At 48.0% G+C, this 55655-nt stretch carries 60 protein-coding genes, 1 tRNA gene, 1 other RNA gene and 5 pseudogenes (1 of these 67 running past the window's edge); 25 read left to right on the top strand and 42 right to left on the bottom strand.

Annotation, left to right across the window (positions count from 1 at the left end):
- The 5 genes in view from A3SI_RS11035 to A3SI_RS11020 are tightly spaced (at most 9 nt apart) and all read left to right on the top strand, a layout consistent with a single transcriptional unit that may run on beyond the window.
- Positions 1-99: the 3' portion of a M16 family metallopeptidase gene (locus tag A3SI_RS11035; protein WP_009055896.1), read on the top strand. 1131 nt of this gene lie to the left of the window's left edge; only the last 99 of its 1230 coding nucleotides appear in the window; its start codon lies off the left edge, out of view; its stop codon occupies positions 97-99.
- Between the two features lies 1 nt (position 100).
- Positions 101-745, top strand: coding sequence for an O-methyltransferase (locus A3SI_RS11030; protein ID WP_009055894.1), 645 nt, complete (start codon positions 101-103; stop codon positions 743-745).
- 2 nt (positions 746-747) lie between these two features.
- On the top strand, positions 748-1815 hold the full coding sequence (locus A3SI_RS17535) for a lytic transglycosylase domain-containing protein (protein ID WP_238531727.1): 1068 nt from the start codon (positions 748-750) through the stop codon (positions 1813-1815).
- Positions 1770-2339 (top strand): LysM peptidoglycan-binding domain-containing protein, encoded by a 570-nt coding sequence (locus tag A3SI_RS22695; RefSeq protein ID WP_009055892.1) that lies wholly within the window; start codon positions 1770-1772, stop codon positions 2337-2339. Before A3SI_RS17535 ends, A3SI_RS22695 begins: the two co-directional genes overlap by 46 nt.
- 9 nt (positions 2340-2348) lie before the next feature.
- Complete coding sequence (locus tag A3SI_RS11020; RefSeq protein ID WP_009055891.1) at positions 2349-3362, top strand: DUF3078 domain-containing protein; 1014 nt, start codon at positions 2349-2351, stop codon at positions 3360-3362.
- Here the strand turns inward: A3SI_RS11020 and A3SI_RS11015 are convergent.
- The 4 genes from A3SI_RS11015 to A3SI_RS20855 form a co-directional block, all read right to left on the bottom strand.
- The gene (locus tag A3SI_RS11015) at positions 3359-3688 is read right to left on the bottom strand and encodes a hypothetical protein (RefSeq protein WP_009055890.1); all 330 of its coding nucleotides are present in this window, start codon (positions 3686-3688) and stop codon (positions 3359-3361) included. The two genes, A3SI_RS11020 and A3SI_RS11015, sit on opposite strands and share 4 nt — an antisense overlap.
- A gap of 264 nt (positions 3689-3952) precedes the next feature.
- Positions 3953-5104 carry a DNA polymerase III subunit gamma/tau gene (locus tag A3SI_RS11010; protein WP_009055888.1) on the bottom strand — a complete coding sequence of 384 codons (1152 nt, stop codon included), beginning with the start codon at positions 5102-5104 and terminating at the stop codon, positions 3953-3955.
- A 77-nt stretch (positions 5105-5181) separates the two neighbouring features.
- Positions 5182-5808 (bottom strand): DUF481 domain-containing protein, encoded by a 627-nt coding sequence (locus A3SI_RS11005; protein WP_009055886.1) that lies wholly within the window; start codon positions 5806-5808, stop codon positions 5182-5184.
- Positions 5805-5963 carry a hypothetical protein gene (locus tag A3SI_RS20855; protein ID WP_238531726.1) on the bottom strand — a complete coding sequence of 53 codons (159 nt, stop codon included), beginning with the start codon at positions 5961-5963 and terminating at the stop codon, positions 5805-5807. Before A3SI_RS20855 ends, A3SI_RS11005 begins: the two co-directional genes overlap by 4 nt.
- A gap of 132 nt (positions 5964-6095) precedes the next feature.
- On the opposite strand from A3SI_RS20855, the gene ssrA reads away from it, so the two are divergent.
- The 8 genes and pseudogenes from ssrA to A3SI_RS10980 all read left to right on the top strand — a co-directional run bounded on the left by ssrA (position 6096) and on the right by A3SI_RS10980 (position 13947).
- Positions 6096-6501, top strand: a transfer-messenger RNA (tmRNA) gene (ssrA, locus tag A3SI_RS18290).
- Positions 6502-6534: 33 nt separating this feature from the next.
- Positions 6535-6609, top strand: a tRNA-Val gene (locus tag A3SI_RS11000).
- Positions 6610-7344: 735 nt separating this feature from the next.
- Complete coding sequence (locus tag A3SI_RS21670; RefSeq protein ID WP_262491780.1) at positions 7345-7764, top strand: fatty acid desaturase family protein; 420 nt, start codon at positions 7345-7347, stop codon at positions 7762-7764.
- The gene (locus A3SI_RS10995) at positions 7704-8309 is read left to right on the top strand and encodes a fatty acid desaturase family protein (RefSeq protein WP_262491779.1); all 606 of its coding nucleotides are present in this window, start codon (positions 7704-7706) and stop codon (positions 8307-8309) included. The genes A3SI_RS21670 and A3SI_RS10995 overlap by 61 nt, the downstream gene beginning before the upstream one ends.
- 10 nt (positions 8310-8319) lie before the next feature.
- A pseudogene (locus A3SI_RS17525) lies at positions 8320-9023 on the top strand (DEAD/DEAH box helicase); the annotation flags it as partial.
- A gap of 45 nt (positions 9024-9068) precedes the next feature.
- Complete coding sequence (locus A3SI_RS10990) at positions 9069-9566, top strand: helicase-related protein (RefSeq protein WP_394330371.1); 498 nt, start codon at positions 9069-9071, stop codon at positions 9564-9566.
- A 113-nt stretch (positions 9567-9679) separates the two neighbouring features.
- Positions 9680-10912: a metallophosphoesterase family protein gene (locus tag A3SI_RS10985; protein WP_009055880.1), complete on the top strand. Its 1233-nt coding sequence runs from the start codon at positions 9680-9682 to the stop codon at positions 10910-10912.
- On the top strand, positions 10909-13947 hold the full coding sequence (locus tag A3SI_RS10980; RefSeq protein ID WP_009055877.1) for an AAA family ATPase: 3039 nt from the start codon (positions 10909-10911) through the stop codon (positions 13945-13947). The genes A3SI_RS10985 and A3SI_RS10980 overlap by 4 nt, the downstream gene beginning before the upstream one ends.
- A gap of 97 nt (positions 13948-14044) precedes the next feature.
- Here A3SI_RS10980 and A3SI_RS10975 read toward each other — a convergent pair whose 3' ends face one another.
- Genes A3SI_RS10975 through A3SI_RS21660 form a run of 4 tightly spaced genes read right to left on the bottom strand, consistent with a single transcriptional unit; the run spans position 14045 to position 16734 of the window.
- Positions 14045-14542 carry a peptide deformylase gene (locus A3SI_RS10975; RefSeq protein WP_009055875.1) on the bottom strand — a complete coding sequence of 166 codons (498 nt, stop codon included), beginning with the start codon at positions 14540-14542 and terminating at the stop codon, positions 14045-14047.
- 11 nt (positions 14543-14553) lie between these two features.
- Positions 14554-15249, bottom strand: a complete 696-nt coding sequence (locus A3SI_RS10970; protein WP_009055873.1) for an ABC transporter ATP-binding protein — start codon at positions 15247-15249, stop codon at positions 14554-14556.
- Positions 15246-15854: a DUF5687 family protein gene (locus A3SI_RS21665; protein ID WP_262491781.1), complete on the bottom strand. Its 609-nt coding sequence runs from the start codon at positions 15852-15854 to the stop codon at positions 15246-15248. The genes A3SI_RS10970 and A3SI_RS21665 overlap by 4 nt, the downstream gene beginning before the upstream one ends.
- Positions 15826-16734, bottom strand: coding sequence for a DUF5687 family protein (locus tag A3SI_RS21660; RefSeq protein WP_262491778.1), 909 nt, complete (start codon positions 16732-16734; stop codon positions 15826-15828). The genes A3SI_RS21665 and A3SI_RS21660 overlap by 29 nt, the downstream gene beginning before the upstream one ends.
- A 241-nt stretch (positions 16735-16975) precedes the next feature.
- Between A3SI_RS21660 and A3SI_RS10960 the strand changes: the two genes are divergently transcribed.
- From A3SI_RS10960 to A3SI_RS10925, 8 genes are all read left to right on the top strand, one after another.
- The gene (locus tag A3SI_RS10960; RefSeq protein WP_009055871.1) at positions 16976-17320 is read left to right on the top strand and encodes a PadR family transcriptional regulator; all 345 of its coding nucleotides are present in this window, start codon (positions 16976-16978) and stop codon (positions 17318-17320) included.
- A 131-nt stretch (positions 17321-17451) separates the two neighbouring features.
- Positions 17452-18135, top strand: a complete 684-nt coding sequence (locus A3SI_RS10955; protein ID WP_009055870.1) for a hypothetical protein — start codon at positions 17452-17454, stop codon at positions 18133-18135.
- The gene (locus A3SI_RS10950; RefSeq protein ID WP_009055869.1) at positions 18132-18839 is read left to right on the top strand and encodes a hypothetical protein; all 708 of its coding nucleotides are present in this window, start codon (positions 18132-18134) and stop codon (positions 18837-18839) included. Before A3SI_RS10955 ends, A3SI_RS10950 begins: the two co-directional genes overlap by 4 nt.
- Complete coding sequence (locus A3SI_RS10945; RefSeq protein ID WP_009055867.1) at positions 18836-19498, top strand: hypothetical protein; 663 nt, start codon at positions 18836-18838, stop codon at positions 19496-19498. Before A3SI_RS10950 ends, A3SI_RS10945 begins: the two co-directional genes overlap by 4 nt.
- 120 nt (positions 19499-19618) lie before the next feature.
- On the top strand, positions 19619-20236 hold the full coding sequence (locus tag A3SI_RS10940) for a hypothetical protein (protein ID WP_156810274.1): 618 nt from the start codon (positions 19619-19621) through the stop codon (positions 20234-20236).
- A gap of 15 nt (positions 20237-20251) precedes the next feature.
- Entirely contained in the window at positions 20252-20956 is a 705-nt protein-coding gene (locus A3SI_RS10935) for a DUF3784 domain-containing protein (RefSeq protein WP_009055864.1), read from the top strand.
- 12 nt (positions 20957-20968) lie between these two features.
- Positions 20969-21658, top strand: a complete 690-nt coding sequence (locus A3SI_RS10930; protein WP_009055863.1) for a hypothetical protein — start codon at positions 20969-20971, stop codon at positions 21656-21658.
- On the top strand, positions 21645-22343 hold the full coding sequence (locus A3SI_RS10925) for a hypothetical protein (protein WP_009055862.1): 699 nt from the start codon (positions 21645-21647) through the stop codon (positions 22341-22343). Before A3SI_RS10930 ends, A3SI_RS10925 begins: the two co-directional genes overlap by 14 nt.
- 50 nt (positions 22344-22393) lie before the next feature.
- Here the strand turns inward: A3SI_RS10925 and A3SI_RS10920 are convergent, their stop codons facing one another.
- The 22 genes and pseudogenes from A3SI_RS10920 to A3SI_RS20835 all read right to left on the bottom strand — a co-directional run bounded on the left by A3SI_RS10920 (position 22394) and on the right by A3SI_RS20835 (position 39274).
- Positions 22394-23545 carry a lyase family protein gene (locus tag A3SI_RS10920; RefSeq protein ID WP_009055861.1) on the bottom strand — a complete coding sequence of 384 codons (1152 nt, stop codon included), beginning with the start codon at positions 23543-23545 and terminating at the stop codon, positions 22394-22396.
- Positions 23546-23638: 93 nt separating this feature from the next.
- Positions 23639-24385 carry an acetyl-CoA C-acyltransferase gene (locus A3SI_RS23560; protein WP_009055860.1) on the bottom strand — a complete coding sequence of 249 codons (747 nt, stop codon included), beginning with the start codon at positions 24383-24385 and terminating at the stop codon, positions 23639-23641.
- Positions 24386-24516: 131 nt separating this feature from the next.
- A pseudogene (locus A3SI_RS23555) lies at positions 24517-24840 on the bottom strand (thiolase family protein); the annotation flags it as partial.
- Entirely contained in the window at positions 24768-25610 is an 843-nt protein-coding gene (locus A3SI_RS10910; protein WP_009055859.1) for a CoA-transferase subunit beta, read from the bottom strand. The pseudogene A3SI_RS23555 and the gene A3SI_RS10910, both read right to left, overlap by 73 nt.
- Positions 25600-26433: a CoA transferase subunit A gene (locus tag A3SI_RS10905; protein WP_009055858.1), complete on the bottom strand. Its 834-nt coding sequence runs from the start codon at positions 26431-26433 to the stop codon at positions 25600-25602. Before A3SI_RS10905 ends, A3SI_RS10910 begins: the two co-directional genes overlap by 11 nt.
- The gene (gene pcaG, locus A3SI_RS10900; protein ID WP_009055857.1) at positions 26423-27004 is read right to left on the bottom strand and encodes a protocatechuate 3,4-dioxygenase subunit alpha; all 582 of its coding nucleotides are present in this window, start codon (positions 27002-27004) and stop codon (positions 26423-26425) included. The genes A3SI_RS10905 and pcaG overlap by 11 nt, the downstream gene beginning before the upstream one ends.
- The gene (gene pcaH / locus A3SI_RS10895; protein ID WP_449406407.1) at positions 26997-27629 is read right to left on the bottom strand and encodes a protocatechuate 3,4-dioxygenase subunit beta; all 633 of its coding nucleotides are present in this window, start codon (positions 27627-27629) and stop codon (positions 26997-26999) included. Before pcaH ends, pcaG begins: the two co-directional genes overlap by 8 nt.
- A gap of 81 nt (positions 27630-27710) precedes the next feature.
- Positions 27711-28082 carry a 4-carboxymuconolactone decarboxylase gene (gene pcaC / locus A3SI_RS10890; protein WP_009055855.1) on the bottom strand — a complete coding sequence of 124 codons (372 nt, stop codon included), beginning with the start codon at positions 28080-28082 and terminating at the stop codon, positions 27711-27713.
- Entirely contained in the window at positions 28079-28876 is a 798-nt protein-coding gene (pcaD, locus tag A3SI_RS10885; protein ID WP_238531725.1) for a 3-oxoadipate enol-lactonase, read from the bottom strand. Before pcaD ends, pcaC begins: the two co-directional genes overlap by 4 nt.
- Positions 28866-29084: an oxidoreductase C-terminal domain-containing protein gene (locus A3SI_RS20850; protein WP_083836498.1), complete on the bottom strand. Its 219-nt coding sequence runs from the start codon at positions 29082-29084 to the stop codon at positions 28866-28868. The genes pcaD and A3SI_RS20850 overlap by 11 nt, the downstream gene beginning before the upstream one ends.
- Positions 29033-30079, bottom strand: coding sequence for an NAD(P)/FAD-dependent oxidoreductase (locus tag A3SI_RS10880; RefSeq protein ID WP_009055850.1), 1047 nt, complete (start codon positions 30077-30079; stop codon positions 29033-29035). The genes A3SI_RS20850 and A3SI_RS10880 overlap by 52 nt, the downstream gene beginning before the upstream one ends.
- 73 nt (positions 30080-30152) lie before the next feature.
- Positions 30153-30473 carry a 2Fe-2S iron-sulfur cluster-binding protein gene (locus A3SI_RS10875; RefSeq protein ID WP_009055848.1) on the bottom strand — a complete coding sequence of 107 codons (321 nt, stop codon included), beginning with the start codon at positions 30471-30473 and terminating at the stop codon, positions 30153-30155.
- 21 nt (positions 30474-30494) lie between these two features.
- Positions 30495-31555 (bottom strand): annotated as a pseudogene (locus tag A3SI_RS10870) (cytochrome P450).
- A 145-nt stretch (positions 31556-31700) separates the two neighbouring features.
- Positions 31701-32447, bottom strand: a complete 747-nt coding sequence (locus A3SI_RS10865; protein ID WP_009055846.1) for an SDR family NAD(P)-dependent oxidoreductase — start codon at positions 32445-32447, stop codon at positions 31701-31703.
- A complete protein-coding gene (locus A3SI_RS20845; RefSeq protein WP_238531724.1) occupies positions 32447-32719 on the bottom strand; it encodes a hypothetical protein in 273 nt (90 codons plus the stop codon). Before A3SI_RS20845 ends, A3SI_RS10865 begins: the two co-directional genes overlap by 1 nt.
- The gene (locus tag A3SI_RS20840) at positions 32716-33048 is read right to left on the bottom strand and encodes an HD domain-containing protein (RefSeq protein ID WP_238531723.1); all 333 of its coding nucleotides are present in this window, start codon (positions 33046-33048) and stop codon (positions 32716-32718) included. The genes A3SI_RS20845 and A3SI_RS20840 overlap by 4 nt, the downstream gene beginning before the upstream one ends.
- A gap of 1 nt (position 33049) precedes the next feature.
- Complete coding sequence (locus A3SI_RS10855; protein ID WP_009055844.1) at positions 33050-34477, bottom strand: aldehyde dehydrogenase family protein; 1428 nt, start codon at positions 34475-34477, stop codon at positions 33050-33052.
- A gap of 3 nt (positions 34478-34480) precedes the next feature.
- Positions 34481-35089, bottom strand: coding sequence for an HD domain-containing protein (locus A3SI_RS10850; RefSeq protein ID WP_238531722.1), 609 nt, complete (start codon positions 35087-35089; stop codon positions 34481-34483).
- Positions 35086-36912, bottom strand: coding sequence for a PEP-utilizing enzyme (locus A3SI_RS10845; protein WP_009055842.1), 1827 nt, complete (start codon positions 36910-36912; stop codon positions 35086-35088). The genes A3SI_RS10850 and A3SI_RS10845 overlap by 4 nt, the downstream gene beginning before the upstream one ends.
- A gap of 20 nt (positions 36913-36932) precedes the next feature.
- Positions 36933-38012: a PEP/pyruvate-binding domain-containing protein gene (locus A3SI_RS10840; RefSeq protein WP_009055841.1), complete on the bottom strand. Its 1080-nt coding sequence runs from the start codon at positions 38010-38012 to the stop codon at positions 36933-36935.
- Between the two features lie 18 nt (positions 38013-38030).
- Positions 38031-39020, bottom strand: coding sequence for a cytochrome P450 (locus tag A3SI_RS10835; RefSeq protein WP_238531721.1), 990 nt, complete (start codon positions 39018-39020; stop codon positions 38031-38033).
- Positions 39020-39274 carry a cytochrome P450 gene (locus A3SI_RS20835; RefSeq protein WP_238531720.1) on the bottom strand — a complete coding sequence of 85 codons (255 nt, stop codon included), beginning with the start codon at positions 39272-39274 and terminating at the stop codon, positions 39020-39022. The genes A3SI_RS10835 and A3SI_RS20835 overlap by 1 nt, the downstream gene beginning before the upstream one ends.
- Positions 39275-39539: 265 nt before the next feature.
- Here A3SI_RS20835 and A3SI_RS10830 point away from each other — a divergent pair, with 265 nt between their 5' ends.
- Positions 39540-40436, top strand: a complete 897-nt coding sequence (locus A3SI_RS10830) for a helix-turn-helix domain-containing protein (RefSeq protein ID WP_009055839.1) — start codon at positions 39540-39542, stop codon at positions 40434-40436.
- A 154-nt stretch (positions 40437-40590) separates the two neighbouring features.
- Positions 40591-41865 carry a hypothetical protein gene (locus tag A3SI_RS10825; protein ID WP_009055838.1) on the top strand — a complete coding sequence of 425 codons (1275 nt, stop codon included), beginning with the start codon at positions 40591-40593 and terminating at the stop codon, positions 41863-41865.
- Between the two features lie 35 nt (positions 41866-41900).
- Here the strand turns inward: A3SI_RS10825 and A3SI_RS10820 are convergent, their stop codons facing one another.
- The 7 genes and pseudogenes from A3SI_RS10820 to lpdA all read right to left on the bottom strand — a co-directional run bounded on the left by A3SI_RS10820 (position 41901) and on the right by lpdA (position 48879).
- Positions 41901-43172, bottom strand: coding sequence for a replication-associated recombination protein A (locus A3SI_RS10820; protein ID WP_009055836.1), 1272 nt, complete (start codon positions 43170-43172; stop codon positions 41901-41903).
- Complete coding sequence (locus tag A3SI_RS10815; RefSeq protein WP_009055834.1) at positions 43156-44199, bottom strand: threonine aldolase family protein; 1044 nt, start codon at positions 44197-44199, stop codon at positions 43156-43158. Before A3SI_RS10815 ends, A3SI_RS10820 begins: the two co-directional genes overlap by 17 nt.
- 1 nt (position 44200) lies before the next feature.
- Entirely contained in the window at positions 44201-45193 is a 993-nt protein-coding gene (locus A3SI_RS10810) for a glycerophosphodiester phosphodiesterase family protein (protein WP_238531719.1), read from the bottom strand.
- 47 nt (positions 45194-45240) lie between these two features.
- A complete protein-coding gene (locus tag A3SI_RS10805; RefSeq protein WP_009055830.1) occupies positions 45241-45675 on the bottom strand; it encodes a DUF2721 domain-containing protein in 435 nt (144 codons plus the stop codon).
- Positions 45676-45794: 119 nt separating this feature from the next.
- Entirely contained in the window at positions 45795-46664 is an 870-nt protein-coding gene (locus tag A3SI_RS10800; protein WP_009055829.1) for an anti-sigma factor, read from the bottom strand.
- Positions 46664-47197: an RNA polymerase sigma factor gene (locus A3SI_RS10795; protein ID WP_040670737.1), complete on the bottom strand. Its 534-nt coding sequence runs from the start codon at positions 47195-47197 to the stop codon at positions 46664-46666. The genes A3SI_RS10800 and A3SI_RS10795 overlap by 1 nt, the downstream gene beginning before the upstream one ends.
- Before the next feature lie 282 nt (positions 47198-47479).
- Positions 47480-48879: pseudogene (gene lpdA / locus A3SI_RS10790) on the bottom strand (dihydrolipoyl dehydrogenase).
- A gap of 342 nt (positions 48880-49221) precedes the next feature.
- Between lpdA and fabG the strand changes: the two are divergent.
- Together fabG and A3SI_RS10775 are read left to right on the top strand one after the other, a co-directional pair.
- Positions 49222-49917: a 3-oxoacyl-[acyl-carrier-protein] reductase gene (gene fabG / locus A3SI_RS10785; RefSeq protein WP_394330370.1), complete on the top strand. Its 696-nt coding sequence runs from the start codon at positions 49222-49224 to the stop codon at positions 49915-49917.
- A 165-nt stretch (positions 49918-50082) separates the two neighbouring features.
- Positions 50083-50841, top strand: a complete 759-nt coding sequence (locus tag A3SI_RS10775) for a class I SAM-dependent methyltransferase (protein WP_009055821.1) — start codon at positions 50083-50085, stop codon at positions 50839-50841.
- A gap of 11 nt (positions 50842-50852) precedes the next feature.
- Here A3SI_RS10775 and A3SI_RS10770 read toward each other — a convergent pair whose 3' ends face one another.
- The 5 genes and pseudogenes from A3SI_RS10770 to A3SI_RS10750 all read right to left on the bottom strand — a co-directional run bounded on the left by A3SI_RS10770 (position 50853) and on the right by A3SI_RS10750 (position 55211).
- A complete protein-coding gene (locus tag A3SI_RS10770) occupies positions 50853-51926 on the bottom strand; it encodes a glycosyltransferase (protein WP_009055820.1) in 1074 nt (357 codons plus the stop codon).
- A pseudogene (locus A3SI_RS10765) lies at positions 51923-52888 on the bottom strand (glycosyltransferase family 2 protein). Before A3SI_RS10765 ends, A3SI_RS10770 begins: the two are co-directional and overlap by 4 nt.
- Positions 52889-52934: 46 nt before the next feature.
- The gene (locus A3SI_RS10760) at positions 52935-53441 is read right to left on the bottom strand and encodes a DUF4199 domain-containing protein (protein ID WP_009055818.1); all 507 of its coding nucleotides are present in this window, start codon (positions 53439-53441) and stop codon (positions 52935-52937) included.
- Positions 53442-53443: 2 nt separating this feature from the next.
- The gene (locus tag A3SI_RS10755) at positions 53444-53956 is read right to left on the bottom strand and encodes a DUF4199 domain-containing protein (RefSeq protein ID WP_009055817.1); all 513 of its coding nucleotides are present in this window, start codon (positions 53954-53956) and stop codon (positions 53444-53446) included.
- Positions 53937-55211, bottom strand: a complete 1275-nt coding sequence (locus A3SI_RS10750; protein WP_009055816.1) for a dihydroorotase — start codon at positions 55209-55211, stop codon at positions 53937-53939. The genes A3SI_RS10755 and A3SI_RS10750 overlap by 20 nt, the downstream gene beginning before the upstream one ends.
- Positions 55212-55655: the final 444 nt, after the last annotated feature.

The raw sequence follows: 55655 nt of genomic DNA, 5'->3' as shown, positions 1-55655 counted from the left end.
GAGCTTATCCGCAGCACCCGCGCGGAAACCCTCCAAGAAATCGCACAAGAGATGTTCGCCGAAAGCGAGCTAAGCACCCTCACCTACAAGCCTGCCTGATATGGAATTTATAGACGAAAAACTACAAGCCTACTGCGAGGCACACACAAGCCCGGAAGATCCGATTCTGGCGCATATCACACGCGAAACACACCTGAAAGTGCTGATGCCACGCATGCTTTCCGGAAACCTACAGGGAAAGTTTCTCGAAATGCTTACACGCTTTATTCGCCCAAAGCGCGTGGTGGAAATAGGCACCTACACCGGGTATTCGGCCATCTGCATGGCGCGCGGCCTGGAAGGGGACGCCATTTTGCATACCTTGGATATCAATGTGGAACTGGAAACGATGGTCAGAGGCTTTTTCGAAAAAGCAGGCCTAAGCGATAAAATCGACTACCGCCTGGGAGATGCACAGGAGCTAATCCCTGCGCTGCCCGACGGGATAGATATGGTGTTCATCGATGCCGATAAGGAAAATTACGGTCGCTACTACGACTTAATTTTCGATAAACTGGCGCCGGGCGCGGTAATTTTGGCCGACAATGTGCTCTGGTCAGGAAAAATTCTGCACGAGGGACCGAAAAAGCCGGATAAAGATACCGCTGCACTTATCGCTTTTAACCGCATGGTGCAGGAAGACCCCCGCGTCGATAACATTTTGCTCCCCATTAGGGACGGAATCCTCGTGGCCCGTAAAAAATAAGTATGAAACGCTGCATGTCATTTTTACTGCTGACCCTCCTTACTGGAATCCTCTGGAGCTCGCCAGACAGCCTGAGCGCCAGAACCATAGGACCAAGCCCGGCGCTCCGATCGGTGCTTAATAGACCCGTTCCGCAGGTGCCCGCCCGCATGCAGGTCGCGAATATGCAGCTGGAGCTGGATGCGCAGGCACGCCGCGAAATTCAAGCGGATGTCGATGCCCTCTACCGAAATGAAAATTACCTGCAGATTAAGCTAAGACGCATTCGCACCTACTTGCCACTCGTAGAGGCCGAACTCCGTGCCGCAGGCATGCCCGACGACCTGAAATACCTGGTGATCCAAGAAAGCAGCCTGATCGCCGATGCCGTCTCCAGCTCAAACGCCGTGGGCTACTGGCAGTTCAAACAAGGAACTGCCGAAGAGGTCTTCCTTCGTGTGGACCGACAAATCGACGAACGCAAAAACATCGTCAGCTCCACCCAAGGAGCCGCCCGCTACCTAGGGAAAAACATGGCTACCTTCGACAACTGGATGGTGGCGATCGTGGCCTATCAGATGGGGCCCGGTGGGGCCAAAAATTATTTCGGCTCTCAATTTAGCGGTCAGCGCAAGCTTCAAATAGACCGCAAAACACACTGGTATTTCAAGAAATTTCTGGCACATAAAGTGGCATTCGAGGGATATCAAGATGGATTCGTCTCCCAAACAGAGAGCCTCCAAGCCGTCCCACTTCAAGGCCCCACCACCCTAAAATCTCTGGCCGCGGAATGGTCTGTCCCGCTGGAGCGGTTAGAGGCCTACAACAAATGGACACGTGATGGACACATCCCCGGCGATAAAACCTACACCGTAATCGTCCCGGGAGCCAGTGATATACGGCCTCCCGTGCTGGCAGAACGTCGCCCACAAGCAGTCCCTTCCCCCTCCGATCCGAGCCTGCTGGCAGGAAATGTGCCATCCGCCTCAGCTATTTTAACAAGCGCACCCGAGCTGTACCGCAGCAGGCGACCAGCCAAAGCGCCATGGCAGCACAGCTGGGCATGCGAGAAGGTAAATTCCGCCGCCTGAATGATCTGGAAAAGGGAGCTCCCATAGAAGCGGGGGTCAACTATTTCACACAGCGAAAACGGGGACGCGCAGAAGACGCCGAAACCCACGTGGTACGCGCTGGAGAAAGCCTCTGGCATGTAGCGCAGCGCTACGGAATCCGCTTGCAGCGCCTCGAATATCTAAATCGACTAAAAGAAAATGAGATTCGTCCCGGAATGGTGTTAAATTTGCGCAAGCGACGTGGAAAAAACGAAGCCATACGCACGCAAAACGTGCCCGCAGATAACAGACCGGCAGCACCTCGTCAGGCAGCGCCCGCCCAGCCAGGGCCCGCTCCCCGACCTGCGACCAGTACGCCGCCACCAGCAAGAACCGAGAGCCCGGCAAATGGCAGAACCACCCATACCGTGCAGCAGGGCGACACCCTCTTCGGGATCAGTCGCCAGTACGGCATCAGCGTGGAAGCACTCAAGTCCTGGAATGGGATAGGCGCCGATAATGTTATCCGCGTAGGCCAGCGTTTAATTGTCTCAGCACCCTAGTGCCCTTACATGATGAAACGATTTTTATGGTTCGCCCTCGCAGGGCTTCTTTTCAGCTTTCTCAGCATCAGCCCCGGGGCTTACGCCCAAAGTGAGGAGGATCGCCTCATGCTGGCCGATACCCTGCTCATCGCCGGGGATACCATCATTATGCTCGGCGATTCTGTTATCATCAAAACCGCCGAAAAACCGCAGTATTGGAAAAAACGGGGCAACTTCTCCCTCAGCCTTCAGCAGGTGACCTTAAACAACTGGGCAGCGGGTGGAGCGAGTAATTTTGCACTGAATAGCTCTCTACAGCTTGGCGCTGAATATGCCAAAGACAAAAAAGTATGGGACACCAACCTGACCGTCAACATCGGCTTTAACCGACAGGCAGACCGGCGCTTTCCCACTCGGAAAACGAACGATAACTTCCTCTTTATTAGCAAATACGGCCGAGAGCTATCGAGTCGCTGGCTGCTCTCTACCCAGCTAGACACCCGAACACAGCTCCTCCCCGGCTACCGGTTTTTTCGACCTCCAGGTGCGGAGCTAGACGCCCGAGACCGCATCTCCGACCTCTTTAGCCCGGCCTTTATTCAGTCTTCTACAGGTCTAAATTACAGGCGGCAGTTCGATAATGGCAGCCGAATCTCCATCATCGGATCCCCCTTTACGGGCCGATTCACCGTAGTACTCGACGACTCCCTCAGCAGAGCAGGAGCATTCGGCGTTACGCCCGGGGAACGTGTAAACCCTGAAGCAGGAGTCTCTATCAGCTCCACGACGGACATCATCATCATGGAAAATGTGCGCTGGAGAGCCGATCTCAACCTCTTCTCTAACTTCGAAAGATTGGGAAACACCGTCGTCAACCTGAACTCGGTCATCACCCTGCGCGTGAATAAATACATCACCACACGCATCGAAACCGTCTTGATTTACGATGAAGCCGTCCGCATCCCGCAGGATGTCGGCCCTCCCATACAGGCCGTGCAGCTCCAAAATCTCATCAACTTCGGTATCGGCATCGACTTTTAGAAATCTGTCTCCAACCCGAACCGTCGCTTAAAATCGCCGAGCGCGGGATGTTTCTGTAACAAATACTGGAATTTATCGCTACTCGTGTAAAGCCTCTCCGCCGCAGACTGCTGTTCCTCCTTTATTTCGTATTCGAGTTGTAAATCCCGGTGGTCGAAGGCGCGCCGAAGACGCAAAAGGAACTCCGGACGGTTTTTTAGAAACACCGTCTCCTGAATCTCACTAGTTAAAAATAAGCGCAGCCGGCTCGGCGGCTCATGTTGAAAACGCTGCTTGAATAAGGTGGCTCCAGGCTTCGGCTTCCCCCTGCAGACGGCGAGCCTCATCTTGTAAAACGGCAGCCAGTTGCTCCACGACCAAAGGCCTATTTCCGATTCCCGCTAAAGGATCTTGCTCTTTTACTTGCTCCTGCCGTGCGGAATCCTCTACCCGCTGCCCTTGCTTCTGCTTCAGCAGACTTTGGGCCTTTTCATAAGAAGCCGGAATCGGAAGTGTGGCACGCGCTGGGGATTTCTTCGCAGCAAATGGATTCGGACCCGAAAAAAGCTGTTGGCCCGACCCGGCTTGCCCTTCCTCCGTCTCCGAAGTGCTTAAGCCGTTACTTTTTTTTTTGTGACTGTTTCGGCTACCGCAGCCATGGACAAGGCTGCCGGAAGTTTGGCCATCTTCATCAGCGCCAGCTCCACATGCAAACGCTGATTTTTACTGGACTTAAACTGTATGTCGCACTGACTGCCGATACTGAGGGCAGAAAGCAAAAAAGAGATACTGGCTTGCTCCGCCTGCTCGAGATAGCGCTCACGCGTTCCCTCAGACACCTGCAGAAGCTGCACCGTAGCGGGATCTTTACACACCAGCAGATCACGTAAGTGCTCGCAAAGTCCAATGATAAAATTATGCCCATCAAACCCTTTCTTGAGAATCTCATCGAATAAGAGCAAGACCTCAGAAATACTCTCCCCTAGTAGACTACTGACCACTTTAAAATAGTAGTCATAGTCTAAGATATGCAGGTTTTGGATCGTCTCCTGGTAGGTCAGCTTGTTGCCAGCCGAATAAGTCACGATAAGATCGTAAATCGACAGCGCATCGCGGAGCGCACCGTCCGCCTTGGTAGCGATCAGACGCAGCGCCTCCTCCTCATACGTGATGGATTCCTCCGAAGAAATGTACTTGAGATGCTCTGTGATATCTCCGATCTGAATCCGATTAAAGTCAAAGATCTGACAGCGCGAAAGAATCGTCGGGATAATCTTGTGTTTCTCGGTCGTCGCCAAAATAAAAATAGCATACTTCGGCGGCTCCTCCAGCGTCTTTAAAAATGCATTAAAGGCCTGATTCGACAGCATGTGCACCTCATCGATGATATACACCTTGTAGCGCCCTTTTTGCGGTGCATACCGCACCTGCTCGACCAAATTTCGGATATCATCGACAGAATTATTCGATGCTGCATCTAACTCATGCACATTAAACGAAGCATTCTGGTTAAATGCTTTACAGGAATCACACTGATTACAGGCCTCAAAATCCTCCGTCAGGTGCTCACAGTTGATGGTTTTCGCTAAAATTCGCGCACAGGTCGTCTTCCCCACCCCCCGTGGACCACAAAAAAGAAAGGCTTGTGCCAAGTGATTATTTTTAATCGCATTCTTTAACGTCGTCGTAATATGAGACTGTCCGACCACACTTCTAAAATTCGAAGGGCGGTACTTGCGCGCTGATACCACAAAATTTTCCATCGCTGCAAGATAGGAAATTCTCTGCTTTTTTCCCCCTGCCAGCAGGAATAGAAGCGAACAGAAATGCTTGCGCCCGCTTAGAAATTAAAAGCGATTCCTGTCCGAAAGGAATAAATAAGGTTCGTAATTTCTACGATGGGACGATCCTCATAGGCGATTTCGAAGGTATTCGTCAGGGAAAGGCGCTCACTCAGCTTGGTATTCAGTACAGTAGAGTTATTCAGACGATGCCGAAAAAACCCAAAGTCCCGATCATAGCCCACCTGGTAATAATTGACGGTATTTAAGCTGACATAATCATTTATACTCACCCGAAAGGAAAGGTAATTCGAAGATTTCAGGAACTGCACCTCTCGAAAGGCCGGCACTTCTGCCCCCGGTATCAGCCAGCGCTCCTCTTCGTAAATCGCCCCGACACCCAGCACCAGCCGTAAATTTTCACTCTTGGCCAGCACCCTGCGTAAGGAGCCTCCGAAAACCCAGCGCGGATCCAGACCCCTAAAATTATCATAGGAATACTGCGCCATGACTTCAAAATTATAGGTGCTTTCCCGAAAAAAATTAGCCCGTGTATGCAGGAATCCGAAGTTTAAAAAGTCGTTCTCGTTGATGCGCAGATAGTCGACCTTAGCCACTACCATATAGGCATGCTTGCCCGGATAATAGAGCGTATTAAAATCCAAGTTATAGCCAAAAAGGTTCACGGGGCGTCTGCTGCCGCACTCCGATTAAAGACATTTAGCCCCGCATTTAGCTTCATCATGACCGATTTGCTGGTATCTTTTGCCAGCCGGTACTGTTCGATATTCAGAATTTGGCTTTGGGCCACCCGGCCCAAAAGGAAAAAAGTAACAATCAAAAAAAGGGTTTTTAGCCTCATAGCAGTTCAATTTTTTTTTCGAAACTAGGCGCAAAAACCATTCCGCTAGGTAAAACAGGGAACAAAAATGCATTATCGTCGCTTATTGTGTTATATTTGCATACCAAAAATGGGGCTGACCGGTTTTGACAGTAGGTGTAAGGACTGGGCTCGCATGTCAGGTGGAGTATGTACGCCTGTGAATCATTCATACGAACTATAATTGGCGAAAATAATTACGCCATGGCTGCCTAATCTACCCCTCGGGGACTAGATACTGCTTAAAGGGTTGAGTCCGCCAAGGTGGATTCCCCGGCCACATCCCACCACGCTTTGCCTTGTCAGGGTGGATCTGGGGTGTCGACTTGACAGGGCTGCGCTCTTCGAGGCTACTAAGAGGAGTAAAGGACAGTAGCTAAGCTGCAGTATGGTGTGTCACCCAGCGAGCTGCAGTCGAAAACCCAACAGGTGACTAAACATGTAGACGGTACGGTGTTTCCCTATCTGGACGCGAGTTCGAATCTCGCCAGCTCCACATCCGCTGAAGGCTTATACTTCGGCAGTAAAGAAAGGAACCTTAGCTCAGTTGGTTTAGAGCGCTGCCTTGACAGGGCAGAGGTCGTGGGTTCGAATCCCTCAGGTTCCACTTTTTCTCTTTAGGCGCGGGACGGCCTATCCCCCTTTTTTTTAAGCCACAGCCCACACTTTCGTTTGCTTTCTTTTCCATGTTCGTTTGCTTTCTTTTTACGCATATTTACTTTCCTTTCTGATCGTTTGCTTTCTTTTTCTTTCGTTTGCTTTCTTTTTAAGGGCTATTCACTTTCTTTTTTGTTCGTTTGCTTTCTTTTCGAAAATCGCTTAGGGAGACTGCTCAGAAACGAAAATCAGCAAAAAAAAGCATAAGCGCCTACCTAATTCCAGTCCGCACTACTTCTAGTTGCGCTGCGGGAGAAGAGAAAAATTTAGGCACAGGGGAGGAAAACCGAAAAATATCCCTACCTTTAAAAAATCAAAGAGCACGTTTCTTTGGCGCACCAGTTTTTTAGACCTATAAAACTGAAACTGTCGCGCACCCTTAGTTCCGCTTAGTTTCAGTTCCGCTCAGGCATCGTTCGAGTACCACTTTTAACTTTTTCGGAGATTTTCTCATCCTTATATCCAGTACCTATACGGCACATTTCTACTCGCTGAGACACGCGTCTCCTGCACACCTTAATTACTAAGTTTACCACTAAAGATTACGCTTATCAAAACGATTCGATTTCGGCAGTCAGGCTCCACTGATTTTGCCACGACATTACGCAGCCGCGTAAATGCCACCCTCGCCAAGTCCAGAAACTCTAAGTACGGCAACAGTTCCATGTACGCTAAAACCCTTTTCATGATCTGCCTTTATGCGCTACCTATCCTCCTAGTGACCACAGGAGTGCTGACAGCGACCTGGCAGCTCTTTCTCGCCTACATCCTCAGCGGACTCGGCATGGCAGGAATAGGCATGGGCGTCATGCATGATGCCCTACATGGCTCTTATTCTAAAAATCAAACCCTTAACAAGTGGATGGGCTACACCTTAAACATGGTAGGGGCACATGCTGCAGTTTGGAAAATTCAGCATAATGTCCTCCACCATACCTATACGAATATCCCAGACGGTGACGATGATATTAATCCCCCTTTCGTGCTTCGCTTTTCTCCTCATGCCCCCCATTACCCCTGGCACAAGTACCAGCACCTTTATGTATGGTTCTTCTATGGCTATCCACCATCAGCTGGGTCACGAGTAAAGACTTTATTCGGCTGACACGCTATTATAAAATGGGGCTCGTAAAGGACGAGAAAACGTATCGCAAGACCATCTGGAATATCATCGCTTGGAAACTGGTTTATTACACCTTTATCCTAGCACTTCCGATCCTGCTCTCACCATTTAACGTGGGACAGATTCTTCTGGCTTTCTTAGCCTTGCACTTTGTGACAGGATTATCGATTTCACTCATCTTTCAGACCGCGCACATTACTCCGGAGGCAGCTTTTCCGAGCACGGACTCCACAGGAACCGTACCCGGCGATCGCATGAGCCATCAGCTGGCGACGACCTGCAACTATTCGCCGAAGAGCCCTATATTTTCTTGGTGTATCGGCGGATTAAATTATCAAGTAGAGCATCACCTTTTTCCGGATATTTGTCACATTCACTATGCGAAAATCGCTCCAGTGGTAGCACAAACGGCAGAAGAGTTCGGCATCCCCTATTACAGTAAACTATCCTTTCTTTCGGCTTTAAAAGCCCACACCCGTATGATTCGGGAACTTGGCCAGCCCGTAGCTACGCTACAAAAAGCCTAAACCAATTTACATGCAAACTAGAAAAAATAATGCCCCCTCAGCAGGGCGCTCAACAGCATCCGGTAAAGCAAACGCCAACACAGGAAGACCTCAAAATCAGGATCGCAGAAGACAAGCCAAGAAAAAGCCTGTTTCCCAAATAGACCCTGCTCTTCTAACGAAAAAAGCGATCGCTAAACCAAGTGCTCAGGCGGAAGCTCCTGTGGCCTCCGTGCCCTTTGCGCGATTAGCGCTTCCGGAAATACTGCTGACGAATGTACGCCGTAAAGGCTACGAAGTGCTTACGCCTATCCAAGAAAAAGCTATCCCGGCGCTTCTAGAAGGACAAGATGTGCTCGCACTTTCGCGCACAGGCTCAGGAAAAACGGCGGCTTTTCTACTGCCCTTAATCACGAAGTTGATGAAACGTCCTGCCTTACGCAGCGCGCTAATCCTAACCCCTACACGAGAACTGGCCCTACAGATCGAAGAAGAGTTTAAGAGCCTCTCGGCCGGGACGAACTTACGCGTAGCCACCTTTATCGGAGGCACCTCGCTGCCGCAGGATCTGCGGAAATGCCAGGCACGCCAAGAGGTGCTCATCGCCACACCAGGCGCTTACTGGACCTGGTAAATCAGCAGGCCCTGAAACTGGATAAGGTAGATACCCTGATTTTAGATGAATTTGACCGCATGCTCGACATGGGCTTCGTGCATGACGTCCGTCGTATCGTCGCGCTCGTGGGAACACGGGAACAAACGGTACTCTTTTCCGCCACCATGGACGATAGTCAGCGCAAAATCATCAGCAGCCTCATGCAGGAGCCCGTAGAAATCCGTATCCACCACAGCGGAGCAGCGAATGAGCAGGTAGATCAAGAAACCATCCAGCTAAAAGAAGGCGAGGATAAGTTTCTGGCTCTGCAGCAGCTCTTAGGAAGACCCGATATGGAAAAAGTGATTCTGTTCACAGAAACCAAGCGGCTGGCCGACCGCCTAACCAAGAAATTAACACGAGAAGGCATCACAGCAGGTCAAATCCACGGGGATAAATCCCAAAACTTCCGAAATAATGTGCTTCAGAAGTTTAAAAACGGTGGCATTCGCGTGTTAGTAGCTACAGATGTGGCCGCCCGCGGTATCGACGTGCAGGATGTGAGCCATGTCATTAACTATCAGCTCCCCCTCACCATGGATGCCTATATCCACCGCGTAGGGCGTACGGGCCGTGCCGGCAAAACCGGTAAGGCGATCACCTTCTTGGACCCGAAGGGATAAAACCTGACAAGGACTGACACAAGCAGTCCGGCAGCTTGCTCCTTCTCTAAATTACGAGTACTTTAGTCTTTCCGAAAAGGAGCGAACGTACATCAATCAGATAGAGAAGGAGCATGCTTAAAATTTTACATACGGCAGATTGGCATTTGGGAAAGCGCCTGCAGGAATTTTCCCGATTAGAGGAACAGCGCGCAGTCTGCGAAGAGCTTATACAGCGAGCCGAGGAGCAGGATGTAGACCTGATACTTCTGGCGGGGGACATTTTTGACACCTTTAATCCCAACCATGAAGCGGTAGAGCTGCTTTACCGCACGCTGCGTCGCCTCTCGAAAGGAGGGCAGCGCCCCATCATCGCCATCTCCGGAAATCACGATAGCACTCAGTTCATCGAGGCACCAGACCCACTGGCCCGAGAGCTTGGGATTCTTTTTTACAGCCGATACGACACGGTGCTGCCCACAGGCCGACTAGATAGCGGCATCGAAATTACAGCATCCGCCCCTGGTTTTGTGGCCCTGCGCCTCCCCCAGCATCCCTTTCCTATTCGCATCCTACTGGCTCCCTACGCGAACGAAGTCTTACTCAAGCGCTATCTGGGAGAAGAAGACCGTGAAGAAGCCCTACGAGAGCTCTTGAAACTCCGCTGGCAGGAGCTGGCTGACACGTATTTTGACGAAAAAGGGGTGAATCTCTTCATCGGGCACTTCTTTTTCATACCCGAAGGAGCCAGCCCAGAGCCGGAGCCCGAAAGTGAGCGGAGCATCTTGCACGTAGGCGGCACACAGGCCCTTTTTACCTCCAGCATTCCCGCTGGAACACAGTATGCCGCCCTGGGACACCTCCACCGCTGCCATCAGGTGGATCCGAAAAGCCCCTTCCCGATTTACTATGCCGGAAGCCCCCTAGCCTACTCCTTCAGCGAAGCCGAACAGCATAAGCATGCGGTGCTGGTGAAGGCCCTCCCGGGCCAAAAAGTCCACACGGAATTAGTGCCGCTCCACAGCGGCCGCCCCCTGTACCGCAAACGCTTTCAAAACACCTCTGAGGCGCTCAGCTGGCTGGAAGCACATCCCGACTGCCTCGTCGAAATCACACTCTGCGTGGAAGAAGCCATCGACGCCGTGAGCCGAAAACAACTTTTGCAAGCGCATCCGGGCATCGTGCACCTCATCCCCGAGCGCCAGGGACAGCGCAGCGCCACCCAAGCAATACGGGCTGCAGACCTCGAAAAGGACATGCTCAGCCTCTTTCGCATGTATGTGGAAAGTAGTCAGGGACAGCCGCCTTCCGAAGAGCTCCTCACTCTCTTTAAAGAAATTACCAGCCAAGAAAATCCATCCTCATGATTCCTTTACGACTCGAAATCGACGGTCTGTACTCGTATAAAGAAAAACAAGAACTCGACTTCCGAGCCTTGACGGCAGCAGGCCTGTTCGGGATCTTCGGCGCCGTGGGCTCTGGTAAATCCTCCCTGCTGGAAGCTATCCTCCTCGCCCTCTACGGAAGCACCGAGCGCCTGGCTGACCGCGGAGAAAAGACGAGCATGCTGCATGTGAACAAAAACACACTCACCATCGCTTTTGAGTTTTTAGCAGGCCCTGAAAATAGCCGCCATTATCTCGCGCGCTACCAGGTCAAGCGCGAAACGAAAGATCGGCAGAAAATTAAACCTGCCGAGCATACCTTTTACCTACGCGATGAGGAGGATAGGGACTGGCTTCCACTCACAGAAAAGGCGGAAGACCTGCTCGGCATGAAAAAAGAACATTTTAAGCGGACGATCATCATTCCCCAAGGCAAGTTCAGAGAGTTTATCGACCTCACGCCCGGCCCTCGCGCTGACATGATGAAAGAACTCTTTCAGCTGGAGCGTTTTGACCTGGGAGGGAAGACTCGGAAGTTAATCGATGAACTGAAAATCGAAAAAATCCAAGTGGAAACGCAGCTGGCTCCCTTAGAGGAGGTGGAGGAGGCCAAGCTCACAGAGCAGAAAGAGCAGCTCCTAAACGCTAAAACGGAGGTAAAGGCTTTAGCTGAACAAGTGGTGAAGGCAGAAAATGCCTACAAAAAAATGCAAGAGTGGCGGCGGCTACAGGATGAGCTTGAGAAAAGCGAGGCTGCTTTAAAGCGGCTCCTCGAACGAGAGCCAGAGATGAAGGCGAGGGCGGCTCGATTTAGTACCCAGCGCATGGTCCAAACGGAGCTATTGCCCACCTTCCGCCAGCTCGAGGAAGCGAAGAAAGAGCTAAGCGAACAAAAAAAGACCTTACAACAACTGGAAGCCGAAAGTGCCACTGAAAATAATCGGCTACAAGAACTCCAAGAATCCAAGCAGCTGCTCGATAAAAAAGCAGCCCAGCAGCCTGAGCGAGAGGCGAAAGTGCGCGACTTAGAACTGATGCTTCGCATTAAGGTAGTGGAGAAAGCTGAAGAGATGGCCGCTCAGCAGGTAGCACTACTCCAGCCAAGGCAGCAGGAAGCGCAAGCACAGCTCCAAGCCTTAGAGGCTCAGGTGACTCAGGAGGAAGACCTACTGCGCGCTATCCCTGTCCCATCGCTCAGCCGTATCGGAAGCCTCCACAGCAGTTTACAAGAGGCAGAGCGCCTACAGCGGCAGCGAATCACGCTACAGAAGGCGTGTACCGAGGCTGAAAGTAAGGTAAACCAACAGAAAGCTGCGCAAAACGAACTTTTAGCCCTGCTTCCAGACGCCTACGCGACCTGGCAAGACTGGTTGGATAGCTTAGAGGAAGCGCAAGAGCAGCTGGAGCAAAAGCAGGAGGAGTTAAAACTGAGAAATGCCCTGCAGGTGCACCGCCATGCGCTAACTCCAGGAATGCCCTGTCCGCTCTGTGGTGCGGAAGAGCATCCCAACCCTCTTCCCGAAACGGAAGCAGACGAGATGTGGGATCGCTTACAAAAAACACTTCAGGCAGGTAAGGCGCAGCTCCAAAAGGTACTCCAGCAGCAGCAGCAAGCAGAAAGGCTAGCGCAAGAAATCGCCTTTGCTACCAGCTCCTGGCAAGAGAAAAAAGCTGAGCTGGCGCAAACCGAGCAGGAGGAGCAGCTCCTACTGCAAAATTGGCGGGAAATGGGGCTCACAGACCAGGAAGCGGCGCGCCAGTACTTGGAGCGTTTAAACCAAGAGGCAGAGACACGGAATAACTTGGAACATAAACTGCAGCAGCAGCGGCAGCAGCTGGCCAAAGCCCGACAAGACGCTGAGACGGCGGCAGAGCGACGGCGGCAGGTAGACCAGGAGCTTCGAGAGCAGCAGCTACAGCGCGCTTCTCTCGAAGCGCAGCTCACAGACCCTACTTTCTTAGACACATTCAGGGCACAGACCCCCGAACGTATCCGCGATATGGTGGAACGCGTAAAGCGGGACATCGAGGAAGTAAGTGTTAAGATACAGGAAGCACAGCATGCATTAGAGGCGAGTCAGCAGCGGTTAGCACATCTACGCGGGCGCACAGAGACTTTGGGCCATGCCCATGCACAAACGAGCACTAAGGCGTCAGACCTTCAAGCTCTCCTAGAGCGCAAACTAGCCGAGCAAGGGCTGGACGCCGCGACTTTCGAGGAACTCCGGCGCGAAGAGATCGCCATAGTAGAGGAAGAAGCCGTTCTGAAGCAGTTCGATGAGGAAAAAACCCATCACCTGAAACAAGGCCAAAGCCTACGCGAAAGCTTAGGAGAACACCGCGCCTCGGAACAGGATGTGGCACAGGCGCTGGAAGCACTGGAGGAAAAACGGCAGGCGAAAGGGGCTTTAGATACGCGAATGGCGCTACTGGAGGAGCACATCCAGCAGCTCAGCGCAGCCTGGACTAAAAAACAGGAATTGACTGTTCGTTACCATGCCCTTTTAAAACGAGAAGGGAATCTCAGACTCATGGAGGGGCTATTTAAAGGCAGTGGTTTCGTGAAGTACGTAAGCACCATTTACTTGGAGGAGCTCTGTGCTACGGCGAACAAGCGTTTCCATCGGCTTACACGTAATGCGCTGAGCCTGAAAATAGATGCAGACAATACCTTCTGGGTCATCGATTACTTAAATGGGGGTAGTGAGCGCCTGCTTAAAACTCTCTCTGGGGGACAGGCATTTCAGGCATCTCTATGCTTAGCTTTAGCATTAGCGGAAAAGGTGAAAGCCCTTAATCAGGCGGATAAGAGCTTTTTCTTTTTAGACGAGGGCTTCGGAGCGCTGGATAAGGCCTCGCTACACATTGTCTTCGAGACCTTAAAAGCACTGCTACAAGAAAATCGTGTCGTGGGTATCATTTCCCATGTGGAGGAACTTCAGCAGGAAATTAGTGTCTACGCACAGGTGAAACTAGACCCAGAAAAGGGGAGTCAAGTGAGCTACTCCTTTGGGTAGGAGCACTGGGAATACGTTAAACAGGAGGTGAATGGGCCGAAGGCCAAAATACCTCCTCTTCAACGGCTTTAGGCCGCATGATTAGGGGAAGGTAACTTTAGCGCCAGCGAAAACTCCGCGCGTCCCGAGCCCGCATCGTGCATAAAATACCTTCCAGATGATCGAACTCATGCTGTACCAGCTCAGCGCGATCATCTTGGAAGGTAGTTTCACATTGCTGTCCCTCGAGGTTCAGATAAGACAGTGTAATGGAGCGGTGCCGTTCGACCTCTACAAGCAAATTAGGAAAGCTCATACAATCATCCCAAAGGGTGAAGCGCTCCTCGCTAAGTGTCACCACAGTCGGTTTAATCAATACCAGAGGTTCCTCGATTTCAATATAAATAAGTCGCTTAAGGATGCCCAGCTGCGGAGCTGCGATACCCCGTCCGAATCCGTAGCGCCGCCGCACATCCTGCATCGCCTCGCGGAGCTGTGCGATCCAGTCGACCAACAGCTCCCAGTCTGCTTCCTCCACAGGTTCGCAGGTGAGGTAAAGGCGTGGATCTCCTAGTTTTAAAATATCATCCGCTGTCTTGGGTAATCGAGTGGGCATGCTTGAGGTTTTTAGGTACCAAAATACGCATTGAGCTCATCGACCATACCTGCTTTCTCTTGTAAATCCTTCAGTATACGGCCTTTTTCTAGCAGGACGATGCGGTCGCACAGATCTGTCACATGCGCGAGATCATGACTAGAAATGAGAAAGGTTTTATTTCCTGAATCGATAAAATGTCCTATAAGACGCTTTAGGTGTACCTGGGAGCTCGGATCCAGGTTTTCAAAAGGTTCATCCAGTAAAATGAGCTCAGGATTTCCCATTAAAGCCGCTACGATACCCACTTTTTTGATATTTCCTTTCGATAGGTCACGCAGGTATTTCTTTTTCCCGATGATTTCATCGTTTAAAAAGGTCTCAAAAGGCGCCAAATGCTCGAGCACATCTGCCTCGGACATACCGTACAGGCGGCCCAGAACCCGAAAGTACTCATCTGGGGTAAGATACGTAAGCAGCATGTGCTCATCCAGATAGGCTCCCACAAACCTTTTCCAAGACTCCTCTCGGGCGACATCGACTCCGTTAATCAGCACCTTACCTGATGTAGGGCGAATTAGGTCTAAAATGGTCCGAAAAAGTGTGGTTTTTCCCGCCCCATTATTGCCGACAAGGCCAAAGCAGGTTTTACGCTGAATCACAAGTTCCGGGATGTCTAACACCACTTGCTCTTTGTACTGTTTTTTAAGGCTGCTAATTTCTATCATAATTCTTGTCTAAATGAGGCGGATATGGAATAGCGATTCTTCCATAAATACTGCGAGAAGGCACGCGTGCTAAGGGGAAGTAAAAGAATTCCGAGGAGCCCGACGGCCGTCACGGCCCAGAGGCCCGCCACCTGTCCAGCACCGAATAGCACGAAAGGAAAGTAAATCAGATACGGCGTAACCCCGATCGGAATGATCATCATAAACTGCATGATGCCCACCCCTTCATAGTTGAACATGGCCCCTTTATTAATATCCATGGGCTTTGGCTTCCACGAAGCCAATAAAGCCAACATCGGCATCGTCACCCCTATATTAAAACAGAGACCCGCAAGATGAATTAGGAGTATCGCAGAATCAAAATACACATAGGGCAGGGTCAGCAGGAAGCAAAGCACCGAAATGAAAGCAAAAAGAAGAAACTTTCCTTTGACCAAGGCCTCCACTCCCGATTTTTTGGTGAGAAAAAAATCATAGCTCGAGGAATTCCAACTTAAAAACAGCTGGCTATACTGTATCATAAAGGACCCCGTAAGGAAAATCCCCGCAAAGAGAAAAAAGTGGCCAAAGCCTTCTTCAGATTGATAGGCTGGATTTAGGTAAATGATAAGCCCATAAAGCAGAAAAAAAGGCGGACATAATCAGGTAAGTGCGGCTTTTTTTATGCCTACGGATGAGCTGCCACTCTACATTCGCCATCTCTCCCGCCAGGCCAAAACGGTTCAGTAAAGGCAGGTTACTACTGACAGCCTGTTTCTCTTCTTGCTCTAAAAGGTCCACGTACATGTGGGCCAAGTAGTAGCGATGTACAAAACGATACGCCGCCAGGCATCCTGCTAGTAGCGCCAGGAAGGGCCATGGTGCCTGTAAAGCCCACGCGAACACAGGGGCAAATAAACTCCCAAGTTGAAAATAACCCAAGTAGGTTCCGCCAGCTGTTAGTAATAGCAGGAAAAACACGACTAAAATCCCCGGCAGACTATCCCCGAACTGCTGCTTGTAGAATAGCATAAAGGTATGCAGCAACATGCTGCTCAAGAAAATCGCCCCAAACCAAGAAAAGGCTGAGCCGAAACCATATTCGGGTGCCAGCTGCGTAAAGGCAAAAGGAGCGAAGAGCAGAATAGGAATCAGGGTTAAAGGGGATACATAAGAGCGTAACAGGAGAAAGTGCACCAAACGCTTCTTTGCCAGAGGCAATAACAGGTAACGTTCCACCTCCAAGACAGGTAACTGTTGAAAAAAATACCGATACAGAAACTCCATTAGAAAAAACAGAATCAAGTTCGCTTGAAGGACAGCGAGGACATCTTGTTCCCCACTCAGTTCTCGGATGATCGGGCTTAAAAAGGCTCCGAGTAGCAGGACATAGGCCAGCAGCACGATGGCTAAAAACCCTAGAAAGAGGTTCGCCGCCAATGACTTCCCAAAGCTCGTGGACCGGACAAACTGCTTGTATTCTAAAAGGAGAAGTTCTCTTAACATAGATCAAATTTAAAAAAAGAAAATTACAGAAAAAAAAGGGAACTCAGACGGTTTAAACATTTAAATAGTGTGTGGGACGACTATTTTTTGCGCTAGCGCCAAATGAAAGGAAGAAAAAGAACTGTGCCATTTCTTAGGTACAGGCAGGCAAAAAGCAGGTGTGCGGGAAAAAAATTTATACCCAAGTTTCTTATGTATATAATTTTTTTATATATTTAGCCATCCAATGTACCGAATGCATATGTCAACGAACAATTTAATCAAGGGAAGTCTACAGACCATCATTCTCAAGCTCCTGGAGGAGAATGAAAGAATGTACGGATATGAGATTACGCAGCGGGTAAAAGAGCTGACCGAGGGAGAGATCAAAATTACCGAGGGTGCCCTTTACCCTGCCCTGCATAAGTTAGAGGCTGAGGGGCTGCTGACGACAGAAATTCAGCAGGTGGACAACAGGGTAAGAAAATACTACAGCCTAACGAAGGATGGGCAGAAGGAGGTTAGTGCGAAGATGTCTGAATTGCAGAGCTTTGTAGGCCATCTCCAAAGGATCTTGGACCCTGAATGGAAGCCGGGTTTGGCCTGAGAGATTCCTGTGGTGTTCGCATCCCATCTTACAAAGCATCAGCAGATAGTATTGGAATAGTTCCTATTCGCTTCACGTACCCAAGGCGAGCGTATCGAAAGCCTTGCCCCCACCGCGATAAATCAACATGTATGCGCCATCTCACCGACATAGAACTCCAAGAAGTCCGCAAGGAAATCACGCGGAAAGAGATCTCCTCAGCAGAGATTCTGATGGAAATATATGACCATTACATCAGTCACTTGCAGGAATTCCCTGAGGAGGAATTCAATGAGCAACTTTTTGAGTTGGATCAAAAATTCACCTATGCTTACTGCCATGCCTTGCAGGCAAAATTCAAAAAAGCTGCCCATGCGGATATCAGCAAGACCCAATGGCAAGTCCTTAGGAGTTATTTCTGTTTGGGCCGTTGGATGTATTTCGTGGGCTTCTTGGCAATGGCCATTTACTTAAGTACTTATTTTCAAACCGTAGAAGAGGCTAAATTGATTATTCTATTACCTTTTATTCTCTTATTTGGCTTTCAATTATACTATGGCTATCAATCATACAAGCACATGAAACCCATACGTCAAAACTTTAAAGGTATAGGAATACCCATCCAATCTTCCTTAGCAGGCTTCTTTGAAAATAGAGCTAGCTTACCTGGTATGTTTATCTATGCTTTCATCAGCTTCCCCGCTTTATTTTTCAACTGGGAGCCGACTAAAGTAATTGCTCCACAGGTTGCAGCTGTTTTCACCGTATTGATAACCCTTTATGCGTTATCATTGATAGAAGTCTGGAAAATCAAATCAAAAACGGCTTTGGTATGAAACTAACGGCAAAAGATATCGAAACCTTGCATTACCATATCAATGAAAAGCAAATCCCATATATTGAGGTGAGGGATGAGGTATTGGATCATTATCAGACGGCCTTGGAACAGGAGGATGAAAGATCTATGAAAGATGTATTAGCTGAGCTGGATCAGACTTTCACTAATTCCTACTGTAAAGAAATTGCTGACAGCTACATCAATCAGTTAAGAAATGAATACCCTGACCTTCTTAAAAAGAAGCTGATAGAGATGTTTGCTTGGAGAAGGCTTCCAATTACTGTTTTCATAGTAGGGGTTGGGCTTAGCTTTCCTTATTTCTTTTCAAACGCCAAGTCTTTGGTCCATATTTTAAATGCTTTTGTTTTGGGATTGATGGCAATAGAAACTTACATGCTCCAATACTCCTATCCAAAGAGGAAAACAAAACATCATTACAGACTGGTTGACGATAAGCCTACTCTGGCAAGAATCCAATCTCGTTCTCTTAGAGGTCTGGGCTTTCTACCTGGGACTATATATTTACTTTTATTTTTTCCACTCCTATTTATCTATTTGGGAGACATAGAGGGAACGGGGAATAGCTTCCTTTTCAACCCTCCATATATTTACAGCATTTGCTTGTTAACAGGGCTTCTGGTTTTATTTCAAATAGCAAGCTTTGAAGTTTCAAAGGACCGCATCAAACCCAGACTCCAATGATAAGAAACCTGTCTGATATTGAACTCCAAACCATCAAAGCTCGACTCGATCGTTGCCAGATTAGCTATCAGGAAGTCTATAATGAGCTGTTTGACCATTATGTTTCGGAATTGGAACACGCTTCTGAGGAGGAATTCCCACACAGGAAGGAAGCGTTGGACCATGCTTTTAACTGGTCCACCATTCGTCAAATGGAAAAGCAACAATTGACACTAGCAACAAGAGATTTAGACAAGCTATTACTTACAAAAATATCATTCCAGATTTTCAACAAATTAACAATGGCTATTCTTGCCTTGCTTTTGGCGTTGAATTACAGCCTGTATAGCTTCATGGGCTTTCATTCCTTTGTAAATCTTACGCTTCTGACGGTTTTTGTATTACTTGCTTTAGGAGCTTATGCCTCACAAAACATCCCTTTTTTGTCCGAGCAAAGCAAAACGAAAAAGGCAATTCATGAAGCAGCGTTCAAGAAGCATTTGTTCTACTTCAATGTACTGAACTTTGCTTTGCTAATCCCATCGGTTTTGCTCAGCCACCATGGTTACCAACAGCCTAGTCAGGTACTGATCATCGGTTATGCTGTTATTGTCCTATCTATAGCCCTATTAATTTACAGCACAATTAAGCACAAACCCTTGGAAATAACTCATGAATAAATCCAACAACAAAGCATTCTAAAGAATTTGCCTAAACCACTTAAAAAACTATTCTGAAAATCCATGAGAACGCTATCCGAAACCGAAATCCAAACCATCAAAACCCGACTCGATCGTTGCTTGATTGCGTATCAAGAAATCTATGATGAGTTATTAGACCATTACATCACCGCTTTGGAACAACTTCCAGAAGAAGCGTTTTTACAAAAGAAAGAAGAACTGGACGATACTTTTTCCTGGTCCGTTATCAAGGACATGGAAAAAGCATTAGAAAAATCAGCTTGGAAGGAGTTTTTACGCACCGCCCGCTCAAGCTACAAAATCTGGACCTTAGGCTGGAAAGAACTAGGCACACTATTGTTCGTGGGTCTACTATTTATTCCTGTTTTTCTTTTGACTGGCCCAGAAGGTACATACCTCGTCTCTGTCTTTGTACTTTTTTCTTTGGTAGGCTTTTCCATTTATTTTAATAAAACCAAATATGGATTTAGCTGGTCTTTAGCTCGCGACGCTCATAAACCAAGATATATCTTGGCCCATCATTTCTTTGGTTCTCATGTTTTCATCTTTGGGATCACCAATTTATTAGCCCAGCTACTCCCAAAACTCTTAGAAAACACTTCGTACGCTTCTATAACTCCCTATCTTTTGCTCTCATTGAGCATGCTTTTACTGGCCTTCTGTTGGGTGACTTTCACCTCTATCAATTTGAAAACGCTAAAATTGATTAAAACCTAAGAATAAAAGAAGCCAATGATCACACTAATTGGAATAATGTTAATCAGCTTCGGTTTTTTGGTGAAGGCCTTCCCTAAGTTAATTTCGGGATACAATACCATGTCCAAGCGTCAACAGGAAAATATAGATATAGAGGGCTTATCGACCTTTATGCGCAATACTTTTCTGGCTATGGGCTTTTTAGTGGTAGTAGGTCATATTTTATTGAAAGCAATTAATCAACCAACCTTATCGGACTATTTTGCTCCGGTAGTCATTGTACTAGGAGCCATCATCATGGTGGTAAAAGGAAGGCAATTTGATCATAACCAAGAGAAGTTTGTTAATTCCAAGTTTAAAGTTCTGTTTACCGCTCTCATCTTAATAGGAGCTTTGCTTAGCGTAATCTATGGCATCATTCCCGCCAAACATGAGATGAAGCAGGAATCAGTTGCCTTTTCCGGTTCTTATGGCACAGAGTTAAAATTCTCAGAAATTGATTCTATCGCCTTAACAGATCGGATTCCAAGAGTACTAGCACGTACCAATGGCTTGGGCCTGGGCCAAATCAAAAAAGGAACTTTCCGTGTAGAAGATATTGGCAAAGCCCACTTACTCGTGCACGCTTCGTCGGGGCCCTTTCTCGTTATCATCAGCAGGTCTGGGGAAACCACGATCATCAACTATAAAGACAAGGCCAAAACAGAGCAGATTTATCAAGAGATACAGTCTAAAATTTAAAAATTGATGGTAATGAAAATATCTCCGAAAGACATTCAATACTTAGAAGAAAAAACAACCCAACTCCCGATCCATAGCGAGGAATTGTATATTGAAATGCTGGATCATATCCTATGCGCCTATGAAGCATCAGGAACTGAGGATGTCCATACCTTTTGGGTAAAAGAAAAAGAAAACTGGACCGGATGGAAGCTGTTCAAAATCAGATTTAAACATGAGAATGCGCTTAGTTTAGTGTTTGCTTCTTGTTTTCTCAAGAGTACTTTTTCTTTAAAGCAAACCAACCTCTTGAGCATACTTTTACTTTTCGGACTGTCTATAGCAATCTGTTACACCTATTTAAATCAAGATTTCATTATCATCCCGTTCTGTCTACTTTTGGTCATACTCCCTATTCTTTTTAATGCATGGATATACCATACGAAAGATACCTTTGGAGAGAGGACTCCTGAACTGAAAGGAAAAGGACTATACAGTAGCAGAAGAGACGCATTCAATGTACTGATTACTGCCCACCTATTTGGATGGGGGATTTTTCTTTTTACTATCAAGCAGTTAAACGATTTTGAAAGCGTTTTCAATGTCCTTACCACAAACCCTGCTACCACTACAGCCATGTTATTTATGTTACTCCTAGCAAACAGAGCACTCTTAAAAGTCTATCAAACCAAACTTAAGCCTTGCTTGTATGAAACTAAGTAAAGACCAAATCGAGCAACTCAAAAAGATGATCTCTCGCAAAGGGTATCCCTATATCGATGTGCAATACGAGATTTTGGACCATGTGGCTTGTAAGGTGGAAGAGCTGATGACACAAGACCCCAAACTCAGCTTAGAAGCTGCCTTTACCAAAGTGCATGCATCCTTTGGGATATTCGGCTTTTCGAGTTTGGAGGAGTCCTACCTCAAGATGATAGAAAAAAAATTTACCCGCTATTACTGGGAGGAAATCAAAGCCACCTTTAGCAGTAAGAAAATCATCATCCCCGTTGGTATTGCGGTAGCCATGTACCAAGTTTCCCTTTTGGTCCCAGACCTGAAAACTTGGTATATCCTCATGATTGTGGCTTTGGTCATCCCTTTGGTTGCTATGTTTTTCATTTACATGAAATACCATTCCCGATATAAGGGATATGCTTCCTACAAGGCGCAGAATACCTTATTTGTCTATTTCAACTTAGGCATACAAATCTGCCTACAAGGCCGCATATTCCTGAACCAGTCGGAGTCTATAATTGATACTATTTTTGGGCAGCTGTATTTAGGTTTGGTCGTCGCTGTTATGGCGCTATTATTCCTTAGCTTCTTTCTACTTCCAAAAGTCCTCAACAAGAATATCGCAGATACAGAAAAACTGGTACGTCTGTACGGGGAGGTGGGGAAATAGAAATTACCTGTTACTAGCTTAAAAAAACCCAAAAAACCAGCAGTAGAAAATCAGTTCTCTCTGGATAATAGTAACTTCTCCAACGCTTTTCTAAAGCCCTCGCTTAAAGCTGCATCCTGCACCTGATGCTGAAATGGAGAGGCATGCTTTTCCATGGCTTCTTTTTGCCAATCCATCACATGCATCGTTTTTAAAAAGCCATGCGCTGCCAATTGAAGCTGACTATCCAAGGCAAATAAATAATACCATTCCAAAGTCCAACTCACCCCATCCCGCTCAGATGTAAAGACTGCATGGCTTTTAAGGTTTTGAATGCTGTCTAAAGCAATACTGACCAATACCATCGCCTGCTCGAGCTGCACGGGATTGTTTTTATGGGCCATGGCCGAGCTCTTGCCTTTGGACAACAAACGAAGCTCCCCAATCTCTGAGTTAGCTAAGAAAATCCAATCCTGAAGGATTTTCCTCAATTGCATCAAAACGAGTTCATAGGCATTGATGATGGTAAAAACCGGCTGCCTGTTTTGATGCCAAACGGTGCCAAAATCATCCAAACCGAGGGCTTCTGCCAATTTTGCTATCAGCTCTTTTCCTTGCGCACCAAATGCCCGCATATCCCCCACAGGTCCACCCAGAGAAACTGGAAACCGGAGTTGTCCGAGCATAGCCAAACTATCCATTAATGGCGTAAACCAATGGTAGAGTTTATATCCAAAAGTTACCGGCAATGCCTGTTGCTGTCGGGTTCGTGCCATACATACCCAATCACTTTGCTTCAACCAAGACCTTACCAAGGATTGAAAATTTCCAGAAAATAGCTGCTGAAAGTCTTTGGTCAGTTGCTGCAGTACAAGGATGTGCGCAGTATCAATCAAATCTTGAGAAGTGACCCCTACATGTAAAAATGGATGATAGCTTTGGTCCAGCTGCTCTTTTATGGCCTCAACTACTGCGATGGTAGGAATTCCGTTTTCCGCCGTGGAAGTATCCACCTGTTGAATCAAGCCCTCATCTACCCTCACTCGATTCACAGCCTCCTGGATGGCTTGGGCAGCCTCGTTTGGAATAATCCCTAAACTGGATTGACAGGAAGCTAGACATGATTCGTATCTCAAAAGCGCGTGAAGAAAACTTACATCACTAACATGTGCGTTCACCTGAGGGTACCCCCAGTAAGTGCTGAAAATCTTTCGGTCAATCATGCCTTCAAGTTAAGTAAAAAGAAGGGAGCTATAGTCCATGGGACCTGTAAATCATCCTGCCACAGAGACATTCACATTCGGCTCCCCAATAAGTCAAACCAATTCCAATGCAATACTGATACCCTGCCCTACTCCTATACACATAGTAGCCAAGCCTCTTTTGGCTTTTCTGGCCTGCATTTCGAGTGCCAAAGTACCCGTAATCCGAGCTCCCGACATGCCCAGTGGGTGCCCAAGAGCGATCGCTCCACCGTTCACATTTACTCGAGGGTCATCGTAGGCAATCCCTAATTCCTGCAAACATGCCAAAGCCTGTGCAGCGAAAGCCTCATTGAATTCATACAAATCAAAATCTTTATCCGAAAGCCCTGTTCTTGCCCACAGTTTTTGTGTAGCAGGTACAGGTCCTATACCCATAATTCTTGGAGGAACCCCTGCTACAGCACCCGTAATTACCCGGACAATGGGCTCCAGTTGATACTTTTTTATGGCTTTTTCAGATGCCAACACCAGACAGGCAGCACCATCATTGATTCCAGAGGCATTACCAGCGGTTACTGTTCCATTTTTCCTAAAAAGCACCGGAAGCGTACCCAATTTTTCCAAACTTGTCCCTGCTCGTGGGTGCTCGTCTTGGTCAAAAAGCACCTTATTTTTCCCCACCTTCACTTCCATGGGGAGAATCTCCTGAGCAAACCTTCCCGATTGCTGGGCAGCAGCACATTTTTCCTGAGAAGCAAACGCAAAACGGTCTTGGTCTTCCCGCTTGATATGATACATTTCGGCCACATTTTCCGCCGTCTCCGGCATGCTATCCGAACCATACAAGGAATCCAACACAGGTTGATAAAGCGATACCCCAAGGTACTATCTTCAATACTCATTTTTCGGGAAAAAGCTGCATCCGCTTTCGGGATGATAAATGGTGCCCGTGACATGCTTTCTACCCCTCCTGCCAAAATTAAATCAGCATCACCAGACTTAATCATGCGGGAGGCTGTAAGGACGGCATCCATTCCAGAACCGCAAAGCCTATTGACTGTTCCTCCAGGAATGGAGGTCGGCAATCCAGCCAACAAAGAGGCCATGCGGGCCACACTACGATTATCTTCACCGGCCTGATTGGCACATCCGAAAATCACATCGTCAATTGCTTCTGTGTCCACATGGGAAAGGGTAGCTAGTGTACCTTTAATAACTGCTGCCGCCAAATCATCCGGCCTTACCCCTGACAAACTCCCCCCATAGCGTCCGATGGGACTGCGCTTAAACGCGCAAATAAAAACTTCCTGCATGGTATTTTAGCCTGATGGGCCATTTTGGTTTTTTCGTTCAATACTCTCAATGCCTCCAGTTCTTGAAGTGTCGGGGCATCGGTAGTGGCTACTTCTCCCGCAAATCGAATCTTCCACCCAGTATTTTCTTGGATAGTTTCCCTAGCTACTCCCGGGTGTATGGATGTGACAATAAATTCACCCGTCGCCTCTTCTGTCTCCATAATGCACAAGTCGGTAATGATTTTGGATGGGCCACTTGTGTTAAGTCCCATCGCCTTTCGCTGACCGGGACCATCTCCATGGCCAAAAGAGGTGATGAAATCCACTTTGTCCACAAAAGCACGAGGAGATTGCTTCATAATCACATAAATCGTATGACAAAATGCAGCAATTTCCGGAGCCCCCCCTCCACCGGGAAGGCGAACCTTGGGTTTGTGATAATCCCCTACCACGGTGGTATTGATATTACCAAACTTATCAATTTGAGCCCCTCCTAGGAATCCTACGGTAATCCTTCCTCCCTGCAACCAATAGCTAAACATCTCGGGAACAGATACGGTAGTCAGGGCTGTCTCACACAGTTCCCCGTCGCCGATGGAAAGCGGCAACACATCCGGTTTGGTTTGAATAGTACCGGATTCGTAAATCAAGGTGATATCTGGTGCGTGGGTAAGCCTCGCCAAATTACAGGCCGCTGAAGGAAGCCCAATTCCAACAAAGCATACATCGGAATTCTTTAAAATCCGGGATGCCACCACGGTCATCAATTCTGTTGAATTATACTGCATAGTCTGTTGATTTTAACTCCTGTAGCCACTCATTAAATTTTTCTCGGTCCTTAGAAATCGCTTCCCAAGCGATGTACGCTTTATTGTCTCGGCTATAATATCCGTGCGCATAACTAGGTTTGGCACCACCGGGTACATGTACCACCGCACTGACTGTCCAGGAAGGTAAAATCACGGCATTCGGGCTTGAAGGCTGTAACTCATCCACAATTTCCTCCACAGTGACGATGGCAGCTTTGGCAGCAAGGACAGCCTCCTTTTGCACACCCACAATTCCTTCCAAGGAAACGTCCCCTTTTTTGGAGGCTTTTTGGGCATGGATGATGGTAACATCAGGTCGAATGGCCGGTACTGCTACCAATCGTTCTCCAGTAAATGGACAGGCAAGTGTCTTGATGGAAGGATTGACTTTCTCCAAATCTGCCCCATAATAACCTTTGAAAATGGCACATGGCATACCTGATGCTCCGGCTGCATAAGCTGCTGCCATGGCCGCATGAGAATGTTCATCGACTTCCAAGGGTTGTGGATAGCCTTTTTCAATAGCTTCCCGCAAGCGGTACAAAGATCCCACCCCCGGGTTTCCTCCCCAGGAGAATCTTAATTTACGAACACATCCTGCCCCAATTAATTGGTCATAAATCATATCCGGAGTCATCCGAACCAATTCCAAGTTTTTGAATCCCTGACGGATAATCTCATGGCCTGCGGCAAAGGGAATCAGGTGGGTAAATCCCTCCATAGCCACCGTTGCCCCATCAAACAGATGGGTGGCAATGGCCTCTTGCAATGTTTGTATCTTTGCTTGCATATCAATAATCAAAAAACACCGTTTCTTTTTCTCCCTGCATGTGAAGATTGAACTCATATATCTTGACAGGGCTATCCTGTACCTTTTTGGTAATCAAAGTGTTTCTTCTTTCTTCTGCCACCAACTTCAAATAAGGGTCTTCTTGATTGAGTTCTTTGAACTCCTCGAAATACACACGGGTATACACATGACTCAACAGCCCTCGCATAAAGACAATCATGTGAATAGTAGGTGCCTGACCAGGCTTTTCCGCTGCCGGAATGCAAGTGGTAAATTCAAACCAATTTCCTTCTATGGTACCTGTCCCCATCCTTCCAATGGAGAAAAAGCCTTGGTGTGGTTTTGTTTGGAATTCACCTTTCTGGTCCACTTGCCAGATTTCAATCATCGCATCATCCACGGCCTCCCCATGTAAGTCGTAGACTTTACCACGGAGAATAATTAAATCCTGTGTATTCTTGTTGGCATCCAATAACACGGGAGTAGCCAAACTTTTATGGTCAAATTTGTATTGCTCCGGTGTCAGACCATAGGCAAAATAGGGCCCTACCGTCTGTGATGGGGTTTGTCCTAGCTTATTCATTTTCAAAAGGGGTTGAATGATGGCCTCTTAACACGATGTCAAATTGGTAACCCAAGGCAAAACCTTCTTCGGTCAAGCTTAGGTCAAATGTTGAAATCAAACGCTGACGTGCTTTTTCGGGAACAGCCAGGTAAATGGGATCGTAATCCAACAAGGGGTCTCCGGGAAAATACATCTGAGTTACTAAGCGCGTACCGATATTGGGTCCGAATACACTGAAATGGATGTGGTTAGGTCTCCAGGCGTTGGGATGATTTCCCCAAGGGTAGGCACCTGGCTTGATGGTGTAAAACTTAAAAATGCCTTCTTCATTCGTCACACATCTACCTGCTCCGAAAAAATTAGGATCTAATGGCGCATCATGCTGGTCACGCTTATGCACATACCTTCCAGCAGCGTTCGCCTGCCATACTTCGATAAGCGTATTTTTTATGGGCTGGCCGTTTTCATTTAAAACCCTTCCACTGACGACAATCCGCTCTCCAAGTGGCTCACCGTTTTTGATGCCATTCTTGGTCAAGTCATGATCGAGAGGAGCCACAGACTCCAAATCGAAGATGGGGCCGGAACTCGGTTTCATCGATTCGGGTACGGTAATCAGGTTTTGAGAAGGTCCTCTGAAAATGGTGGATTTATAGGCCGGAGCTATCAGGGCGGATGGCTAGTCCAATCACGTTGGTTTTGAGTAGTATCCATATGCGTGCTGTTAAAGGTTAAAGACTTGTTTGGCTATTCGAAAGGCAGTATTGGCGGCTGGCACACCCGCATAAATGGCTACATGCATCAATACTTCTCGGATATCTTCCAGACTTGCTCCCGTTTGCTGGGTTGCTTTGAAATGCAGAATCAATTCCTCCTCATGTCCAAGACCTGCCAATAGGGCTATGGTTATCATGCTGCGTTCCCGCTTGGTCAAGTGCTCAGAAGACCAGACCGTACCCCAAGCGGATTCTGTGATAAATCGCTGGAAACCTTCATCAAAGGAAGTCTTTGCAGCTTCCGCTTTGGCAACATGGACTTCGCCCAATACTGATTTGCGGGTTTGCATGCCCTCTTGGTGCTTATCTGTTGAATTCATAATGCTGAAATAAAATCATGTAAAATTGCTGTAGTACGCTCGGGGCTATCCACGCAAGGCAAATGACCTGAATTGGGAATTGAAATTAAGGAGCAGTTCATCAATTGGGCAAAGGCTTGAACCAATGCAACAGGAGTGGACTTATCCTCTTCGCCTACCATACAGATGACCGGAATAGTAATAGCTTGAGCGGTTTCAGTATAATCTGCGTCCCGAATTGCTTCACAGGCAATCATATACCCCAAAACATCCGCTCGTTCTAACATGGCTTGGTACAAAGCAAATGCTGCTGGCTGTTGCTCCTGAAAACTTATTGAAAACCAGTTAGTTAATATCGAAGAAGCTACCGCTTGCATTCCTTTCGTGGAAATGGCTTGTATGCGATTGTTCCAAGCTTCCGCAGTTCCAATTTTTGGAGCAGTGTCCATAAAGACAATTCCTGCAATTCTTTCGGAGTAACGCTGGTAAATATCCAAGCTAATCAAACCCCCAATAGACAAGCCAACTAGGACTATTTTATGCAAACCCAAGGCTTCACACAGGCCCATCGCATCAGTTGCATAGGTAGAAATACTGCCTTTTTCAACAGCTCCCAAACTGCTAAGTCCATGGCCTCTTTTGTCAAATCTAAGTGTGCCAAATTCGGTGCCTAAGCCATCAATCACGGCATCCCAAATACGGAAGTCCGTACCCAAGGAATTGATAAACACCAAGGTCAGGTCTTTATCTCCTTTATTGAAAGCGAAATGAATAGTGGTGTCCCCTAACTGAATCGCCTGCATATCAACACTCATTTAATTTAATGGAATCGTCCGCCAGTTTTTCAAGGTCGGGCGTGTAAGAAGTCTGAATCCATTTTCTGGCCTGCAAATGGTCTGCGGGTTTGTTGATAGAGTCTACTGCTATCAATTGTTGATTCTTGAAATAGAAGACCGAAAACTTATCCCCTTTCACATCTCCTCGGACGATGAATTGGTCATAGCCTTCGGATAAACCGGCCATTTGTAATTTGAGGTTATATTGGTGCGTCCAAAACCAAGGCACTGATGGTAGCTTGAAGGTTTCCCACAAATGGTAGAAGCAATGACTTTTGCCTGATCTACAGCATTTTGTACAGACTCCAAGCGAACCATCTGTCCCTTGGCAAAAGGATTGGGATGCAAAGCACAATCTCCGATGGCATAAATTCCAGCCACAGACGTTTCACAGTATGCATTGACCTCTATGCCATTGCTGCATCGAATACCTGCTTCTTGTGCAAGTACCTGTGAGGGTAAAACCCCGATTCCTACAATAACTTGGTCTGCGGTAACTGATTCTCCTGTGCTCAAAGAAGCTAGCCATTTGGAATCCTGGGTCAGGTCTTGCACCCCAACCCCCATCCGAAGATCCACTCCATAGGCTTGGTGTTTGGCTGCAAAATGCTCACTTAACATGGGCGGAAGTACCCGCTGCATCAGGCGAGGCTGGTATTCCACTACGGTTACTTTTTTCCCAGATTTGGCCGCATAGGCTGCGACTTCCAAACCGATAAAACCTCCTCCAATCACCAAAATATCCTGTACACCTTCTTGGTCAAGTGCTTCTTTCAGGCAATCAGCATCTTTCATGGTCCGCAGGTAAAGCGGTTGGTCTGTCCCCTTGATAGGAATTGGCAATTCTCTGTTGTATGCACCCGTAGCAAACACCAAGAAATCAAATGCATATTCCCCAGAAGTTGCATGCACTGTCTTTTGTGAAATATCTACTTTTACCACAAGCTCACCCAATTTCAACTCCACCTGATTGTTTTCATACCAAGCTTCAGAGCGAAACATGATGCTGTTCTTTTGCTGGGATCCATCCAAATAGCCTTTAGAGAGTGGTGGTTTCTGATAGGGAAAATCCGCATCTTCTGAAAAAATACAGATAGACCCTTCAAAACCCTCTTCGCGTAGGGAAGCAGCAGCCTGAATGCCCGCGTGGCCGGCACCGATAATGATGACATTTTTCTTCATGGGGTTGGAATTGGGTGGTATGTTGGGGACTAGCAGAGGCAGAAGCATTTACTTACTACCTCCACTGATGTGCTTATTGTTCTTGCGGAATTTCTACGACCAGACCATCTAAGGCATTGCTGATGCGAACCTGACAGCCCAAGCGGCTTCTTTCCGTTCTTGGAGCTACCGCTCCCTCCAACATTTCATCTTCTTCCTCCTCCATTTCGGGGAGTTTGTCAAGGTATTTCTCGCCGATGTAGCAATGACAAGTGGCACACATACAGGAACCTCCGCACTCGGCGATTATTCCTTTAATGTCGTTTTGAACCGCACCTTCCATAATCGTAGCGCCCAAAGGCAGTTCTACTTGGTGCTTGTTTCCGTCTGAATCGATGTAAGTAATCTGTGGCATATTGATAAAATTTAAATGTGTTTATTTTCCAATGGTCAAAGGTAATTTGACCGGTGAGCGGAAGGTGGTAGATGGATTCCAATCCAACTCTTCCACACTGATATAGTATTCAGGTATTTTGGTGAAAAACTCACCCATCGCAATCGTGGTAATCATCCGGGCGAACATATTTCCTAAGCACAGATGCACGCCACCTCCGAATCCCAAATGCCTCTTGTATTTCTTTCCAGATCATACACGTCGGGATTTCTGAAGAAACGCTCGTCTCTATTGGCAGACCCGTAACAAAGCATCACAAAATCCCCTTTTTTCATCTGCTGACCATGCAGCTCTAAATCTCGTGTCAGGACACGTTTGAAACGCTGTGCAGACGTATTAAAACGTAGTGTTTCCTCGATAGCTTTTGGCATCAAGCTCACATCAGCGGCGATTCTCCTACGTGCATCCGGGAAGGTTGCCATGTTGTAGGCCATCATGGACAAGAAACTGGAAAGCGATTCCACACCCGCCAATATAATCGTGGCAGAGGTCATGATGATTTCTGCTTCTTCTAAATGATCGCCATCGATCTCCGCTAAAATTAACCGAGATATTAAGTCATCTTTAGGCTCCGCTCGACGCTGACGCACGATATCCTCTACGTAGCTGGTTAAAAACTTAAAACCAGCGATGTGCTCGGGACCTTTCTGCCTGGTCTCCTGATCAGACTGAATGGATAAAATCACATTTCGCCTTACTTCATGATGGTCTTCATCCGGTAAGCCCATCATGGCAAATAAGGTACCCACCGTAATTTGACTGGAAAAGTCTTGCACAAAATCGAATGACCCCATTTCAAGCACTTTATCAAGTACCTCTTTTACAAGCACTCGGGTGGGCTCCATCAGGTGCATCAAATTATTTTTGGCAAAAGCAGATTGTATAAGCTTCCGTAAGCGATCATGACGTGGTGGGTCAGTAGTACCTAGAGTTGAACCGGACCTGCCCGGAAGCTCATCCACCAGATTGCCTTCGCTCGAAGAAAAGGTTTCCCACTCCGTACCCGCACGCTTGATATCATCGTAGCGCGATAAAATCCACATGTTCACATCTTCTGACCAGAAACAAGGATACTGGTCCCTCAGTGTTTTATAAAATGGAAAAGGATCGGCGTCCATAACCGGGCTATAGGGGTTAAACTGGAACTTCTGTTTGGAGATGGTTTCCATGTGGCAATGATTTTTAGTGTTAAATGAATTGTTTTCCTCCGTCTACGACGATAGTTTGGCCTGTTACGTAATCAGATAAGGCACTGCTTAGGTAAAGCACGGTACCCACTATATCTTCTGAGCTCGAGCTTCTTTTAATGCTCCCCCTATCCACTCCGTACGTAGCGGCATTTTCCATGATGGAAAGACTGGCCTCTGTTAGCGTGAACCCTGGTGCTACTGCATTGACATTGATATTGAATGGTCCGCATTCTTTGGCAAGCGTTCGGGTAAGCCCGATAACTGCTCCTTTGGAACTCACATAATGGGACCAATTAGGTGAACCTGACATAAAGGTGGCAGAACTGATATTAACGATTTTGCCTCCTTTATCCTTCATGTAGGGGAAGCAGGCCTTCGCCAGTAACCAAGGTCCCTTAATGTTCACCTGCATCACTACGTCCCATTCCTTTTCTGAAATTTCATAAAATGGAGCACGGCTTAAGTTGCCATACATCGCTGCATTATTTATCAGCACATCTATGGAGCCAAAACTCTGGTGGATGGTGGCCACCACCTCTTCTACCTGAATGGCATTTCCTACATCCATAGCATAGGCTACAGCCGACGGCCCTAATTCCAGAGCAGTTTCTTGGGCTGCCTGTAAATTGATATCACAAATGGCCACCTGAGCTCCTTTTTGAACAAAGGCTTCCGCAAAGGCTTTGCCCAGACCGATAGCCGCTCCTGTGATAATGACCGTTTTTCCTTTAAAATTTAAATCCATTACTGCTTGATTAATGTAGCTGCATTCAGTTCCGTGTAGGCTACTTCCAAGAAAGACTTGGCCAGCCATTTCCCTTCTTTGGTAAGTAATTTAGGTAAGACATGCCCATCCAAAATGTCCAAGACTTCTGTTTTCCCAATTTCAAACCACTTACCGATGGTAGTGACACCGTGAGGGGTATACCTCCACAATTTATCGGCATCCTTCACAATGGAATCTTCCAAAGACCTAGCTTCCGCAGTGGTGTCATGCCCATCAATAATGGCTGTCACTTGGGCAATGAATCCCGCAGAGTAACCATGTTTTTCCAAGAGCCTGAGGCTATTTCCATTCCATATACTTCATGCGCACGGGTCAGTTCCGGATATTGATTATTGGGACCAAAGGCCTTTAATATTTTGTCTTCCGGAATTTTGCTCCATCCGGTATCGTGCAGCATCATTGCTAACAGGCACACTTCTTTATCAGCATCGGCATTCCAATCAAGGAGTAATTTCACCAATTGGTAAGAATGAAGTGTATGCACATCGTTATCCCGGATGGTCAGAAATTTCTTGGCGTCTTCCCAAATGGCGACATGATTTTCTTGAAGAATTTCCATGTCAGTAATTCAGGTAAATGGTTTTCAATTCGGTATAGGCTTCCAAGCCGTGAATACCTTTTTCCCGCCCGATTCCACTCTGCCTCATGCCTCCAAAAGGCACCGAATGATAGGAACGTTGGATGTTATTTACCCAAACAGAACCCGCCTGTAGCTGCTCTGCAATCCGTAGTCCTCTGCCGATGTTATGGCTGAAAACATAAGCCGCTAATCCATACGGTGAAGCATTCGCTTCTCGTAACGCTACTGCCTCATCCGAAAAGCTAGCTAAACCGATCACGGGTCCGAAGGTTTCTTCGCGCATGATTTTCATCTCAGCACTTGCCTCAGCTATAAGCGTAGGCTCTAGGAAATAACCTCTGTCATAGTTTTCTCCTTTTCTACGTTTCCCTCCCGTTAGAACCCGAGCGCCTTTGTTCCGAGCATCTACAATCTGCTGGAAAGCATTCGCATAGATTTTCTCATTGACCATGGGCCCTAAATCACAGTTGTCCTCGATCCCAGCACCTAACGTCAGCTTTTCTGTCGCTTCCTTCAATTTTTGGCAGCATGCCTCATAAAGACTTTCGTGTACATAAACACGGTTCACCCGATAACAAAACTGCCCCGTGTTCGCAAAGCCATGCTTCACAATTGCCGGAACGGCCATGTCCAAATCAGCATCTGCACAAAGAATAGCCGGGGACTGACCACCAAGCTCTAAGGTGATTCTTTTATGTGTTTTAGCCGCTACTCCCGCGATATGTGCGCCCGTGGAAGTGCCGCCTGTGAAAGCGATTTTCGCTACCTGTGGATGAGAGACTAAAGCATCGCCGATTTCTTTCCCATAGCCAGTCAGAACATTAAAAACCCCTTTGGGATATCCTGCCTCCTCGAAGCAGGTGGCTAAAGCCAAAGTGCTCAGCGGAGTATCCTCTGATGGCTTACTCACCAGAGTGCATCCCATGACTAAGGCCGCGCCCATTTTAAATGTCAGCAGGGTAATGGGGTAATTAAAAGGAGTAATCGAAACTACCACACCTAAAGGCTCTCTGGTGACCAGCACTTTCTCTCCTTCCACATTCGTCAAGGGAAAATAACCCTTCATGCGTAGTGCCTCTTCAGCATAATAATCTAAAAGCTCTGCACTCCGATTGACTTCGTGCACGCAGGCCGTTAAGGGCCTGCCTAACTCTAGAGAAAGTTTTCGCCCGATAGATGCACTGTGCTTACGGATGGAGGCAGCCAATTTCTTTTGAAGTTGCACCCGCTCTTGCATGGGTGTCTTTTTCCAAGTTTCAAAGGCTAGGGCAGCTGCATTCACCGCAGCCTCCACATCCTCCAATCCAGATCGGCATACGCTATCCAGTAAACTGCCGTCAACCGGATTGAGTACGTCCATTTCCTCTTGACTGAAGGCTATCCATTCACCGTTGATATAATTTTTCATGTCTTACAATACATGTGCGAGCAACAGAGCTCTTGTGGCAGTTAATTCTCTTTTGGCTATCGCCAAAGATTCCGGTAGGTGCAGCTGCTCTAAATTCGTATCTTCTAAACGCTGAGCATACTGTACCGGGGTCATCTTAAACCAATCGCAAGCCACGCTTACTCCAGTGACTGCGAACCTCCATAACTTATCGGCATCTCGAACGATTTCATCCTCTTTGGATTTGGCAAACTTGCGCGTATCATGCCCATCGATGATGGTGCAGACCTTTTCAATGAATTCCTTATCGTAGCCCAAACTTGCCAATAAAGGTTTGGCATATTTCACTCCTTCAGACTCATGCAGGAAGCGCACATCCGAGGTGAGGATATCAGTCCCACTAAATCCCTTTTCGAAGATTTCCTCTTCATCGATGGCATACCAGCCGATATCATGGAGAATAATGGCCGCTGCAACCACTGCCTGGTCCACTTCTGGATAATGTTCCAAAAGCTCTAAAGCGAAGCGATAGGAGAGCGGTATATGCACATCGTTTTTACGCACGCGCATATACTTATCTGCCGCTCGGAAAATAGCCTCGTATGCAGGACGATGTAAGGCGTGTAGCATCATGCTTCTACTAATTCCTCCAAAATCTCCACTGTACCTTTACCTCCGTCAACCCGGATTTTCATACCCGTTTTGATTTGGGTAGAAGCCGAACCTGTTCCTGTCACCGCTGGCAGACCGTACTCTCTACACACAATCGCTGCATGGGACATCATTCCGCCGATATCTGTAACAGTAGCCACGATCTTGTTAAACACTGGGGCCCAACTCGGCGCTGTCACACGCGTCACGAGAATCTCTCCCTGCTGAAGCTGGTCTAATTCAGAAGCATCGTTGATGATGCGGGCATATCCTTCCACCAATCCTGGGGAAGCAGCCATGCCCTTCATATGCCCAGATTTTTCATCTCCTCCTAGCCATGACTCCACAGCTTCAGTAGTGATCCCCCAAAGCATAATAGTAAATGGTTCGGTGACCACTTTAGGAGGATTATTAAAGGCTGGCTGCGGTGGTGCTGTAGCCAAAGCATCTACAATTTTCTTTCTGCGGTTAATCTCATCCTGCAAGACTGCCGGCCCAACGGAAGGAACACCTACCGCCCAGCTATTGCCATAATCAAATAATACCTGAAGGATTTCCTCTCTACGGAAATAGTACATATCGGATTCCTGATGCCAGAAACCTTGCTCTTTGAGCATGCGACTGAGTTCGCGGGTTTTTCTCCAGAATACCCCCATCGCCCAGTGCTCGATATAAAAGTTATGATTCTCTACATAAGGAAACACTACGCGTGCCAGACCTAGCTTGCCTTCAAAAATAGCCCGGGCTTCTTCATCCAAGGACGCTGCATACTCAGTAGTGATACGGTCGCGTTCGGCCTCTAATGCTTCTGTAGGCCGGTCTATCTCTTCTCCTCGCTGTAGTTTTTCTACGTAATTTTTTAAATACCCATAAGGAATATCTAAGTGCTCGATCCAGTATTTATCGGAAGAGTAAAACCCATTACCCGAGGTATAATTAAACCACGGATGTTTCGCCTTTTCCCATGCCTGTAACCACTCACCCCCATTTTCCGCTAATGAGATGCAGTGTAAAGCTTCCTGCACGTCCTTCTTATCGAAACAATCTGTTAAATTTAAAGTGACAGCAAGTTTTGCCAGTTTTTTCAACTCATCATCCGGCCGGAATAAATCCACATCGATACCCTGAACCATCTTGGCCACAGATAAATCGGGAATTCCAGGAAACACCTCCTTACAGAAACCAAAGAAATCCAAGTAAGCCGCATAACCTAAATTCAAAAATTCAAAGTGGTACTGCCAGGTTTCGTAACAAAGTGAAATCAGCTTATTGTAATTATTAATTAACTGAAAAGTGGGGTCTAGGCCAACACCATCTTTTATCCACTGTAAATCTACGCGATCAGGTAAGGGCTCAAAATGTATCGCCTCCATGTCGTCGATGACGCGTTTTACTTTTTTATGCCAGTTATCTAATAGTTCGTTCCAGTTTTGGAAATAATAGCCTGCTCGCTCCATAAATTCAGGAACACGACCTTCAATAAGCTCAGGATCCACAGCCACAGGACTCATGTAGCAGTACCCGTTATGAATTTTAAAATCCACTCCATTTGCAGGAGGAATTACATAGTGTCTGGAATTATACTGGGAAAGACATTTTACAGCGAACTCCACGGTCATGGCATCGAATGGCTTGAATACATTCGGCCAGTGCTGAGAGTCACAAAAAAAGAATTTCTCCTCCTCTTGCTCCTTTAACTGCTCCTGAAAAACTAGGAAATAAGGGTATAATTCTTTCCACCCTTCAGACCCTTTGGGTGCACTGTGCGCGTAAGGGCTGACAAATTTTTTCTTCTTATCGGTCATAATGGTATTTATTGATTGGGTTATTTTTTTGCGCTTAAAGGATTAATCAGAGAACCTACTAGCCCCTGCATACCCGACATATACTGCTTTTTAGTCTCCGATTTTTTATTTGACCACACGGTCTCTGGACGGCTTTGAAGTAGCGTGAACGCCTCTTCACCTTCTGCATCAGCATCTAATGCCCATTCTATGTCCTGCGGACACCCATAATGCTTTTCGATTTTTTTAGCAATCTTACTAATGAAAATAAGCTCCTCACGCGTCAGACAAGCCTCCAAAGCCTTTTCCGCATCCACCTCTACTTCGACTACACACCTATTCTCCACGTCGGGAAGTAATGCAGTCTTTTTCTCATGAATAGAAGATTCCACAAGCTCAAAAATCACTTTATCCATAAGGTAGTTGTCTGGAGTAACCGTACCCGAAACCACACTTTCCCCTAAGCCATAGGAAGCCTCAATTGCAACCTTCGTTCTATCCCCATTCGTAGGGTTTAAAGTCATCGTCACACCCGCTACCCGAGCGTTTACCATTTTCTGTACGACCACACTCATTTGTACCTCCTCTTCAGGAATATTGTGATCCTTTCGATAGGCAATCGCACGACTCGTGTAGAGAGAGGCCCAGCACATTTTAATATGACTTAAAACCTCCTCCTCTCCCACGACCCACAAATAGGTGTCTTGCTGACCTGCAAAACTCGCATCTGGAAGATCTTCGGCAGTAGCTGAAGACCGAACAGCCACCGGAAGATCCCCCGTTTTATCGTACATCGCACATAAGCGACGATAGCTGCCCAGAATGTCTTGCTGAATATCAGCCGCAATCGATTTATTCAAAATCTGACTCCTAATTTCTGCAGACAGCTTGTCTAAGGCTGGCATATTTTTCGTATCTAACTTCGCCAAAGCCGAAAAAAGCCCCTTGGCAGTCATCAAGTCCTGAATAAAAGCGACAAAAGCATCTGTAGTTACACAGAAACCTTGCGGCACCGGTAGATTTGCTTGGGACATACTGGCCAAGCTCTTTCCTTTCCCTCCGAGACTTTCTAGTTGCTCGGCCTTAGCTTCTTTAAAAAACAGGCTGTAAGTGGGTTTCATGTTAATTTAATTAAAGGTTTACCATTGTACCTGAAGGGCTTGTGGAGCTCTAAAGGACGTATTCGGCGCAAATGTGAATGTTTGATTTGGTGTTAATTGAAGTGTCGGAATTCGAGTTGTCAGTTCTTCGAGCACCACCTTAAACTCTAACTTAGCTAACGGTGAGCCCAAACAAAAATGGATTCCACTACCAAAAGACAGGTGCGTCCCCGCATTTTTACGTGTAATGTCAAAGCTTTCGCCATTTTCAAAAACCTCCTCATCTCGGTTACCTGACCCCATCACAAGTAGGATATTCGCCCCTTCTGGAATCATTACGCCGCCTACTTCTGAGGCGATTTTACATTTCCGCCTCCAGGATAAAATGGAAGGAGAGTAGCGCAGCACTTCGTCTACGGCCTTTGGAATACGGGTCTTGTCTTCCTTAATGGCCTCCCAGCTTTCAGGATGTACCAGTAACTCCCGAATGCCATTACCGATTAAAGAGGTGGTCGTCTCATGCCCCGCAAATAGCTGACTATAGCATATAGCTGCTATCTCACGATCGGTAATCTCATGCCCCTCAGCCTGCAGGGCTACTAAATCGCCCGGTAGGTCATCTTGTACGCTTTCCTTCCTATCACTGACGAGCTTCTGACAGTAGTTCCAGTATCGAACCATATTCTCTGCATGCAGCATCTGGGCTTCCTCATCTAAATCCCCCCACGTAAGCAGCAAACGGCTCTCTGCCCAGCTCTTAACCTGTGCCACGTCACTATCTGGAACACCTAGTAACTTAAAAATAACAAGCGCAGGAAGGTCATACGCCAGTTCAGCGATAAGCTCAGCATGTCGCTTACCTGCTTTTAACTCTTCTATCATCCGAATCGCTAGCTTACGTATCTCTGGCTCTAACTTTTTAATCCGAGCAAGATTAAACGCCATACTCACGATTCGCCGAATACGTGTATGGTCGGGAGGTATTCTCCCCGATAAACCCGATAAGCCAACTAAACCCGCTGCATCCATTAGGCCTTCGCCTTCGGCGCAATCGGCTTAAACGGACTCTGAGCATTCTCAGAACTGAAAGCCTGCCAGTTGCCAAAAATGGCCTTTACATCTTCATAGCGAGAAACCACATAATAGCCTAGTTCCTCACTGAAAAAAATGGGACACTTCTCCCTGACTTCCTTATAAAAGGGAAATGGGTCCGTAAGGTCAAATGGTTGGTATGCTGCGTTTAATTCCTTGTGATAAGGACACTGCTCGATGCCTTGGTTCATGTCGTTTTGGGTTGTTGAAGAATTCTCTGCAATATCCCTCCATTTTTCGGCTTCTATCTATTGATTTTAAAAAAATGCTTGTACTTTTATAACATGCCCCTAATCAAAATAAAAAAACATAAACCCGAAAGAAAGAACTCCCCTTAAACAAACCCCACAAAAACCTGTACWTWAAAATCMATAAAAGGACTCCAAAAGGAAATCCCAATGAAATAAAAAGAGAGAGCACCTAAAAAAATAACTTGGACTTTTAACTTCCCCGCTCATGAAGAAAATTGATAATTACGTACTTTACGGCGAAACGACACAGGAAATCATCCCAGAGTTTATCCACTGCGAATCCATAGAAGCACGCAGTCGAAATCATGACTGGGTAATCAAACCACACCTTCATAATAGACTCTATCAGTTCGTCATCATCGAAGAAGGTAACTTCGAATTTATCTGCGGACCTACCAAGCAGTATATTACCGAGCCCTGCCTCATCGCCATGCCCGCAAATACCCTGCATGGATACCTTTTTACACCAGATATAAAAGGAATGGTTTTAACGCTGTCTGAAGAATTTATCGATGTCATCTTAAACCCTCAACCCCAAATCCTCCTGGAAATAGAAAAACCACGCGTCATCTATAGCAGCTGGAATAACGAACGATTCGGCTTAATGTCACGCCTATTTAAACGTGTAAATAATGAATTACTCGTCGAATACGACGGTAAACCCCTAGCGATAAAATCGTACGTTTCCATACTTTTTGTAGAATTTTACCGCATGATCCTTGAAAACAAACACAGCACTTTCCAAGTCGTTAAAACCAATATCAAACTCTTCAGAGCCTTCGTGACGCAAATAAAAAGCTTCTACAGCAATCGACTTTTTAAAGGCGAAAATGCCGATAAAAAATTGACCGTAGCCTCCCTAGCGAATACCCTCGGAATATCCAGCGTGCATCTAAATAGGGTCTGCCAAGACGTAGCTTCTAAATCACCTATACAAGTCATCCACGAATACATAATTAGCGAAGCTGTACGCTACCTGGAACAGACCGATTACACTATCGCAGAAATTAGCTATAAATTAAAATTTGAAGACCCTGCCTACTTTTCGCGATTCTTTAAAAAATTTACTGGAAAAAGCCCCACCGAATATAGACAGCTTTAAACGTCACTCCCTTTTTTCAAACAAGCACATCCACAAACAGTCGACCAAAGTGGGCTAAAGGTAAAGTATAAAAATACTTTGGCCTCCGGCCAAAAAACAAAAAATCTAGCCCACTTTTTGCCCTGCGCCCGATCAGGATTTAACCCTTTTCACTATGCACAGCGCTTTACGTACCCTTCTGCTCATCACCTGCCTGAGCCCCCTTTCCGCTGCCCTCGCACAGCAGGAACTCCAACAAGAAAATCGGCAGGAAAACCGACAAGAAATGCTGCTCGAAATGCGCAAACTCAGCAGCCAACTCGAACTCTTGCAGCGAGAAAATGAAACCCTCCACCAAAACCTCGACCTCACCAGCAAAAGCCTCCAAGAACTCATCCGAGATAAAAATATCTCCGATGAAACCCGCTATGCCCTCCTGAAATCAGGTATCAAACAAGAGGTCGCCCTCTTCCGAAAACTAAGCGATCAAACCATCCACCTCAAGTCCCGGCTCACCGATCAAGAGTACCAAAGCTTCATCTTGTCACTCGGAAGCATGGAAGCCAGCCCCCTCGGATTTTCCTTCGAAGAAGTACTCATGACTACCATAAAACAACATGGTGTTTTCGAGTCTAAAGCTAAAATCGACCGCTTCCTCGCTGTCAGTGGATCCCTAATTCAAAGCCCCATTACCGCTGCACTCCCCTTCGTGTCTCAAGCAGTAGCCGCCTCTAACGCCCTACTGAATGTGGCCTACACCTCCATGATGACGGAAAAAAAACCGGATTTCTCTAAACTACAGCAACTGGAGACGGAGCTCATGCGCTACCTCCATTACTTCTCGGCGCTGGACCGCGCTAATGCCAGCCATGCCGCCTCACAAAGCAACCGGATCGAACAGGTAGAAAAAATCCAAGCAGAGCTCAGCCTTCGCCTCACACAAGACGCACAAAAACTGGGGCTGAAGCTGCCGGAAAGAAAGGATTCCGAGAGCATCGACGACTATCTGAACCGCTGCATGACCATCTTCAATCCCCTTCAGATGGAAACCTTTTTCACTCAGATAGAAAATAAGTACCGCGGACCGGCAGGAACCGTAAACTATGCCTTGCTCCTACAGCGCGAAGAGGGCCTGAAGGCATTTCATGCACAGGCGGGAAACCTCGTCAGCTTAGCCAAGCGCTTTACGGTCGCCTATGAAGCGTATATGGATGCCAATGACCGCTACCACCGCGAACTGCTGGAGGCTTTGGCCCTGGCCCACACCAATAAAATCATCCAGCCGCGAAAAGTAAACGGTCAAGAGGAAAGCCCAGAGCTACGCTACACCCAAATTCGCCAGCAACTGGCCCAGAAAAAACAGCTCCGCGATCAAGGAATCCGCAACAGCCTCAATATGCCCGAGCTCGCTTGGCACATCGAAAGAACGGAAGAGCTACGCTACTACTAAGTCGCTAACGAATAAAATTAGAACATCCAGCTGCTCTAATAGCCGTATTTACCCTTCCACCGGGAGGCTAAAAAGCGGCGCAGCTCCTGTTCGCGGGCATTTTCGCCGGGGGTGTAGAGGACCTTGCCCGACAGGGCCTCCGGCAAAAATTCCTGCTCCGAAAAGTTGTCCTTAAAATCATGGGCATACGTATACCCTGCGCCGTAGTTTAAATCCTGCATCAGACGGGTCGGCGCATTACGCAGATGCAGCGGTACCGGTAAATCCCCCGTTTCCCGAACCAGCTGCTGGGCCTGGTTTATGCCCACATAGGCTGCATTACTTTTCGGTGAACTCGCCAAATACGTCACGCACTGCGCCAGTGGAATCCGCGCCTCCGGAAAACCAATCACACGGACGGCATCCATACAGGACATGGCCAGCAGCAGCGCATTCGGATTAGCATTCCCGATGTCTTCCGAAGCTAAAATCACCAATCGCCGCGCGATAAACGTCACATCTTCCCCTCCCTCGATCATGCGGGCCAGCCAGTACAATGCCGCATTCGGGTCAGAACCCCGAATCGACTTGATGAACGCAGAAATTATATCGTAATGCTGTTCGCCGTCCTTGTCATACAAGCTTACATGGCGCTGAGCCACCTCCATGACCTGCGCATTTTTTAACACACAAGGCGTCTCCGCGCTGGCCTGCACCACCAGCTCAAAGAGATTCAACAGCTTCCGCCCATCCCCTCCCGAAAGCCGAAAAAGTGCCTCCGTTTCGTCCAGCTGCACCTGTCGCGAGCGTATGTACGGATCGCGCTCCAGAGCTTGCAGGAGCATCTTTTCGAGGTCTTTAACCGCTAAAGCCTTAAGCGTCAGCACCTGGCAGCGCGACAGCAAGGCCGCATTTATCTGAAAGGAAGGGTTCTCCGTGGTAGCACCGATCAGCCGGACCTGACCCTTCTCTACCGCCGCCAGTAGGGCATCCTGCTGCCCTTTATTAAAACGATGAATCTCATCTATAAACAGAATAACCCCCTGCTGGAACTTGGCCTTGGCAATCACCTCGCGAATATCTTTCACCCCCGAACTAATCGCACTGAGCGTATAAAAAGGCAACTTGACCTCATGAGCGATCACATTGGCGAGCGTCGTCTTTCCCACACCAGGAGGTCCCCATAGCAGCAGCGAAGGCACCTGCGCGCTGCGAATCGCACGACGCAGGAAGGCATCCGGCCCCGTCAGGTGCTCCTGCCCGATGATTTCTTCCAGCCGACTGGGACGTAGGCGTTCCGCCAATGGAGCATCAGGATTCGCGTACATCTTGCTCCTCCTCTGCCAGTTGCTTCAGCACGCGCGCCAGCTGCTCCACATGCGCATCCCGAATATCCAAATGGGTCACGAAACGCACCTGCTGTGCCCCGAACTTCACCCCATAAACGCCATGCGCCGCGAGCTGCCCTAAAAAGTCCTCAGGCTTTCGTTCCGCTAAGCGAACGATGACGATGTTCGTTGCTACAGGCAGCACCGCCTCCACGCCTGGATATGCCTGAAACAGCTTGCCGATGGCCTGCGCACGGGCATGATCTTCTGCCAAACGCTCCACATGGTGTTCCAGCGCATACAGTCCTGCTGCGGCGAGCATCCCCGCCTGCCGCATGCCTCCTCCAAAGACCTTGCGCACCCTGCGCGCCCGATGAATAGTCGCCCCATCTCCGAGGAGAACGGAACCCACCGGACAGCCCAAGCCCTTACTGAGGCAGATCGAAATCGTATCAAAAGTAGCTCCCCATGCCTTTTCCGACTCTCCAGAAACCACTAAAGCATTAAACAAACGGGCCCCATCAAGGTGAAAAACCAAGCCCCTATCGGCACATAAAGCACGGATCGGCTCCACTTCAGCTAACGTGTATACCGCGCCGCCTCCTTTATTCATCGTATTCTCTACCGCCACTAAGCTCGTCTCCGGTGCATGCACATCGTCCGGATTAATGACCGCCTCCACCTGCTCAGCGGTGATTTTGCCGAAGGCACCCGGAAGTAAACGCACCGAACTATGGGAGTTCGCCATAATCCCTCCTCCTTCATACAGGTAAATATGGCTGTCCTGATGACAAATCACCTCCTTTTGGAAGCCGGCATGCAAGCGAATCGCGATCTGATTCGTCATGGTCCCCGAGGGACAAAACAACCCGGCCTCCATGCCGAAACGCTCGGCCAGCGTCTCCTCCAATGCCCGAACGGTGGGATCCTCGCCGAATACATCGTCCCCCAGTGGTGCCTCCCACATGGCTTGCTTCATGCCGGCAGTAGGCTGCGTGAGGGTGTCACTACGTAAGTCTACACGCATATTAATTGCTTTTTAACTGAATGAAACGGGCCTTACTCGACCCCTCTTGCCAAAGCTCCATAAGCACCTTTCCTGCTTCCACAGGTCGATCGGTGGCGATAATGTCGCCCCCCGCATGCACGAGCTCCTGGTAAATCTGATCTCCCCGAGCCTCCGCTCGCCGGTCTAAATTGCCCATCGTACCAGCTATCGTGTACACTCCTAAGGCATGCAGCATGGCATAATGCTCCGGCTCCTGCGCACGCGTACCGGTAAATGCAATCCAGCGATCCACTGGAATGCCCGTAGCCTGCATGCGCGCTAACTCCTCTTCATTTCGAATGGTCACCGATAGCATCAACGTTGAATCTAGGGCATGAACCTCTTGGGCATCAGCAGCAGAATAGGTAATGACAGCAGCATAGGGGTTGGCCTCAGCCTCCTGAATCGCTGCCACTATTCGCGAAAAAGGCACCCCCCGCTTTACATCCACCGTTAACAGGGCCTTGCCTCGCGCCCAGCGAAGTGCCTCCTCGAAAGTAGGGATCTGAAAATCAGTCGCCTTACCCTCAGGATCCACCAGACGCAGCGCACGCAGCTGCTCAAAGGTCATTTCCGCCACCGCACCGCTGCCTGTGGTGGTACGATCCACTGTGCGGTCATGCATCAGCATCAATACGCTATCGGCACTCATCACGACATCAAACTCAATGATGGCCGGCACCTGCTCGATGGTATGCTGAAAGGTTTCGATCGCATTTTCAGGAAAGCCAGGGGCAGGCCCACCACGATGAGCAGAAACCAAAGGCAGCCTATCCATAGTCCGCTGATAAAACGTCAGCGTCTCCTGAAAGTCTGCCAGGCGAATACGGTTTTCAGTCGCTACATCTGCCGGTGAAAGCAGCTCTTCTCGCGACTCAGACCCAGCCGAACGCTCTGAGCTACAGCCTAAGAGGACAAAAACTGCCAGCAGCAACACGTACATACCGCTGCGCATCTCATTCTTTTTTTTCATAAAGGGAATCATTTGCTTTGGCCTACCGGCCAAAAAGAACGCATACATTATTTTTTAAACCAAAAGCCTCCACCACTGCGGCGGTTAAAAGCTTCTTCCATATCCTGAATCTCCAGGTTTAAGGCCTTCGTGCTGATGAGCACCTCGATTAAGGAGATGCCCAAAGATACCAAGAGCGTGAACATACTCATAATAAAAATGGTGGCAGCGGCGAGTTCTGCTTGAATGTAAATAAAAAACATGCACAGCACGCAGAGTAAAAAGCTGATCATGCCACACACCTGCATCCACTTGATAAGCGACAGCCTGCGTTTTAAGTTCTGGATCTGATCGATAAGTAAGTTCTCCTCCGGGTTCTCGAGGTACTTTTTATGGAGCCCTCGGATGAGACTCGCTATCGCTAAAAATCGGTTGGTAAAGGCCAGCATCATCAGTGTGATAGCTGAAAAAAGTAAAGCGGGTGTAGAAAGTTGAAGTTCCATGCACTAAGATAAGCAGAAATACGAGAAGTCTGGCTGCACACTGGGCTTGTATAAAGGATATAGGGCTAAAAACACAAAAACCCGATTGCTCGGGTTATTGTGTAGATAAGGCATTTTTTTTATGCTGCTGGTTGTCCGATGACCACCAAATTCTCTAAGGTAGGAGATGCGCTTCCTCCTTTCGGCTCGATGGTGATAGCAAAGGCACCTGCTTGGGCTACCGCATTCATCTGCTGCAGGCTAAACTTCTGCTCTGCATTTACGAGACCGATTCCGACGGGTCCATCGTCACCGATCGCCCACAGCTGATAGTCTTGTTCAGCATCTAGTGCGGCCAGCTGGTTCACCGAGATGAATACCTGCTCGCGCTCTGCATCCCACCAGACATCCACTTGTGCTTCTTTCTGAATCTCAAATGGCTCTCCTTTCATCGGAATGCGAGAGAAGTTACCTGCCAGCAACGTCTCCAGCTGTGTACTTGTTTCTTCGAAGTTCACCTTATACTGCTCCGCCGATTCGGCTAGAACGCTTTGTTCCTGTAGCAAGGCCGTAAAGCGATTTTCTACATCATAATACTGTGTAGCGAAGTAGATCGCAAATACGGAGGCCACCACCGCCACCAGGGAGGCCGCTGCTGCATAGGCTTTCCAAGGCTGCAATTTGACCACTGGCGTTTCAGCAGACACAGGCGCCGCTTGCGGCATTTCCATTGTAGGCGGAATCACCTGCTTGGCTTTAGTCCCTTGTGATTTCTCTTCTTTTTCGACCGCGTCTAACGTATCGAAAATACGATTCTTAACAGAAAGGCTTGGTTTAACGGCGGCTTTTTGATCAAAAGCTTCCATAGCCAGCTCTATCTGTACCAGCTCTTCTTTAATTTCTGGGTAGCGTTTCGCTAGGCGAACCACTTCCTCCCTTTCCCGCTCACTGAGCTCTCCTAAAACGTAGAGCTCAAGCTTCCCTGACGATATGTAGGCTTGAATGTCCACTAAATTCTTTCTAAGTTCTTTTTTAATACACTAACAGCGGATCGGATACGTGATTTGACCGTCCCTAATGGGATATCGAATTCCTCAGCAATCTCAGAATGCGTATATCCCTTAAAGTAAATACAATCAATGACGAATTTTTGCTCCTCATTCAGTCGATGTAACAGGTCTCGTACGCCGATCCCGTCCACAATTTCCTGAGTACCCGATTCACTTTCAATACCATATACGTACTCATCTATGGTATTGGTCTTACTGCTTTTCGAAAATTCTTTACTACGCGTTTTATCGATGGCAGCATTTCTACAAATGTTGGCCATCCACGTGTAAAGCCTTCCCTTCTCTTCACTATAGCTGTCTATCTTACGGGTGATTTTAATAAAAGCATCATGAAAAACCTCTTCCGCGATGTCTTTATCGGTAATAATTCGTGATATGACAGCAAATAGGGCGGCCGAATACTTGTCATACAAGTATTCTATCGTCTTGCGGTCTTGCGCCCTAAGTCCTGATATTAACTGATCCTCTTCCAAAAGATTCAATTTGGTTGGTTCTAATACGTTGCTGATTCCTCCTAATTCTTGCATAACAACGGAGTGGAAACACAAGAGAAGGGAAAAATGTTTGTGGTAAAAGTAGAGAGAGCTCTCCACCTTTCGAGTGGAAAGTTGCACAATAAAAGGGAGATAATCAAGCCATTTACAAATTACTCTTGAAATAGCTTCGCGCGCACCGCCATAAAAAAAAGGCCACGAAGGGCCTTTTTTTTGAGAATAGCAACTACCTACCTATAAAGGTATAAAAGATTCGTTTACTTATAGATGAATCACCTCATCATAAGCTGCCGCCGCAGCTTCCATCACCGCTTCCGACATGGTCGGGTGCGGGTGAACCGTTTTGATTAATTCCATACCTGTGGTCTCCAGCTTACGGATCGCCACGATCTCAGCGATCATCTCTGTCACATTCGCACCGATCATATGTGCCCCTAGTAACTCGCCATACTTCGCATCGAAAATCAACTTCACGAAACCATCTTTGGCACCAGCCGCAGAGGCTTTACCCGAGGCAGAGAACGGGAATTTACCTACTTTCAACTCGTATCCCGCCTCTTTTGCCTGTGCTTCGGTGTACCCTACAGACGAAATTTCAGGGATACAGTACGTACATCCTGGGATATTATTATAATCCAAAGCTTCCGGGTGGTGACCCGCGATTTTTTCTACGCAGATGATTCCCTCAGCAGAAGCCACGTGTGCGAGGGCAGGACCTGGCGTCACATCACCGATCGCATAGTAGCCAGGCATATTCGTTTTATAGTACTCATCCACTTGGATTTTCCCCTTTTCTACTAAAATACCCACATCTTCTAAACCGATGTCCTCTACGTTCGAGACCACGCCTACAGCCGAAAGCACTTTATCGCATTCGATGACGCTTTCATTGCCTTTTTTATCTTTAACAGTCACCTTACAGCCCTCACCTGAAGTATCCACTCCAGTTACTTCTGTGCTGGTCATGATCTTCACGCCGTTCTTCTTATAGATTTTCTCCAGTGCCTTCGAAACTTCCACATCTTCGTTAGGCACGATGCGATCCATAAATTCCACGATCGTCACCTCTGTACCGATCGCATTATACACGTAGGCGAACTCCACACCGATAGCTCCGGAGCCCACGACTACGAGCTTCTTCGGCTTATCTTCCAAGACCATCGCCTTCCGATAACCGATAATCTTCTCGTTATCGATCTTGAGGGCAGGCAGCTCACGGGCACGTCCTCCCGTGGCGATGATGATATGATCCGCACTGTACACCGTCTCAGCACCATCTTCCGCCGTAACAGAAACCTTTTTTCCTGGCTTTACACGGCCCCAGCCGATCAGCTGATCGATCTTATTTTTCTTAAATAAAAACTGAATTCCCTTAGACATGCCTCCCGCTACATCGCGGCTACGCTTTACCATGGCCGTAAAATCCACTTCTGCATCCTGCACCTTGATCCCGTAGTCCTTCGCATGGTTGATGTATTCGAAAACTTGCGCACTTTTAATTAGCGCTTTTGTCGGAATACAGCCCCAGTTCAAGCAAATCCCACCGAGTTCAGCAGCTTCTACTACCGCGGTTTTAATCCCAGCTGGGAAGCACGGATGGCCGCCACATAACCGCCGGGACCAGAACCCACTACTATTACATCGTACTTTGTTGAAGACATATCATTAAGGTTTATAAATTTCTCAGGTATGCAAAAATAAGGTTTTTAGGCTGAGAAAAAATAGAATGGCCTTTTTCGCGCGTAGCGCAAAGCCCCTGAGCGTAAGGATATTTTAAATTAATCGCTATTTCGCTTTTTTTACCTCATAAACCCATAAAAACACCGCGCTAACCAAATATTCAACCGAACAGTCGTCATTCCACTTCGAAATTAGCGAAAACAGTAGCAAAGGGAAGAATTCATTTACAGGAAAATGCTTAATTTTGACCCTTACACCTATTACGAAAAATTTATGGGACTTTTAAGTGGAAAAATCGCCTGATCACGGGGGCTTCAAAAGGAATCGGACGTGCGATCGCACTCAAATATGCTGAAGAAGGCGCCCACGTGGCCTTTACCTATCTTTCCAGCGTAGAAAAAGGCGAAGCCTTAGAAGCCGAACTCCGCGGTTTCGGAGTGGAAGCTAAAGGTTTTCGCTCCGACGCAGCCGACTTCCAAGCGGCTACCCAGCTGATCGATGACGTGGTCGCTACCTTCGGCGGACTCGATATCCTCATTAATAATGCCGGCATCACGCGAGATAACCTCCTCATGCGCATGACTCCAGAGGCTTGGGACGAGGTGATGACCGTCAACTTAAAATCTTGTTTTAATACCGTGAAGGCCGCCACGCGCACCATGATGAAGGCGAAAAAAGGCTCCATCATTAACATCACCTCCGTGGTGGGTGTAAAAGGCAATGCGGGGCAAGCTAACTATGCCGCCTCTAAAGCCGGAATCATCGGCTTCACTAAATCCGTAGCCTTAGAATTGGGTTCGCGAAATATCCGCTGTAATGCCGTAGCCCCTGGCTTCATCGAAACGGAGATGACGGCTGTCTTAGATGAAAAAACGGTTCAAGGCTGGAGAGAGGGCATCCCGATGAAGCGTGGCGGAAGACCTGAAGAAGTGGCAGAAGCCTGCGTTTTCCTTGGTTCTGACCGCAGCTCTTACATTTCAGGACAGGTGCTACAGGTAGATGGCGGCATGCTCACCTAAGCCCACGACGGAAAGCCGCCACAGTAGCCAGCCCCTTCTGCTATTCCTGAGGGCCTAGGCTGACGGTGGCGGCTCCCCTTTCCCCGCTTTCTTTTGGCTTTTTCGGCTTGCGCCAAAGTCCTTTTTGCCGCAGGCAAACCCTCCCTCTCGGCCTCTTTCTCTCTTATGAAAACGCTCATCAGCTTTCTAATTCGCTACATTCCCCGCCCTTTTTTACAGCGCGTGGCAGGCGTAGGCACTAAAATCCTCTCCCTAGGCTACCGCGGTACTGCCGTCACATGCACCATCTGCGGGAGCAGCTACCGCAAGTTTCTGCCCTATGGAAGAAAAGCACGTGAAAATGCACTGTGCCCGCACTGCCTATCCCTGGAGCGGCACCGCCTGATGTGGCTGTACCTAAAGCAAGAAACTTCGTTCTTTACCGCCCCCTTACGTGTTTTGCACGTAGCTCCGGAGCACTGCTTTATCCATCGCTTCGAGAAACTCCCTCAGCTCACCTACATCAGCGGTGACCTGGAGAGCCCTCTGGCGCAAGTAAAAATGGACATCCATGCCATCCCTTTTCCTGAAAATCACTTTGATGTGGTGATCTGTAACCACGTCCTGGAACATGTGGAAGACGATATTCTGGCCTGCCGAGAAATCCATCGCGTGCTCAAGCCAGGGGGCTGGTCGCTACTGCAGTCGCCTGTTTACGCCATCGAAAACACCTATGAGGATGCCAGCATCAGCAGCCCGGAAGAGCGTGAACGTCATTTCGGGCAGCGCGACCATGTACGGAAATACGGTCAAGACTACGCGGCGAGACTGTCACGCTCAGGCCTGAAAATGGAAGAAAATGATTTCGTGCAGCGCCTCCCGCAGGAAATGGTGAAGCGCCACGGATTATCTCCTCAAGAAATACTTTTTATCGGCAGAAAATAGGACGATGGTGCTCAGGATCCACTCTCAGCGCTTCGCTCCGGCAGCGGAACCGTGAAGGGACTCGGCAGAAATGGAAGTCGCAGCGCGAGTAGTCCATAGGCGATGCCGATGCCATAGGCTGTGAGCTGGCAGATACCGACGAAGGGAGCGAGGAAAGCCCCTAGTCCTAGTGCACCCCGTTTACTTTGGCGCTCGCGCCAAAGCCCCTCTCCTATCCCCATGAGCATCCAAAGGCCGAGTGGAAGGAAGGCTAAACCCTGTACCTGCGGGTGGACGGGCCAGCCAAAAAGATGCCCTAAGGGGAGACTGGCACTTAGCAGCAGCATGTAAAATGCAAAAAAGAGGGGAAAGAGATGCACCCCCTGGATGGCGCCCGGGTGATAGCGTGAGACATTCACACGGTTGATGCCGAAGCTGTAACACTGGCGGAGGAAGCCGGTGAAGGTGCTTCGGCGGCGATGGTACACGAAGGCCTCAGGAATTAGGCCGACGCGGAATCCAGCATTTTTTAATCGGATGCTGAGCTCAATATCCTCCCCTTGGTTCGGGTCGCGAAATCCTCCAGAAGCATGAAAAACAGTGGCTTTTAAGCCCATGTTAAAGCCCCGCAGCTGAAACTTGCTCTTGTCCTGCAGTTGTCCGCGTATGCCGCCCGTCGTGAAGGTGGCCTGCATGGTGAAAGCGGTGAGCTTTTGGAAGAAGGTGAAGTCTTCACGCCCACGGTCAGGGCCTCCAAAGGCGTCCCAATCTTCATGGAGGAGCGTCCGGTGTAGGTTTTCAAAAAAATTTTCTGGTAAAAGCACGTCGGAATCCACTGTGAGCAGGTACTTTCCGTGTGCGCGCCGCATGCCTGCATTTCGCGCAAAGCCCTGTTTCGAATTGGGTATGGGCAGGTAGTAAAGGGGAAATTCCTGGGCAAATTCCTGTATCAAGTGCTGGGAAGGAATCGTGGAACCATCTTCTACTACCCACACCTCAAAATCACGGAAGGACTGCTGCCGTACACTTTCGAGTAATTCACGGAGTTCGTCGGGACGGTTATATACCGGAACGACCAGCGAGAAGAAGACGCTTGGCTGACTCATGCATTCACCTTTTCATCTACCGTGTACTCTTGCTTGTTCGCGTTTTGGGACACTACCATCTCGGCCATAAAGCCGGTTAGAAAGAGTTGCACGCCGACGATCAAGGCCACCAGTGCCAGAAAAAACAGCGGCTGGTCTACGATTTCCCGTACCTTAAGGCCCTTATAGAGACCAATAATTTTTTGGAAGATGAGGTAAAGTGTGAGGGTAAAGCCCCCTAAGAAGGAAATGGTCCCTAGTGCACCGAAAAAGTGCATCGGCTTTTTTTTTATATCTATTGACGAAGGAAACCGAGATCAAGTCCAGAAATCCGTGTAGGAAACGCTCGAGACCGAACTTGCTGACGCCAAAACGCCGCGCCTGGTGGCTCACCACCTTCTCACCGATTTTAGTAAAGCCTGCCCACTTAGCGATAAGCGGAATATAGCGGTGCATTTCCCCGTAGATATGAATATTTTTCACGACTTTGCTGCGATAGGCTTTCAATCCACAATTGAAATCGTGAAGCGGAATGCCTGAGAGCTTGCGCGTCACCCAGTTGAAAAATTTAGAAGGAATCGTTTTTCCGATCGGGTCGAAGCGCTTTTGTTTCCAGCCGGAGACGAGGTCAAAGCCCTCTTCGGTGATCATGCGGTACAGCGCCGGAATTTCTTCCGGGCTGTCTTGCAGATCCGCGTCCATGGTGATGACCACCTGCCCTTGAGAGGCTTTAAATCCGAGGTCGAGGGCGGCAGATTTACCGAAATTTCGCTGAGGCGATAGCCTTTTACCTCGGGATGCTGCGCTGCCAGCTGCTGGATAACCTGCCAGGTGCTATCAGCGCTGCCATCATCGATGAATAAGAGTTCGAAGCTGCGCGCATCGGCACGGAGCACTTCGAAAATCCAGCGGCAAAGCTCCGGAAGTGATTCTTCTTCATTGTAGGCGGGGACGACGATGGAAATATCCAGGGTATCAGGCATCAAAAATCTAAGCTAGTATCTTTTTTTCGTAGGATGAGGGCGAGGATCAGGCAAAAAAGCCATCGATTAGCAATCCGACGCCATAGCCACGGAGAAGGCCTATAGGGCGTAACCCTTCCAGAGTTCCTTCCTCCAGTTTAGTTAGGTCCTCAGAGGACATGGCACTCGACTGACCAAAACGCTCCATCGTGTCCACTATCGTTTCCAAACTTTTTTGGGCTACGAATTCTGCCGCTTTCGGGTCGATTACATTAAAGATAAGCATTTGGGCGAGCGTCCCGAATAAGGAAGTGATAGCAAGGGAAACAAAGGCAAATTGAAGACTTTGACCGTAGGTCGCAAAGCCTCCCATTTCTTCCTTTCTCCATTTAAACCCATACACCAAAAGGGGCGTAACCGCGAGCGCAAAGGTCAGAAGGCCGCGATAGGGCTTCACCAAATGGACGGGATCTATGGCATAAAACACGAAATAGAGCGCCATCACTAAAATTCCTCCGACGAGACCCGGGGTTAGAGCCGCCTTAGCGGGAGAGGGAGTTTGTAAGTCTTCCATGATTAAAGTGGTTTATTTTTGCGCAAAATAACCGCAATTACGATAGTATAAAATAGGCCGGGCAACACTTTCCAAATAAATTCATTCAGCGCTAGGTCTGCCCGCGTCAAGTTGCGTACACTTTCTAGCGTCACGTCATAGGATTCCTGCCCAAGCTGGTTTACGATCTGCTCTTCTGTAGAGACTAGAGCGGCTATTTTCGCCTCCCGCACCAACTCGAATAGCTCGGGATCGAAGGTCATGGCCAGAAAGATGGAGTAGGCACTCAGCAGGGCCACGAGCATATACACTAGGAACCCCATACTCATGCCCTGTGCGAAGGACAGGTATCCGCCATTCACGTAGCGCTTCGTATAGATAAGTGCGATAAGAATAAAAAAGGGCAGCGTCACGAAGCCAAAGAGCTGGCTCATTTTCGTGGGCTCTAAATCCATCCAGAAGAAGACGTAGAAAGCGATCGAAGAGAAAATCCCTCCCATCACCCCAAAAACAAGGCTATTTTTTAGATACTGCATCTGGCGTAACGATAGTTCCTTTATGGAGCAAAAGCCTCACGGCCCCCTTCAGGGTTTGCCCATAGTAGGGAGAGTTTTTAGATTTGGAAAGATTGGTGCTGGCATCGAAGGTCCAGGTGGCTTCTGGATCCCAGATGGTCAGAGAGTCTAGCTTTTGGGGATCGCTTTTCTCTAAGCCGAGAACCTGAGCCGGTCCATGGGTGATTTTTTCGATCAGCAGAGGCCAGCCGAGCTCATCTGCCAATTTAGTCAGCGCAGGCGCAAAGGTCTGTATGCCCAGCATGCCAAATGCTGCATAATCGAATTCCAGTACTTTAGCATCTGCCTCATGCGGGCTATGGTTCGTCACGAGCGCATCGATGGTACCATCGCGCAGGCCCTCCAGCAAGGCCTCCTGATCGGCTTTTGCCCGGAAGGGCGGCATCACCTTATAATTGGAATCGAAATCCCTGAGGTCTTCATCGGTGAAAAGGAGTTGATAAATCGAGCAGTCAGCCGTCACATTTAGACCCTCTGCCTTCGCTTGTCGGATATGTTGGACTGCCGCTGCTGTGGACACCGTTTGAAAGTGCAGTCGACCTGCGGCATAGCCGCAAAGTTTGATATTTCGCTGGACTGCCAGCTCTTCTGCTAGTGCGGGAATACCCTTTATGCCCAGCTGCGTAGAGACGAATCCTTCGTGCATGTGGCCATAGAGCGCAAGGAGCGGATCGATGCTTTGGTCGAAGCAGACGCCCTTAAATTTCGTTATGTACTGTAAGATCCGCAGGAGGCGATCGGGGTGGTGGAGTGTTTGGGTACCGTCACCGAAGACCCTGACCCCTTGAGCGGCCAGATCATGAAGTTCAGTAAAATCCTCTCCGAGGCAGTCTTTGGTGGCCGCCGCCATCACGTGCAGCGTAACTGGGGAGAGCGCTGCTTTTTGTTGGACGTAGGCGATATCGTTTTTAGTCTGAAGGACAGGCTTGGTATTAGGTAGCAAAACTGCTTGTTTGAAGCCGCTATGTGCAAGTTGGAGGAGAAGATCTTCGAGCGTATCTTTTTGTTCCAGGCCGGGATCTCCTGCCAGGGCACGTAAATCCGTCCATGCCTCAGACCCCAGACAGCCTTCAGCATGATAGATGGGAGTGTCTGTCGGGATAGAATCTGGGTACTGCTGGAGCGGGAAGAGGTAGTTTCCATCGAAAAAATAATCTTGTGGATTGTGCACGCACTGTGCGTCCACCATGCGTAGATTTTTTATTAGCAGCGTCATGGATTGTATATTTTTACAAAAATGGCATTTTATTCACGAATAAGGAAGCGGATGTGTGCAGAAATGCGGAAGGACGGGATTTTGTTCGCTATGTTTTACATAGGTAGCGGCTGGAATGATTGATGGTTAATGGTTAATTGTTAATTGTTAATTGTTAATTGTTAATTGTTAATGGCGCAGGCGCGGCAGGTTTGTCTTGTGAAGAGCGCGTCTGTTTCTAGCTTGGATAAAACCGTCAAATCGAAAAAAATTAGGGCTCTATAATCCCGAGCATAGCGGCGGACCTTATGTTAACCGCGCGGCCTTAGCCCGCGGATCGAAGAACGCTACCGCCTAAACCCCCGAGCTCCATAGGAGCGGTCCTTATGGTAACCGCGTGGCGTTAGCCCGAGGATCGAAAGACGCCACCGCCCCCGAGCCGCATAGCGGCGGACCTTATGTTAA

Origin of the sequence: Nitritalea halalkaliphila LW7 (assembly GCF_000265075.1) — a bacterium.
GTDB classification, from domain to species: Bacteria; Bacteroidota; Bacteroidia; order Cytophagales; family Cyclobacteriaceae; genus Nitritalea; species Nitritalea halalkaliphila.
Note: the sequence above shows the minus strand (reverse complement) of the source record. Positions and strands in the feature narration are given on the sequence as shown.

What these genes read in the sequence shown, in the direction of transcription:
- A3SI_RS11030 (WP_009055894.1), top strand. Translation starts at nt 101, where the DNA reads ATGGAATTTATAGACGAAAAACTACAAGCCTACTGCGAGGCACACACA.
- A3SI_RS17535 (WP_238531727.1), top strand. Translation starts at nt 748, where the DNA reads ATGAAACGCTGCATGTCATTTTTACTGCTGACCCTCCTTACTGGAATC.
- A3SI_RS22695 (WP_009055892.1), top strand. Translation starts at nt 1,770, where the DNA reads ATGGCAGCACAGCTGGGCATGCGAGAAGGTAAATTCCGCCGCCTGAAT.
- A3SI_RS11020 (WP_009055891.1), top strand. Translation starts at nt 2,349, where the DNA reads ATGATGAAACGATTTTTATGGTTCGCCCTCGCAGGGCTTCTTTTCAGC.
- A3SI_RS11015 (WP_009055890.1), bottom strand. Translation starts at nt 3,688, where the DNA reads ATGAGGCTCGCCGTCTGCAGGGGGAAGCCGAAGCCTGGAGCCACCTTA.
- A3SI_RS11010 (WP_009055888.1), bottom strand. Translation starts at nt 5,104, where the DNA reads ATGGAAAATTTTGTGGTATCAGCGCGCAAGTACCGCCCTTCGAATTTT.
- A3SI_RS21670 (WP_262491780.1), top strand. Translation starts at nt 7,345, where the DNA reads ATGATCTGCCTTTATGCGCTACCTATCCTCCTAGTGACCACAGGAGTG.
- A3SI_RS10995 (WP_262491779.1), top strand. Translation starts at nt 7,704, where the DNA reads ATGGTTCTTCTATGGCTATCCACCATCAGCTGGGTCACGAGTAAAGAC.
- A3SI_RS10990 (WP_394330371.1), top strand. Translation starts at nt 9,069, where the DNA reads ATGGACGATAGTCAGCGCAAAATCATCAGCAGCCTCATGCAGGAGCCC.
- A3SI_RS10985 (WP_009055880.1), top strand. Translation starts at nt 9,680, where the DNA reads ATGCTTAAAATTTTACATACGGCAGATTGGCATTTGGGAAAGCGCCTG.
- A3SI_RS10980 (WP_009055877.1), top strand. Translation starts at nt 10,909, where the DNA reads ATGATTCCTTTACGACTCGAAATCGACGGTCTGTACTCGTATAAAGAA.
- A3SI_RS10975 (WP_009055875.1), bottom strand. Translation starts at nt 14,542, where the DNA reads ATGCCCACTCGATTACCCAAGACAGCGGATGATATTTTAAAACTAGGA.
- A3SI_RS10970 (WP_009055873.1), bottom strand. Translation starts at nt 15,249, where the DNA reads ATGATAGAAATTAGCAGCCTTAAAAAACAGTACAAAGAGCAAGTGGTG.
- A3SI_RS21660 (WP_262491778.1), bottom strand. Translation starts at nt 16,734, where the DNA reads ATGTTAAGAGAACTTCTCCTTTTAGAATACAAGCAGTTTGTCCGGTCC.
- A3SI_RS10960 (WP_009055871.1), top strand. Translation starts at nt 16,976, where the DNA reads ATGTCAACGAACAATTTAATCAAGGGAAGTCTACAGACCATCATTCTC.
- A3SI_RS10955 (WP_009055870.1), top strand. Translation starts at nt 17,452, where the DNA reads ATGCGCCATCTCACCGACATAGAACTCCAAGAAGTCCGCAAGGAAATC.
- A3SI_RS10950 (WP_009055869.1), top strand. Translation starts at nt 18,132, where the DNA reads ATGAAACTAACGGCAAAAGATATCGAAACCTTGCATTACCATATCAAT.
- A3SI_RS10945 (WP_009055867.1), top strand. Translation starts at nt 18,836, where the DNA reads ATGATAAGAAACCTGTCTGATATTGAACTCCAAACCATCAAAGCTCGA.
- A3SI_RS10935 (WP_009055864.1), top strand. Translation starts at nt 20,252, where the DNA reads ATGATCACACTAATTGGAATAATGTTAATCAGCTTCGGTTTTTTGGTG.
- A3SI_RS10930 (WP_009055863.1), top strand. Translation starts at nt 20,969, where the DNA reads ATGAAAATATCTCCGAAAGACATTCAATACTTAGAAGAAAAAACAACC.
- A3SI_RS10925 (WP_009055862.1), top strand. Translation starts at nt 21,645, where the DNA reads ATGAAACTAAGTAAAGACCAAATCGAGCAACTCAAAAAGATGATCTCT.
- A3SI_RS10920 (WP_009055861.1), bottom strand. Translation starts at nt 23,545, where the DNA reads ATGATTGACCGAAAGATTTTCAGCACTTACTGGGGGTACCCTCAGGTG.
- A3SI_RS10910 (WP_009055859.1), bottom strand. Translation starts at nt 25,610, where the DNA reads ATGCAGTATAATTCAACAGAATTGATGACCGTGGTGGCATCCCGGATT.
- pcaG (WP_009055857.1), bottom strand. Translation starts at nt 27,004, where the DNA reads ATGAATAAGCTAGGACAAACCCCATCACAGACGGTAGGGCCCTATTTT.
- pcaC (WP_009055855.1), bottom strand. Translation starts at nt 28,082, where the DNA reads ATGAATTCAACAGATAAGCACCAAGAGGGCATGCAAACCCGCAAATCA.
- pcaD (WP_238531725.1), bottom strand. Translation starts at nt 28,876, where the DNA reads ATGAGTGTTGATATGCAGGCGATTCAGTTAGGGGACACCACTATTCAT.
- A3SI_RS20850 (WP_083836498.1), bottom strand. Translation starts at nt 29,084, where the DNA reads ATGGCCGGTTTATCCGAAGGCTATGACCAATTCATCGTCCGAGGAGAT.
- A3SI_RS10880 (WP_009055850.1), bottom strand. Translation starts at nt 30,079, where the DNA reads ATGAAGAAAAATGTCATCATTATCGGTGCCGGCCACGCGGGCATTCAG.
- A3SI_RS10875 (WP_009055848.1), bottom strand. Translation starts at nt 30,473, where the DNA reads ATGCCACAGATTACTTACATCGATTCAGACGGAAACAAGCACCAAGTA.
- A3SI_RS10865 (WP_009055846.1), bottom strand. Translation starts at nt 32,447, where the DNA reads ATGGATTTAAATTTTAAAGGAAAAACGGTCATTATCACAGGAGCGGCT.
- A3SI_RS20840 (WP_238531723.1), bottom strand. Translation starts at nt 33,048, where the DNA reads ATGGAAATTCTTCAAGAAAATCATGTCGCCATTTGGGAAGACGCCAAG.
- A3SI_RS10855 (WP_009055844.1), bottom strand. Translation starts at nt 34,477, where the DNA reads ATGAAAAATTATATCAACGGTGAATGGATAGCCTTCAGTCAAGAGGAA.
- A3SI_RS10850 (WP_238531722.1), bottom strand. Translation starts at nt 35,089, where the DNA reads ATGATGCTACACGCCTTACATCGTCCTGCATACGAGGCTATTTTCCGA.
- A3SI_RS10845 (WP_009055842.1), bottom strand. Translation starts at nt 36,912, where the DNA reads ATGACCGATAAGAAGAAAAAATTTGTCAGCCCTTACGCGCACAGTGCA.
- A3SI_RS10840 (WP_009055841.1), bottom strand. Translation starts at nt 38,012, where the DNA reads ATGAAACCCACTTACAGCCTGTTTTTTAAAGAAGCTAAGGCCGAGCAA.
- A3SI_RS10835 (WP_238531721.1), bottom strand. Translation starts at nt 39,020, where the DNA reads ATGGATGCAGCGGGTTTAGTTGGCTTATCGGGTTTATCGGGGAGAATA.
- A3SI_RS20835 (WP_238531720.1), bottom strand. Translation starts at nt 39,274, where the DNA reads ATGAACCAAGGCATCGAGCAGTGTCCTTATCACAAGGAATTAAACGCA.
- A3SI_RS10830 (WP_009055839.1), top strand. Translation starts at nt 39,540, where the DNA reads ATGAAGAAAATTGATAATTACGTACTTTACGGCGAAACGACACAGGAA.
- A3SI_RS10825 (WP_009055838.1), top strand. Translation starts at nt 40,591, where the DNA reads ATGCACAGCGCTTTACGTACCCTTCTGCTCATCACCTGCCTGAGCCCC.
- A3SI_RS10820 (WP_009055836.1), bottom strand. Translation starts at nt 43,172, where the DNA reads ATGTACGCGAATCCTGATGCTCCATTGGCGGAACGCCTACGTCCCAGT.
- A3SI_RS10815 (WP_009055834.1), bottom strand. Translation starts at nt 44,199, where the DNA reads ATGCGTGTAGACTTACGTAGTGACACCCTCACGCAGCCTACTGCCGGC.
- A3SI_RS10810 (WP_238531719.1), bottom strand. Translation starts at nt 45,193, where the DNA reads ATGAAAAAAAAGAATGAGATGCGCAGCGGTATGTACGTGTTGCTGCTG.
- A3SI_RS10805 (WP_009055830.1), bottom strand. Translation starts at nt 45,675, where the DNA reads ATGGAACTTCAACTTTCTACACCCGCTTTACTTTTTTCAGCTATCACA.
- A3SI_RS10775 (WP_009055821.1), top strand. Translation starts at nt 50,083, where the DNA reads ATGAAAACGCTCATCAGCTTTCTAATTCGCTACATTCCCCGCCCTTTT.
- A3SI_RS10770 (WP_009055820.1), bottom strand. Translation starts at nt 51,926, where the DNA reads ATGAGTCAGCCAAGCGTCTTCTTCTCGCTGGTCGTTCCGGTATATAAC.
- A3SI_RS10760 (WP_009055818.1), bottom strand. Translation starts at nt 53,441, where the DNA reads ATGGAAGACTTACAAACTCCCTCTCCCGCTAAGGCGGCTCTAACCCCG.
- A3SI_RS10755 (WP_009055817.1), bottom strand. Translation starts at nt 53,956, where the DNA reads ATGCAGTATCTAAAAAATAGCCTTGTTTTTGGGGTGATGGGAGGGATT.
- A3SI_RS10750 (WP_009055816.1), bottom strand. Translation starts at nt 55,211, where the DNA reads ATGACGCTGCTAATAAAAAATCTACGCATGGTGGACGCACAGTGCGTG.